The organism is Amycolatopsis sp. NPDC051045 (genome assembly GCF_040682955.1).
Taxonomy (GTDB): Bacteria; Actinomycetota; Actinomycetes; order Mycobacteriales; family Pseudonocardiaceae; genus Amycolatopsis.
The window spans coordinates 112,381-166,408 of sequence record NZ_JBFBCC010000012.1; the positions used below are offsets into that span (position 1 = coordinate 112,381).

General features: G+C 72.0%; 61 protein-coding genes (2 of these 61 running past the window's edge). 21 read left to right on the plus strand and 40 right to left on the minus strand.

Features of this window, described 5'->3' with window-relative positions; genetic code table 11:
* Together AB0M80_RS26480 and AB0M80_RS26485 are read right to left on the minus strand one after the other, a co-directional pair.
* Positions 1–1,103, minus strand: the beginning of a protein-coding gene (locus AB0M80_RS26480; protein ID WP_364570119.1) for a tetratricopeptide repeat protein. Its footprint begins 2,149 nt before the window's first position; the window shows 1,103 of its 3,252 coding nt (coding positions 1–1,103); its start codon is at positions 1,101–1,103; the stop codon falls past the left edge of the window.
* Positions 1,104–1,338: 235 nt separating this feature from the next.
* Positions 1,339–2,067: an alpha/beta hydrolase gene (locus tag AB0M80_RS26485; protein WP_364570122.1), complete on the minus strand. Its 729-nt coding sequence runs from the start codon at positions 2,065–2,067 to the stop codon at positions 1,339–1,341.
* A gap of 46 nt (positions 2,068–2,113) precedes the next feature.
* Here AB0M80_RS26485 and AB0M80_RS26490 point away from each other — a divergent pair, with 46 nt between their 5' ends.
* From AB0M80_RS26490 to AB0M80_RS26500, 3 genes are all read left to right on the plus strand, one after another.
* Positions 2,114–3,367, plus strand: a complete 1,254-nt coding sequence (locus AB0M80_RS26490; RefSeq protein WP_364570123.1) for a cytochrome P450 — start codon at positions 2,114–2,116, stop codon at positions 3,365–3,367.
* Positions 3,367–4,260, plus strand: coding sequence for a LysR family transcriptional regulator (locus AB0M80_RS26495; protein WP_364570125.1), 894 nt, complete (start codon positions 3,367–3,369; stop codon positions 4,258–4,260). The genes AB0M80_RS26490 and AB0M80_RS26495 overlap by 1 nt, the downstream gene beginning before the upstream one ends.
* A gap of 92 nt (positions 4,261–4,352) precedes the next feature.
* Positions 4,353–5,099: an SDR family oxidoreductase gene (locus AB0M80_RS26500; protein ID WP_364570128.1), complete on the plus strand. Its 747-nt coding sequence runs from the start codon at positions 4,353–4,355 to the stop codon at positions 5,097–5,099.
* Between the two features lie 17 nt (positions 5,100–5,116).
* On the opposite strand, the gene AB0M80_RS26505 is transcribed toward AB0M80_RS26500, so the two are convergent.
* Complete coding sequence (locus AB0M80_RS26505; protein WP_364570130.1) at positions 5,117–5,935, minus strand: carbon-nitrogen hydrolase family protein; 819 nt, start codon at positions 5,933–5,935, stop codon at positions 5,117–5,119.
* Positions 5,932–6,726, minus strand: coding sequence for a DUF1295 domain-containing protein (locus tag AB0M80_RS26510; protein ID WP_364570133.1), 795 nt, complete (start codon positions 6,724–6,726; stop codon positions 5,932–5,934). Before AB0M80_RS26510 ends, AB0M80_RS26505 begins: the two co-directional genes overlap by 4 nt.
* Before the next feature lie 30 nt (positions 6,727–6,756).
* On the opposite strand from AB0M80_RS26510, the gene AB0M80_RS26515 reads away from it, so the two are divergent.
* The gene (locus AB0M80_RS26515; RefSeq protein WP_364570136.1) at positions 6,757–7,968 is read left to right on the plus strand and encodes a threonine synthase; all 1,212 of its coding nucleotides are present in this window, start codon (positions 6,757–6,759) and stop codon (positions 7,966–7,968) included.
* Here the strand turns inward: AB0M80_RS26515 and AB0M80_RS26520 are convergent.
* Entirely contained in the window at positions 7,965–8,318 is a 354-nt protein-coding gene (locus tag AB0M80_RS26520) for an arsenate reductase family protein (RefSeq protein WP_364570139.1), read from the minus strand. The two genes, AB0M80_RS26515 and AB0M80_RS26520, sit on opposite strands and share 4 nt — an antisense overlap.
* 54 nt (positions 8,319–8,372) lie before the next feature.
* Between AB0M80_RS26520 and AB0M80_RS26525 the strand changes: the two genes are divergently transcribed.
* Positions 8,373–8,972 (plus strand): TetR/AcrR family transcriptional regulator, encoded by a 600-nt coding sequence (locus AB0M80_RS26525; RefSeq protein ID WP_364570141.1) that lies wholly within the window; start codon positions 8,373–8,375, stop codon positions 8,970–8,972.
* Positions 8,969–9,595 carry an enoyl-CoA hydratase/isomerase family protein gene (locus AB0M80_RS26530; RefSeq protein ID WP_364570144.1) on the plus strand — a complete coding sequence of 209 codons (627 nt, stop codon included), beginning with the start codon at positions 8,969–8,971 and terminating at the stop codon, positions 9,593–9,595. Before AB0M80_RS26525 ends, AB0M80_RS26530 begins: the two co-directional genes overlap by 4 nt.
* 68 nt (positions 9,596–9,663) lie before the next feature.
* Here the strand turns inward: AB0M80_RS26530 and AB0M80_RS26535 are convergent, their stop codons facing one another.
* Both AB0M80_RS26535 and AB0M80_RS26540 read right to left on the minus strand, forming a co-directional pair.
* Positions 9,664–10,950 carry an RNA polymerase sigma factor gene (locus tag AB0M80_RS26535; RefSeq protein WP_364570147.1) on the minus strand — a complete coding sequence of 429 codons (1,287 nt, stop codon included), beginning with the start codon at positions 10,948–10,950 and terminating at the stop codon, positions 9,664–9,666.
* A 5-nt stretch (positions 10,951–10,955) separates the two neighbouring features.
* The gene (locus AB0M80_RS26540) at positions 10,956–11,306 is read right to left on the minus strand and encodes a YciI family protein (protein WP_364570150.1); all 351 of its coding nucleotides are present in this window, start codon (positions 11,304–11,306) and stop codon (positions 10,956–10,958) included.
* Positions 11,307–11,389: 83 nt separating this feature from the next.
* Here AB0M80_RS26540 and AB0M80_RS26545 point away from each other — a divergent pair, with 83 nt between their 5' ends.
* Genes AB0M80_RS26545 through AB0M80_RS26555 form a run of 3 tightly spaced genes read left to right on the plus strand, consistent with a single transcriptional unit; the run spans position 11,390 to position 13,037 of the window.
* Positions 11,390–11,860: a hypothetical protein gene (locus tag AB0M80_RS26545; RefSeq protein WP_364570152.1), complete on the plus strand. Its 471-nt coding sequence runs from the start codon at positions 11,390–11,392 to the stop codon at positions 11,858–11,860.
* On the plus strand, positions 11,854–12,078 hold the full coding sequence (locus AB0M80_RS26550; protein ID WP_364570155.1) for a helix-turn-helix transcriptional regulator: 225 nt from the start codon (positions 11,854–11,856) through the stop codon (positions 12,076–12,078). Before AB0M80_RS26545 ends, AB0M80_RS26550 begins: the two co-directional genes overlap by 7 nt.
* The gene (locus tag AB0M80_RS26555) at positions 12,075–13,037 is read left to right on the plus strand and encodes an NAD(P)-dependent alcohol dehydrogenase (protein WP_364570158.1); all 963 of its coding nucleotides are present in this window, start codon (positions 12,075–12,077) and stop codon (positions 13,035–13,037) included. Before AB0M80_RS26550 ends, AB0M80_RS26555 begins: the two co-directional genes overlap by 4 nt.
* On the opposite strand, the gene AB0M80_RS26560 is transcribed toward AB0M80_RS26555, so the two are convergent.
* The 3 genes from AB0M80_RS26560 to AB0M80_RS26570 form a co-directional block, all read right to left on the minus strand.
* A complete protein-coding gene (locus AB0M80_RS26560) occupies positions 13,027–13,908 on the minus strand; it encodes a M48 family metalloprotease (RefSeq protein WP_364570161.1) in 882 nt (293 codons plus the stop codon). The genes AB0M80_RS26555 and AB0M80_RS26560 overlap by 11 nt on opposite strands.
* 97 nt (positions 13,909–14,005) lie before the next feature.
* On the minus strand, positions 14,006–14,830 hold the full coding sequence (locus AB0M80_RS26565) for an NAD(P)H-binding protein (RefSeq protein WP_364570164.1): 825 nt from the start codon (positions 14,828–14,830) through the stop codon (positions 14,006–14,008).
* A 51-nt stretch (positions 14,831–14,881) separates the two neighbouring features.
* Positions 14,882–15,253, minus strand: a complete 372-nt coding sequence (locus tag AB0M80_RS26570) for a YciI family protein (RefSeq protein WP_364570166.1) — start codon at positions 15,251–15,253, stop codon at positions 14,882–14,884.
* A gap of 165 nt (positions 15,254–15,418) precedes the next feature.
* Here AB0M80_RS26570 and AB0M80_RS26575 point away from each other — a divergent pair, with 165 nt between their 5' ends.
* Entirely contained in the window at positions 15,419–16,501 is a 1,083-nt protein-coding gene (locus AB0M80_RS26575) for an exo-alpha-sialidase (protein ID WP_364570169.1), read from the plus strand.
* Positions 16,502–16,504: 3 nt separating this feature from the next.
* Positions 16,505–16,789: a ubiquitin-like small modifier protein 1 gene (locus AB0M80_RS26580; RefSeq protein WP_364570171.1), complete on the plus strand. Its 285-nt coding sequence runs from the start codon at positions 16,505–16,507 to the stop codon at positions 16,787–16,789.
* On the opposite strand, the gene AB0M80_RS26585 is transcribed toward AB0M80_RS26580, so the two are convergent.
* Entirely contained in the window at positions 16,764–18,176 is a 1,413-nt protein-coding gene (locus AB0M80_RS26585) for an MFS transporter (RefSeq protein WP_364570174.1), read from the minus strand. The genes AB0M80_RS26580 and AB0M80_RS26585 overlap by 26 nt on opposite strands.
* A gap of 24 nt (positions 18,177–18,200) precedes the next feature.
* On the opposite strand from AB0M80_RS26585, the gene AB0M80_RS26590 reads away from it, so the two are divergent.
* Both AB0M80_RS26590 and AB0M80_RS26595 read left to right on the plus strand, forming a co-directional pair.
* Positions 18,201–18,632 carry a MerR family transcriptional regulator gene (locus AB0M80_RS26590; protein ID WP_364570177.1) on the plus strand — a complete coding sequence of 144 codons (432 nt, stop codon included), beginning with the start codon at positions 18,201–18,203 and terminating at the stop codon, positions 18,630–18,632.
* Positions 18,633–18,776: 144 nt separating this feature from the next.
* Positions 18,777–20,459 (plus strand): DUF2079 domain-containing protein, encoded by a 1,683-nt coding sequence (locus AB0M80_RS26595; protein WP_364570180.1) that lies wholly within the window; start codon positions 18,777–18,779, stop codon positions 20,457–20,459.
* A 7-nt stretch (positions 20,460–20,466) separates the two neighbouring features.
* Here the strand turns inward: AB0M80_RS26595 and AB0M80_RS26600 are convergent, their stop codons facing one another.
* Both AB0M80_RS26600 and AB0M80_RS26605 read right to left on the minus strand, forming a co-directional pair.
* A complete protein-coding gene (locus AB0M80_RS26600; protein WP_364570182.1) occupies positions 20,467–21,552 on the minus strand; it encodes a serine hydrolase domain-containing protein in 1,086 nt (361 codons plus the stop codon).
* 89 nt (positions 21,553–21,641) lie between these two features.
* The gene (locus AB0M80_RS26605) at positions 21,642–22,151 is read right to left on the minus strand and encodes a YcxB family protein (RefSeq protein ID WP_364570185.1); all 510 of its coding nucleotides are present in this window, start codon (positions 22,149–22,151) and stop codon (positions 21,642–21,644) included.
* Between the two features lie 54 nt (positions 22,152–22,205).
* Between AB0M80_RS26605 and AB0M80_RS26610 the strand changes: the two genes are divergently transcribed.
* From AB0M80_RS26610 to AB0M80_RS26620, 3 genes are all read left to right on the plus strand, one after another.
* Positions 22,206–23,003: a DUF3592 domain-containing protein gene (locus tag AB0M80_RS26610; RefSeq protein ID WP_364570188.1), complete on the plus strand. Its 798-nt coding sequence runs from the start codon at positions 22,206–22,208 to the stop codon at positions 23,001–23,003.
* Between the two features lie 152 nt (positions 23,004–23,155).
* On the plus strand, positions 23,156–23,710 hold the full coding sequence (locus AB0M80_RS26615) for a hypothetical protein (protein WP_364570191.1): 555 nt from the start codon (positions 23,156–23,158) through the stop codon (positions 23,708–23,710).
* Positions 23,707–24,804: an MAB_1171c family putative transporter gene (locus tag AB0M80_RS26620; RefSeq protein ID WP_364570194.1), complete on the plus strand. Its 1,098-nt coding sequence runs from the start codon at positions 23,707–23,709 to the stop codon at positions 24,802–24,804. The genes AB0M80_RS26615 and AB0M80_RS26620 overlap by 4 nt, the downstream gene beginning before the upstream one ends.
* Positions 24,805–24,882: 78 nt before the next feature.
* Here AB0M80_RS26620 and AB0M80_RS26625 read toward each other — a convergent pair whose 3' ends face one another.
* Positions 24,883–25,149, minus strand: a complete 267-nt coding sequence (locus AB0M80_RS26625) for a hypothetical protein (RefSeq protein ID WP_364570196.1) — start codon at positions 25,147–25,149, stop codon at positions 24,883–24,885.
* Between the two features lie 32 nt (positions 25,150–25,181).
* Positions 25,182–26,288, minus strand: a complete 1,107-nt coding sequence (gene rlmN / locus AB0M80_RS26630; protein ID WP_364570199.1) for a 23S rRNA (adenine(2503)-C(2))-methyltransferase RlmN — start codon at positions 26,286–26,288, stop codon at positions 25,182–25,184.
* Between the two features lie 125 nt (positions 26,289–26,413).
* Here rlmN and AB0M80_RS26635 point away from each other — a divergent pair, with 125 nt between their 5' ends.
* Positions 26,414–27,004, plus strand: a complete 591-nt coding sequence (locus AB0M80_RS26635) for a hypothetical protein (RefSeq protein WP_364570202.1) — start codon at positions 26,414–26,416, stop codon at positions 27,002–27,004.
* On the opposite strand, the gene AB0M80_RS26640 is transcribed toward AB0M80_RS26635, so the two are convergent.
* Complete coding sequence (locus AB0M80_RS26640; RefSeq protein ID WP_364570205.1) at positions 27,001–29,295, minus strand: pyruvate dehydrogenase; 2,295 nt, start codon at positions 29,293–29,295, stop codon at positions 27,001–27,003. The two genes, AB0M80_RS26635 and AB0M80_RS26640, sit on opposite strands and share 4 nt — an antisense overlap.
* Before the next feature lie 107 nt (positions 29,296–29,402).
* Complete coding sequence (locus tag AB0M80_RS26645; protein WP_364570208.1) at positions 29,403–29,888, minus strand: Lrp/AsnC family transcriptional regulator; 486 nt, start codon at positions 29,886–29,888, stop codon at positions 29,403–29,405.
* 108 nt (positions 29,889–29,996) lie between these two features.
* Here AB0M80_RS26645 and AB0M80_RS26650 point away from each other — a divergent pair, with 108 nt between their 5' ends.
* Positions 29,997–30,620, plus strand: a complete 624-nt coding sequence (locus AB0M80_RS26650) for a PadR family transcriptional regulator (RefSeq protein WP_364570211.1) — start codon at positions 29,997–29,999, stop codon at positions 30,618–30,620.
* On the opposite strand, the gene AB0M80_RS26655 is transcribed toward AB0M80_RS26650, so the two are convergent.
* Positions 30,557–31,369 carry a class I SAM-dependent methyltransferase gene (locus AB0M80_RS26655; RefSeq protein ID WP_364570214.1) on the minus strand — a complete coding sequence of 271 codons (813 nt, stop codon included), beginning with the start codon at positions 31,367–31,369 and terminating at the stop codon, positions 30,557–30,559. The genes AB0M80_RS26650 and AB0M80_RS26655 overlap by 64 nt on opposite strands.
* Positions 31,370–31,482: 113 nt before the next feature.
* Here AB0M80_RS26655 and AB0M80_RS26660 point away from each other — a divergent pair, with 113 nt between their 5' ends.
* Positions 31,483–32,328: a VOC family protein gene (locus AB0M80_RS26660; RefSeq protein ID WP_364570217.1), complete on the plus strand. Its 846-nt coding sequence runs from the start codon at positions 31,483–31,485 to the stop codon at positions 32,326–32,328.
* A 9-nt stretch (positions 32,329–32,337) separates the two neighbouring features.
* Here the strand turns inward: AB0M80_RS26660 and AB0M80_RS26665 are convergent, their stop codons facing one another.
* From AB0M80_RS26665 to rpsB, 5 genes are all read right to left on the minus strand, one after another.
* On the minus strand, positions 32,338–33,462 hold the full coding sequence (locus AB0M80_RS26665) for a phosphatidate cytidylyltransferase (protein WP_364570220.1): 1,125 nt from the start codon (positions 33,460–33,462) through the stop codon (positions 32,338–32,340).
* On the minus strand, positions 33,462–34,019 hold the full coding sequence (gene frr / locus AB0M80_RS26670) for a ribosome recycling factor (RefSeq protein WP_364570223.1): 558 nt from the start codon (positions 34,017–34,019) through the stop codon (positions 33,462–33,464). Before frr ends, AB0M80_RS26665 begins: the two co-directional genes overlap by 1 nt.
* A gap of 50 nt (positions 34,020–34,069) precedes the next feature.
* Positions 34,070–34,813: a UMP kinase gene (gene pyrH, locus AB0M80_RS26675; protein ID WP_364570226.1), complete on the minus strand. Its 744-nt coding sequence runs from the start codon at positions 34,811–34,813 to the stop codon at positions 34,070–34,072.
* 116 nt (positions 34,814–34,929) lie between these two features.
* Positions 34,930–35,745: a translation elongation factor Ts gene (gene tsf, locus AB0M80_RS26680; protein WP_364570229.1), complete on the minus strand. Its 816-nt coding sequence runs from the start codon at positions 35,743–35,745 to the stop codon at positions 34,930–34,932.
* A gap of 96 nt (positions 35,746–35,841) precedes the next feature.
* Complete coding sequence (rpsB, locus tag AB0M80_RS26685; protein WP_364570232.1) at positions 35,842–36,732, minus strand: 30S ribosomal protein S2; 891 nt, start codon at positions 36,730–36,732, stop codon at positions 35,842–35,844.
* A gap of 643 nt (positions 36,733–37,375) precedes the next feature.
* Here rpsB and AB0M80_RS26690 point away from each other — a divergent pair.
* The gene (locus AB0M80_RS26690; RefSeq protein ID WP_364570598.1) at positions 37,376–37,861 is read left to right on the plus strand and encodes a M23 family metallopeptidase; all 486 of its coding nucleotides are present in this window, start codon (positions 37,376–37,378) and stop codon (positions 37,859–37,861) included.
* On the opposite strand, the gene AB0M80_RS26695 is transcribed toward AB0M80_RS26690, so the two are convergent.
* From AB0M80_RS26695 to ffh, 17 genes are all read right to left on the minus strand, one after another.
* Entirely contained in the window at positions 37,862–38,710 is an 849-nt protein-coding gene (locus AB0M80_RS26695) for a FliA/WhiG family RNA polymerase sigma factor (protein WP_364570235.1), read from the minus strand. It abuts the gene before it with no gap.
* A gap of 109 nt (positions 38,711–38,819) precedes the next feature.
* Positions 38,820–39,800, minus strand: coding sequence for a tyrosine recombinase XerC (locus AB0M80_RS26700; protein WP_364570238.1), 981 nt, complete (start codon positions 39,798–39,800; stop codon positions 38,820–38,822).
* Between the two features lie 103 nt (positions 39,801–39,903).
* A complete protein-coding gene (gene dprA, locus AB0M80_RS26705) occupies positions 39,904–41,046 on the minus strand; it encodes a DNA-processing protein DprA (protein WP_364570241.1) in 1,143 nt (380 codons plus the stop codon).
* On the minus strand, positions 41,043–42,554 hold the full coding sequence (locus AB0M80_RS26710) for a YifB family Mg chelatase-like AAA ATPase (protein ID WP_364570600.1): 1,512 nt from the start codon (positions 42,552–42,554) through the stop codon (positions 41,043–41,045). Before AB0M80_RS26710 ends, dprA begins: the two co-directional genes overlap by 4 nt.
* A complete protein-coding gene (locus tag AB0M80_RS26715; protein WP_364570603.1) occupies positions 42,554–42,931 on the minus strand; it encodes a YraN family protein in 378 nt (125 codons plus the stop codon). The genes AB0M80_RS26710 and AB0M80_RS26715 overlap by 1 nt, the downstream gene beginning before the upstream one ends.
* Positions 42,932–43,206: 275 nt before the next feature.
* Positions 43,207–43,530: a DUF2469 domain-containing protein gene (locus tag AB0M80_RS26720; protein ID WP_003096226.1), complete on the minus strand. Its 324-nt coding sequence runs from the start codon at positions 43,528–43,530 to the stop codon at positions 43,207–43,209.
* Entirely contained in the window at positions 43,527–44,369 is an 843-nt protein-coding gene (locus AB0M80_RS26725; RefSeq protein ID WP_364570606.1) for a ribonuclease HII, read from the minus strand. Before AB0M80_RS26725 ends, AB0M80_RS26720 begins: the two co-directional genes overlap by 4 nt.
* Before the next feature lie 90 nt (positions 44,370–44,459).
* Positions 44,460–45,398 (minus strand): signal peptidase I, encoded by a 939-nt coding sequence (gene lepB / locus AB0M80_RS26730; RefSeq protein WP_364570244.1) that lies wholly within the window; start codon positions 45,396–45,398, stop codon positions 44,460–44,462.
* 31 nt (positions 45,399–45,429) lie between these two features.
* Entirely contained in the window at positions 45,430–45,798 is a 369-nt protein-coding gene (rplS, locus tag AB0M80_RS26735) for a 50S ribosomal protein L19 (protein ID WP_285989249.1), read from the minus strand.
* 153 nt (positions 45,799–45,951) lie between these two features.
* Positions 45,952–46,698, minus strand: coding sequence for a tRNA (guanosine(37)-N1)-methyltransferase TrmD (gene trmD, locus AB0M80_RS26740; protein WP_364570247.1), 747 nt, complete (start codon positions 46,696–46,698; stop codon positions 45,952–45,954).
* A gap of 92 nt (positions 46,699–46,790) precedes the next feature.
* Positions 46,791–47,303: a ribosome maturation factor RimM gene (rimM, locus tag AB0M80_RS26745; RefSeq protein ID WP_364570250.1), complete on the minus strand. Its 513-nt coding sequence runs from the start codon at positions 47,301–47,303 to the stop codon at positions 46,791–46,793.
* A gap of 22 nt (positions 47,304–47,325) precedes the next feature.
* Complete coding sequence (locus tag AB0M80_RS26750) at positions 47,326–47,565, minus strand: RNA-binding protein (RefSeq protein ID WP_003103110.1); 240 nt, start codon at positions 47,563–47,565, stop codon at positions 47,326–47,328.
* Positions 47,562–48,005: a 30S ribosomal protein S16 gene (rpsP, locus tag AB0M80_RS26755; RefSeq protein ID WP_043780385.1), complete on the minus strand. Its 444-nt coding sequence runs from the start codon at positions 48,003–48,005 to the stop codon at positions 47,562–47,564. Before rpsP ends, AB0M80_RS26750 begins: the two co-directional genes overlap by 4 nt.
* A 172-nt stretch (positions 48,006–48,177) precedes the next feature.
* Positions 48,178–48,981 (minus strand): type II CAAX endopeptidase family protein, encoded by an 804-nt coding sequence (locus AB0M80_RS26760; protein WP_364570253.1) that lies wholly within the window; start codon positions 48,979–48,981, stop codon positions 48,178–48,180.
* Positions 48,982–49,173: 192 nt separating this feature from the next.
* Positions 49,174–49,899 (minus strand): type II CAAX endopeptidase family protein, encoded by a 726-nt coding sequence (locus tag AB0M80_RS26765; RefSeq protein ID WP_364570255.1) that lies wholly within the window; start codon positions 49,897–49,899, stop codon positions 49,174–49,176.
* A 46-nt stretch (positions 49,900–49,945) separates the two neighbouring features.
* Positions 49,946–51,022, minus strand: a complete 1,077-nt coding sequence (locus tag AB0M80_RS26770; protein ID WP_364570258.1) for an amidohydrolase family protein — start codon at positions 51,020–51,022, stop codon at positions 49,946–49,948.
* Positions 51,019–52,560 carry a signal recognition particle protein gene (gene ffh, locus AB0M80_RS26775; protein WP_364570261.1) on the minus strand — a complete coding sequence of 514 codons (1,542 nt, stop codon included), beginning with the start codon at positions 52,558–52,560 and terminating at the stop codon, positions 51,019–51,021. Before ffh ends, AB0M80_RS26770 begins: the two co-directional genes overlap by 4 nt.
* A gap of 196 nt (positions 52,561–52,756) precedes the next feature.
* On the opposite strand from ffh, the gene AB0M80_RS26780 reads away from it, so the two are divergent.
* On the plus strand, positions 52,757–54,028 hold the 5' portion of the coding sequence (locus AB0M80_RS26780; RefSeq protein ID WP_364570264.1) for an ABC transporter ATP-binding protein. 507 nt of this gene lie beyond the right edge of the window; 1,272 of the gene's 1,779 nt are visible here — the first part of the coding sequence; its start codon is at positions 52,757–52,759; its stop codon lies off the right edge, out of view.

The window sequence follows — 54,028 nt, forward strand, 5'->3', positions numbered from 1 at the left end:
AGCTGACCGTCCGGGAACTCGGCGGGCGAGCGCTGGGCCCAGTGGACCGCGAGCGCGGTCTTGCCGACCCCGCCGGTACCGGAGAGGACGGCGATGCGCGCGCCGGTGTCGCCTTCGTCGCGGTGCAGCAGGGCGTCCAGCTCGGCCAGCTGGGCGGCGCGGCCGCGGAAGCCGGGGACGTCCGCGGGCAGCTGCGCCGGCACCCGGGCCGGCGGCTCCGGCGCGGCGAAGTCCTGCCGCAGCACCTGGCGCTGGGCGCCGCGCAGCTCGGGGCCGGGTTCCAGGCCGAGCTCGCCCGCGAGCCGCCGGCGCACCTCGTCGTACACGTCCAGCGCGGCGGCCTGGCGCCCGGACGCGGCGAGCACCAGCATCAGCTTGGCGTGCGCGGACTCGTTCAACGGCTCCTCGGCGGTCAACACCCGCAGGTGCACCGCCGCGTCCTCGGGGTCCGCGACCCCGGCGTAGGCCAGCACGGCCTTGGCGCGCCGCATCGCCAGTCCGAGCCGGGCGGGGTGCTGGCGCAGCCGTCCGACGTCGGCCAGCGCCGGGCCGCGCCAGAGGTCGAGGGCCTCCCGGTGGGCGCCCCGCGCGAGGAGTGCCTCGAAACGCAGCAGGTCGAGCTCGTCCTCGCCGGCGGCGAGCCGGTAGCCGCCCTTGTCCGTGGCGATGAGGTCGGCGGGCCGCAGCGCCCGCCGCAACCGCGCGACGTAGGTGTGGAGCAGCTCGAGGCACGACGGCGGCGGTTCGTCCCAGATGACGTCGACGAGGTCCTCGCGCCGGACGGTCCGGTTCGGCTGCAGGGCCAGCAGCGCCAGCAGCAGGCGCTGCTTCTCCGCGCCGATCTCGACCGGCTCGGTGCCCCGCGTCACCGTCAGCGGGCCCAGGACGCCGATCCGCACCGGCTCCGGCGGGGCTTCGGCCAGTGCTTCCCGCAGCCGCCGTTCGGTCTCCGGACGGGGCCGCCGGACGTTGCCGAGCTCGGCGTTGCGCACGGCCCGCAGGCTCAGCCCGGCACGCTCGGCGAGCTGGGCCTGGGTGAGACCGGCCAGCACACGCCGTTCCCGCAGCCATCCGGCGAACGACAGGCCTTCGTCCACAGGCATCCTCTCCTGCGTACCCCCAGCGGAACGTACCCATCCAGCATCACGATCGTGCCGCTTCACCTGTACCACCGAACGGCGAAGATAACCGTTTCCGCAGGTACGGATCGTGACGGCGACGAGGAGCAGCAGTACAGGCGCTCGTCCACCGCGCTTTCCTAGGCTGTCTCGGGTCCGGTGGTGGCGAGGGGTTCGAGGAGCAGCCGTCGCATGGGGTACGACGGCTGCACCCGGACCCTCACACGCCGAAGCGCTTGAGCAGCGCGCGCACGGCGGCCGGGTCCTCGACGTGGGCGTTGTGCCCGAGGCCGGCGAGCGTGACGGCGTCGGCGTCGAGCGCCCGCAGCTGCTCCGGACGGCACATCGGGTCGTGCTCGCCCGCCGCGAGGACGACCGGGCACCGCGCCGCGGCGAGCAGGGCCGGCATGTCCGGCGCGCCGAGGCCGAACGCGGCCGGGTCCATCGCGAGGCGCCAACCTCCCTCGGTCTCGCGAAGCCCGGCCGGGTCGGTCGGCGCGATCCCGAGCAGCCCGGACACCTTGAGGTAGGCCTGGTCGGCGTCTTCCCGCGTCGCGAACACCCGGGCCGGCCGGGCCGCGAACGACGCGGCGCGGTTCAGGTCGTCCTGGCTCCACTCGACCTTCACGCCCAGGGCCAGCACGCCGCCGACCTCGACGCCGTGGCGGCCGGACGCCAGTTCCAGCGCGAGCACCCCGCCCAGCGAATGCCCGGCGACGATCAGCGGCCCGCCGTCCGGCAGCACCCGCGCGACCGCCGCGGCGAGCGTCTCGAAGCTGTAGTGCGGCAGCGGCGAGGACGGGCCGTGACCGGGGAGGTCGGGCACCAGGACGCGCCGGTCGAGCAGCACGGAGAAGTGGGCCCAGACGGCGCCGGTCGCCCCGAGGCCGTGCAGGAGGAGGACGGCCGGTTCGCCCTTGCCGCCGGTGCGCATGTTGAGCGTGTCCATCCGCGCAGCCTCCCAAACAGTCGGTGGGCGCGGCTAGGGTCGGCTCGTGGCGATCACCGATCCGGACACTTACGTGCGAGGTGTCCCGTACGAGGAACTGGCGCGGCTGCGGCGCGCCGGCCCGGTGGTGCGCGTCGACGACTTCTGGGCCGTGCTCGGCCATTCCGAGGTGCGGCGGGTGCTGCGCGATCCCGCGGTGTTCTCCTCGCAGCTCGGCGGGACGCAGATCCGGGACGCGGCCGACCTCGCCTACGTGCGCCGGATGATGCTCAACATGGACCCGCCGGAGCACGGGCGGCTGCGTGGGCTGCTGACGAAGGCGTTCACCCCGCGCGCCGTCGCGAAGCTGACTTCGCAGATCGAGGGCTGGGCGCGGGAACTCGTCGCCGAGGTCGCCGCCGATGGCGAGTGCGACTTCGCGAAAGTGGCCGCCGACCTGCCGCTGCGCACCCTCGCCGGGGTGTTCGGCGTGCCGGAGCGGGACCGGCGGCTGATGTACGACTGGAGCAACCGCGTGATCGGCTACCAGGACGCCGAATACGCGGTCAGCTCGACGGCCGACGTCTCGTCGGTGAGTGACCTCGCCCGGGCCGCGCTCGCCGTCCGCCCGTCGCCCGGTCCGGACGGGTCGATGCCGGATCCCCGGACGCGCGCGGGCATGCCGGACCTCTACGCGTACGCGAACGCGCTCGGCGAGGACAAGCGCAAGCACCCGGGCGACGACGTGATGAGCACCCTCATGCGGCACGTCGGCGACGACGGCGCCCGCGTCTCGCTCGCCGAGTTCGAGAACCTGTTCTGGCTGTTTTCCGTGGCGGGCAACGAAACCCTCCGCAACGGCCTGCCCGGCGGGCTGCTCGCGCTGCTGTCACACCCGTCGGAATACCGTCGGCTGCCGGCCGACCGGTCGCTGCTGCCCTCGGCAGTCGAGGAGATGCTCCGCTGGTGGACGCCGGTGATGCACTTCAGGCGCACCGCGGTATCCGACGTCCGGCTGTCCGATGTGGACATCCGCGCCGGGGACAAGGTGGTGGTCTGGTTCTCCGCGGCCAACCGCGATCCCGCCGTCTTCGCCGACCCGGACGTCTTCGACATCGGCCGGACCCCGAACGACCACCTGACCTTCGGCCACGGCCCGCACTTCTGCCTCGGCGCGCACCTCGCGCGGGTGCAGTTGCGGGCGATGTTCGGCGCGGTGCTCGACCTGCTCGGCTTCGTGGAGCTCGCCGGCGAGCCGGTGCGGCTGCGGTCGAACTTCCAGAACGGCCTCAAGTCGCTGCCGATCCGGTGGGCCCGCTGATGGAGATCCGCGAGCTGCGCGCGTTCGTCGCCATCGTCGAAGCGGGCGCGATGTCGAAAGCGGCGCGGCAGCTGCACGTGAGCCAGCCGGCGCTGTCCCAGACGATCACGGCGCTGGAGCGGCGGCTCGGCGTCCGGCTGCTGGTGCGCACGAGCACGGGCGTGCAGGTCACCGACGCCGGGACGACGCTGCTCGGCGAGGCCCGGGCCGTGCTGGCGCGCCACGACCAGGCCCTCGCGGCCATGGCGCGGCACACCGCGGCCGGCGGCGGCGTGCTGCGCGTCGGCGTTCCCCTGGAGCTGCCGCCGGAGCTGCTGCCCTCGGCGCTCGCGCGGCTGGGCGACACACGGGTGCAGGCCCGGCACCTGTCGTCGGTGGCCCAGGTGGCCGCGCTGCGGGCCGGCGAGCTGGACGTCGGTCTGGTCCGCGAGCGCCCGGCCGGGCCCGACCTGGACGCGGTGCTGGTGGTGACCGAGGACGTGGGTGTTCTGCTGGCCGCGGACCTGGCGGAGAAGCTGGGGTCGCCGGTCCGGCTGGAGGACCTGGCCGGCCTGGAGTGGTTCGCCTTCCCCCGCGCGGGCAGCCCGGCCTGGTACGACGAGCTGGCGGCGATCCTGCGCAGCCACGGCCTCGACGTCGGCCCGGAGGTCCCGGAGGAGCAGCGGCTGATCGTCGAGCTCAAGATCCCGGCGGTCAGCGCGGGCGGGGCGTACGCCTTCGCCCCGCCCGAATGGCCGTACCCGCTGCCGGACACGGTGCGGTGGGTGCCGCTGGCCGGGAACCCCATCGTCCGGCGGACCTGGGCCGTGTGGCCGGCGTCGTCGCACCGGCGTGACGTCGCGGAGTTCGTCGCGGCGCTGGAAGACCATCGGCGGGACGAATCGCGGGCATAAGCAGCGCCGAACGCGGTTGCGGAAGTTCCTCGCCGCGGACTCGCTTGCACCCTGCGACCGGGAAACACCCGGGTTCCCGAAGGAGCTGAGCGATGACTGCAGAACTGTCCGGGTCGACGGCGCTGGTGACCGGCGGGACGAGCGGGATCGGCCGCGCGACGGCGGTCGCGCTGGCCGGGCTCGGGGCGCACGTGGTGCTGTCCGGCCGGGACGCCGGGCGGGGCGCCGAGGTCGTCGGGAGCATCCGCGCGGCGGGCGGGAAGGCCGACTTCGTGGCCGCCGACCTGAAGGACGCTTCGTCGGCGCGGGAACTGGCGGCGCGGGCGCGGGAACTGGGCGGGCACGTCGACGTGCTGGTGAACAACGCCGGGATCTTCCCCACGGGACCCACTCCCGAGACGGCCGAGGCCGACTTCGACCGCGTCTACACGACGAACGTGAAGGTGCCGTTCTTCCTCGTCGCCGAGCTGGCCCCCGAGATGGCCGCGCGCGGCCGCGGCGCGATCGTGAACGTCTCCACGTCGGTCGCGACGAGGGGCATGGCGGGCATGGCGCTCTACGGTTCGTCGAAGGCGGCCGTCGAGCTGATGACGAAGGCGTGGGCGGCGGAGTTCGGCCCGGCCGGGGTCCGGGTCAACGCGGTCAGCCCCGGCCCGACCCGCACCGAAGGCACGGCCGCCTTCGGCGACGGCCTGGACGAGCTGGCCGCGGCGGGTCCGGCCGGCCGCGTGGCGGCCCCGGAGGAGATCGCGGCGGCGATCGCGTTCCTGGCGGCGGACGACGCGAGCTTCGTCCAGGGCGCGATTCTCCCCGTGGACGGCGGCCGGCTGGCGGTGTGAGTCCTCGCGGGACGGCGTCAGCGCAAAAAGGTGACGCCGTCCCGGGGTCGCTCGTCCACGGTCAGCGCGAAGACGTCCGGCCGCGCGTAGTGTCCCGAGACGTCGAGGCTGTGCCGCGCGGCGACGACGTCGTCCAGGTCGATTTCCGCCGTGATCAGGCCCTCCGCGTCGCGCAGCGGACCAGCCAGCACGTCCCCCAGCGGACCGACGATCACGCTGCCGCCCCGGAACGGGTCGTCGCCGGTGTTCTCGTAGGGGCACGCCGAAATCACGAAACACCGGCCTTCGTCGGCGATGTGGCGCATCGACGCCTGCCAGACGTCGCGGTCGTCCGCCGTCGGCGCGCACCAGATTTCGACGCCCTTCGCGTACATCGCCGCCCGGAGCAGCGGCATGTGGTTCTCCCAGCAGATCGCCGCGCCGGCCAGGCCCGCGGCCGTCGGGACCACCGGGAGCGTCGAGCCGTCGCCGCGGCCCCACACCAGGCGTTCCCGTGCCGTCGGCACCAGCTTGCGGTGCTTGGCGACCAGCCCGAGTCCGGGGTCGAGGAAGACCGCGGTGCTGTACAGCGTCGAGCCGTCGCGCTCGATGACGCCGACGACCAGGCTCGCGCCGGTCCGCGCCGCGAGCCCGGCCAGCTCGGTCACCTCGGGCCCGGGCACCGGTACCGACGCGCCGAAGTACCGGACGAACGGCTCACCGCGCGGATACCCGCCGAGGACCGCTTCGGGCAGCACCACCAGCGCCGCACCGGACGCGCGGATCTCGGCTTCGAAGCCGAGGACGTGCTCGAGCGAAGCGCCCGTCGCGATCTGGAGGGCGGCGACCGTCGTCACCCCCGGACCGCCTCGCGCCGGGGCCACCACGGCACCACCGAGGACGTCCGCCGCTGGTAGTCCGCGTACTCCGGGTACCGCGACCGGGTGATGCTCTCGGTGAACCGCGTCGAGCCGACGAACAGCAGAGTCAGCAGGACCGCGCCCACGACCGTCCACTGCAGACCACCCGCGACGACGCCGAACGCGGCGACCGCCCACCACTGCGCCTGCTCGAAGAAGAAGTTCGGGTGCCGCGAGTAGCGGAACAGCCCGGTCTGCAGGAACCGGGCCGGCGCGCGGCCCGCGTGCTTCTCCCGGTGGAAGTCCCACTGCTGCTGGTCGGCGACGGTCTCGCCGGCGAGGAACGCGGCGAACACCACCGCGACGACGACGTCACCCACCCCGAACGAGCCCCGGTTCTCCAGCGCCGTGAGCGCCGGCAGCGAGATCAGCAGCAGGATAGCGTTCTGGTACAGCGAAATGAAGAAGAAGTTGAACAGCTGGAACTGCCACGGCGCCATCCGCTCGCGCAGCACCGCCCACCGGTAGTCCTCGCCGCCGGGCGCGTAGCCACCCTTCCGGGCGAAGTTGAACGTCAGCCGGATGCCCCAGAGGGTGACCAGCGCGAACAGCACGTCGAGCCGGGCGTCGGCGAACCCGGCGGCCCCGGCGAAGATCCCCACGTAGCCCACCGGCACGATCGACCAGATCCGGTCGACCCAGGAGTACTCCCTGGTCAGCACCGACACCAGCCAGGTACCGAGCGTCACCCCGGCGAAGACGTACAGGCACACCCGCAGCGCGTCCATGGGCTCACTCTAGGACCTAGGATCGGCGCCGTGCCGTACTCGTTCCTCAGCCACCTCGACTGCTCCCGGACGGGCGACCGCGTGGACGCCGATGTCGTCCAAGGCCTGTCCCCGGCGGGCGCGCCGCTGCTCGCGCGGTACGACCTCGACGGGGTCCGCGAAGCCGTGACGCCGAAGGAGATCGCCGGGCGGGAGCCCACGCTGTGGCGCTACCACGAGGTGCTCCCCGTGCGCTCGCCCGACCACGTCGTGAGCCTCGGCGAGGGCATGACGCCGTTGCTGCGGCTGCCGCGCTACGGCCGCGAGCTGGGGTTGTCGCGCCTGTGGATGAAGGACGAAGGTCTCGTGCCGACCGGCACCTTCAAGGCCCGCGGCGCCGCGGTCGGCGTCTCGCGGGCGGCCGAACTGGGCGTGCGCGGCATCGCCATGCCGACGAACGGCAACGCCGGGGCGGCGTGGGCGTTGTACGCGGCGCGCGCGGGGCTGTCGAGCCTGGTCGCGATGCCCGACGACGCGCCGGCGATCACGATGCGCGAGTGCGTCGCCGCCGGGGCCGAGCTGTACCGGGTGGACGGTCTCATCGGGGACGCGGGCAAGCTCGTCGCCGCGGCGGTGAAGCGGCGCGAAGGCGTCCAGGACGTCTCGACGCTGAAGGAGCCGTACCGCATCGAGGGCAAGAAGACGATGGGGTACGAGATCGCCGAGCAGTTCGGCTGGCGGCTGCCCGACATCATCCTCTACCCGACCGGTGGCGGCGTCGGCATCATCGGCATCCACAAGGCCCTGCTGGAAATGCGGGAATTGGGCTGGGTTTCCGGTCCGCTGCCGCGGCTCGTCGCCGTCCAGGCCACCGGCTGCGCGCCGATCGTCACGGCGTTCTCGCGCGGCGAGCGGGAAAGCACGCCGTTCCCGCACGCCCGGACGGTCGCCTTCGGCATCACCGTGCCCAAGGCGCTGGGCGACTTCCTCGTGCTCGACGCCGTGTACGCGACCGGCGGCACGGCGGTCGCCGTCACCGACGACGAGCTGCTTGCGGCGCAACGGGAACTCGCCGAGCGCGAAGGTACCTTCGTCTGCCCTGAGGGCGGAGCGTGCTTCGCCGCGTTGAGGCACCTTCGCGAGTCCGGCTGGCTCGAAGGCGACGAAGACGTCGTCGTGCTCAACACCGGCGCCGGGATCAAGTACCCGGAGACGGTGCCGCTGGACGTCCCGCTCCTGGCGAAGACCGACGCGATCCCCTAGAGGACCGACCGCACCGTTTCGGGGTCGCGGGCGACGACCGTCGTGCCGTCGTCGGCCGTGATGATCGGCCGCTGGATGAGCTTCGGGTGCTCGGCCAGCGCGTCGATCCAGCGGGACCGGTCTTCCGGGGTGCGCCCCCACGTCTTGAGGCCGAGCTCCTTCGCGATCGGCTCGGCGGTGCGCGTGATGTCCCACGGTTCGAGGCCGAGGCGCTTCAGCACGTCTTCGAGCTCCGCCGCCGTCGGCGGGTCCTCGAGGTAGCGGCGCACGGTGTACTGCGCGCCGGCTTCGTCCAGCATCGACACCGCGGACCGGCACTTCGAGCACGCCGGGTTGATCCAGATCTCCACGGGCGGCAGCTTACCGCGCTGGTTTTGGAGCAAGCGTTCTGTTACGGTCACGGGATGCCCCGCCCCCGCGTCCACGACCTCGACACGCTGCTCGACGTCGCCGAACAGCTCGTCGCTTCGTCGGGCGCCGGCAACGTCACCGTGCGGGGCCTGGCCGCGGCCGCGGGCGTGCCGAACGGCACGATCTACCACGCGTTCGGCTCGCTCAGCGCGTTGCTGGCCCGGGTCTGGCTGCGCGCGGCGACCGCGTTCCTCGACCTGCAGACTTCGCGCGTGGACCAGGCTTCCTCGCCGGTCGAGGCGGTGGTCGCGGCGGCGGGCACGCCCGCGGTGTTCGCCGCCCGCCGTCCCGCCGCGGCGCGGATGCTGCTGACCGTGAGCCACGACCGGCTCTTCGGGCCCGATCTGCCCGACGAGCTCGCGGACGCCCTGCACGCGCTGGACAAACGGCTGGTCGCGCTGCTGGTGCGGCTCGCCAGGATGCTGTGGGACCGCGGGGACGGCCTGGCCGTCGAGGTCGTCACCACGTGCGTCGTCGACCTGCCGACCGCGCTGTTCCGGCGCGACCTCACCGACCCCCTGGTGCGGGAGAGGCTGGCCGCCGCCGTGCGGGCCGTGCTGACCGTGCCCCCTCGAGAAAAGGACCGACCGTGACCGATCCCGTTTCCGTGCTCCGGCTGGGCGACGACGAAAACCGGTTCACGCCGGACTGGCTGCAGCGGGTGCATTCCTTTTTGGACGGTGTCGAAGGCGCACTGGTGACCACCGGCGGCGGCAAGTTCTACTCGAACGGCCTCGACCTCGAGTGGCTGATGGCCCACAGCGACCAGGCGGCCCAGTACGTCACCGACGTGCAGGAGCTGTTCGCGCGGGTGCTGACGTTGCCGGTGCCGACGGTCGCGGCGATCAACGGCCACGCGTTCGGCGCGGGCGCGATGCTGGCGATGGCGCACGACTTCCGCGTGATGCGCAGCGATCGCGGGTACTTCTGCTTCCCGGAGGCGGACATCGACATCCCGTTCACGCCGGGGATGGCCGCGCTGATCCAGAGCAAGCTGACCCCGTCGGCGGCGATCGCGTCGATGACGACCGGACGGCGCTTCGGCGGGCCGGACGCGGCGGAAACCGGGCTGGTGGACGAAATCGCGGCCGAGGGCGACGTGCTGAAGGTGGCGAGCGAGCGGGTCCGGGCGCTGGCGGGCAAGGACCGCGGCACACTGGGCGCGATCAAGGCGACGATGTTCGCTCCCGCGGTGGCTGCGCTGCGCGCTGCGTAGGCCTCCGGCCCCCGGTATCCAGCTTACCGGGGGCCACCGACGGTTTCGGGTGATCGCCCGAGGGCGCCTCACCCCTCCTCGCGCACCCCGTTCACCTCAGCCAGGCGGCCACGGAGATGGACCCGCTCCGGCTCGGTTCCCGCCAGCTCCAGTGCCTCCCGGTAGGCGGCCGCCGCTTCCGCGGTCCGGCCGAGGCGGCTGAGCAAGTCGGCCTTCGCCGCCGGGAACGGGCTGTACTCGCGCAGCCGCGGCTCGTCCGCGAGCGAGTCCAGCAGCGCCAGGCCCGCCGCCGGGCCGTCGCGCATCGCCACCGCGACCGCCCGGTTCAGCTCCACCACCGGCGATGGCGCCAGCCCGCGCAGCACGTCGTACAACGCCACGATCTGCGGCCAGTCCGTGCCCGCCACGTCCGCGGCCTCGTCGTGCAGCGCCGCGATCGCCGCCTGCACGCCGTACAGCCCGGGCGGGCCACCGGACAACGCGACCACCACCAGCGCCGCCCCCTCCTCGATCATCGTGCGGTCCCAGCGGCCGCGGTCCTGGTCGTCGAGCAGCACCAGGTCGCCGTCCGGGCCGGTGCGGGCGTCGCGGCGCGCGTGGATCAGCAGCATCAGCGCCAGCAGGCCCGCGACCTCCCGCTCCCCCGGCAACAGCCGGCGCAGGATCCGGGCCAGCCGGATCGCCTCCTCCGCGAGGTCGAGCCGCTGCAGGTCCGGTCCCGAACTGGCCGCGTACCCCTCGGTGAAGATCGAGTAGACGACCTGGAGCACGCCCGGCAGCCGCCCCGGCAGCTCGTCGGCGTCCGGCACCCGGAACGGGATCCGCAGCGTGCGGATCCGGTTCTTGGCGCGCACGATCCGCTTCCCCATCGTCGCGCTCGGCACCAGGAACGCGCGCGCCACCTCCGGCGTCGTCAACCCGGCGAGGCAGCGCAACGTCAGCGCCGCGCGGTCCTCGGCGGGCAGCGCGGGGTGGGCGCAGGTGAAGAACAGCTGGAGCCGCTCGTCCGGGAGCTCACCGCCGGTGGGCGGCGGGGCGGGCGGGCGCTCGGCCTCGACCTGCAGCACCGCGAGCCGGGCCGCGTAGGCCTGGTCGCGGCGCAGCCGGTCGACGGCCTTGCGCCGCGCCGTCGTCATCAGCCAGGCGCCCGGCTTCGGCGGCACGCCCTCGGCGGGCCAGTGCACCAGCGCGGCCTCGATCGCCTCCGACGTCACCTCCTCGGCCAGGTCGAGGTCGCCGAACCGCCGGACGAGCGCGGCGAGCAGCAGCCCGCGCTCCTCCCGGAACACCGCCTCCAGTGTCAGCCGTGGCTTCGCCCCGGAAGCCTCGTCCGACGCGCCCGCCCGCCCCGCCACCGCCGTCAGCCTTCGTAGTCGGCGATCGGCCGGACCACGATCGACCCGCCGTCGCGCGAGCCCGGGCAGCGCGCCGCCCAGTCGAGTGCGACGTCGAGATCCGGCACGTCGACGACGAAGTAGCCGCCGAGCACCTCGCGGGACTCGGCGAACGGCCCGTCGGTGACGATCCGCTCGCCGCGGTCGTCGACCCGGACCGTGGCGGCCGTGGTGAAGTCGGCGAGCGGGCTCCCGTAGAGGTAGACGCCCGCTTCCTGGATTTCCTTGTAGAACAGCTGCCAGCCCTCCGGCGTGCAGCCGCCGATGGCCTCACCCTCGGCGTTCAGGCTGGCGTTGATCAGCATCAGGTACTTCACGGGATCCTCCAGTGGCTCGGTTGCCGTACGCGGTGACTACGAACGGCCGACGCCGCCTTGGACACCCTCGCCGGAATTTTCTCATGTCAAGAAACTTTGACACGGTGTCTGGTTTGTTTTACCTTGACGAGGTGACCCACGAAGAAAAGCGCACCTGGATCCTCGGCATCGCCGCGATAGCGAGCTACGCGGTGTACGTCTTCCTGATCCTCGGCCGGACCGGCGAACGGCCGCTGACCGACGTCCCGTACGTCGCCACACTGCTGTGGACGGTCGGCGCGTCCATCGTCACGACCATCGTGCTGAGCATCCTCGTCGCGGTGATCTCGAAAGACGGCGGGAAGGACCAGCGCGACCGCGAGATCGGCCGGTTCGGCGAATACGTCGGCCATTCGTTCGTCGTCCTCGGCGCGGTCGCGGCCCTGCTGCTGGCGATGGCCGAGGCGCCGCACTTCTGGATCGCCAACGCCGTCTACCTGGCGTTCACGCTGTCGGCGATCCTCGGGTCGATCGCCCGGATCTTCGCCTACCGGCGGGGTTTCCAGCCGTGGTGAAGCCGACCCGCGTCACCAACTCGCTCCGCGCCCTGCGGTTCGCGCACGGCCGGCTGACCCAGGCCGAACTCGCCGACCGGATCGGTGTCACCCGCCAGACCGTCATCGCCATCGAGCAGGGCCGCTACTCGCCTTCGCTGGAAATGGCGTTCCAGATCGCGCGCGTGTTCGGCGTTCCGCTCGAAGACGTGTTCCAGTACCCGGAGGAGTCCCCGTGAAAGCCCTCGTCCAAGATCGCTACGGAAGTCCGGCCGTTCTCGGCCTGGCGGACCTCGCCAGACCCGTGCCCGGGGCCGGCGAAGTCGTCGTGCGCGTGCGCGCGGCCGGCGTCGACCCGGGCGTCTGGCACCTGACCACCGGGCAGCCGTACCTGCTGCGCCTGCTCGGGTTCGGCCTGCGCGCGCCGAAGAACCCCGTGCGGGGCCTCGACTTCGCCGGCACGGTCGAGGAAACCGGCGACGGCGTCACGGAGTTCCGAGCCGGCGACGAGGTGTTCGGCACGGGCGAAGGCTCGTTCGCCGAGTACACCGTCGCCCGGGCGGACCTCCTGGCCGCGAAACCCGCCCGGCTTTCGTTCGAGCAGGCGGCGGCCGTCGCGGTCTCCGGCTGCACCGCACTGCAGGGCCTGCGCGACGCGGGCCGCGTCCGGGCGGGCCAGTCCGTCCTGGTGATCGGCGCGGCGGGCGGCGTGGGGTCGTTCGCGGTCCAGCTGGCCAAGGCGTTCGGCGCGGACGTCACGGCGGTGTGCAGCACGGGCAAGACGGACCTCGTCCGCGAACTCGGGGCCGACCACGTCGTCGACTACACGCGCTCCGGCTTCGCCGAGCGGCGCTACGACCTCATCCTGGACACCGCGGGCCTGCGCTCGCTGACCCGCCTGCGCCGCGCGCTGCGCCCGCGCGGCACGCTCGTGCTCGTCGGTGGCGAAGGTGGCAAATGGCTGGGCGGCATCCAGCGGGTGCTCCGGGCGGCGCTGCTGAACCCGTTCGTGCGGCAGCGGCTGCGCGGGCTCGTGTCCCGCGTCCGCCGCGCGGACCTCGAGGTGCTGCGGGAGGCGATCGAGAACGGGCAGGTCACGCCGCTGCTCGACCGGACCTACCCGCTCGCCGACGCCGTCGCCGCGATCGGCCACGTGCACGACGGGCACGCGGCGGGCAAGGTCGTCCTCACGCTCTGAAGCCGCGGTCCTTCAGCCGTTTGATCCGGTCGACGTGGGCGGGGTGGCCGGCCAGCAGGCGGGCCCACGCCCGCCGCTCGTCGCCGCCGCCCAGCCGGATCCACTCCCGGAGCAGCGTGATCAGCTCCGGTCCGTAGCCCAGCCGCGCCGCCACCAGGTCGGCCCGGTACTCGCCGAGCCGTTTCGACCAGGCGAGCACCGGGCCCAGCAGGGGCGCCAGCAGCAGCCACGGGTCGAGGAAGGCGAGCGCGGTGAGCAGGCCCAGTGTCAGCAGCACGGTGACGAGGACGGCCACCGACCGGCCGAAGGCGGCGAACGCGCGCCCGACGTACGGCACGGCCAGCGCGAGCAGCCGGACCAGACGGGTCAAGAGCCGGGCCGGGAGCTCCAGCCACCAGACGTACAGCGAAATCCGGGTGTGCCCGGCCAGGTGGTGGCCGAGTTCGTGCGCCAGGATCGCCTCCAGGCTCGGCGGCGGCAGGTCCAGCGCGGCCCGCGTCACGGCGACGGTCCGGCCGCCGGCGGCGAAGGCGTTGAGCTCGCGCGACCGGTCGACCCACAGCCGGTAGCGGTCGCCGTCCACCCCGGCCGCGGCGCAGACGGCCTGCCAGCTCGGCGTGAGCCGCGCCAGTTCCCGCGCCGTCGGGGTGCGCATGCCGAAGGTCAGCGGCAGCAGGAAGTGCTCGAAGGCCGGCACGAAGGTGATCCCGCCGGCCACCACCCAGCCGGCGGGCAGCACCCAGAAGTACCCGGGCCAGGCGAGCTTCCCGGCCAGGACGAGCACCAGCAGGCTGCTGGCGACGACGGGCACGGCCAGCACCACGGCGAGCACGGCGGACAGATCGGGCCAGGATCGCCGTTCCTCGCTCAACTCCGCTCCCCCCGCGCTTGGTGGCCGACCGCGGGGACCGCACTGGCCCGCACCGCGCGCGAGCACAACGGCGCTGCACCGGACGGCGGCGCGGGGCTCAGCGGAAGGCGTCCGCGTGGGCTCCGGCCCACTGGGCGAAGGTGCGGGCCGGCCGCCCGGTCACCTCGGGCACCGTCGGGTGGACCGTCGCCTCGTCCAATGTCCCGTCGACGTAGAAGTTCCAGAATGCGTCGACGTACTCGCGCGGCATGTCCGCCGCCAGCTCCGCGCGCGTCTCGTCGTTCGACAACCCCACGAAACGGAGGTCCCGGCCCAGCACCTCGCCCAGCACGGCGACCTGCTCGGCGGGCCGCACCGCCACTGGGCCGGTCAGCTCGTGGGTCCGCCCTTCGTGACCGCCGCCGAGCGCGTGCACCGCCACGGCCGCGATGTCGGCCGGGTCGATGCACGCGGCCGCGACGTCCGGGAACTGCGCGCGCACCGTGTCGCCCTCGCGCAGCTGCGGCAGCCAGCGCAGGGCGTTCGACATGAACGCGCGCGGACGCAGGAAAGTCCAGTCCAGTCCCGAATCGCGCACCGCGCGCTCGGACAGCGTCATGTACCGGGAGACCGCGTTGTCCAGGTCCGCCAGCGCGGCGGAACCCCCGGACAACAGCACGACCCGGCGCACGCCCGCGTCACGCGCCCGCGCCAGCAGGCCCGGCATGTCTTCGTAACCGGACATCAAAAAGACGCCTTCGACACCCTTGAGCGCGTCGGCGAAGCTCGCGGGATCGTTGAGATCGCCCACAGCGGCTTCGGCGCCCTCCGGAAGAGCGGCGTCCGGCCGGCGCACCAGGGCCCGGACCGGTGCGCCCGCCCCGGCGAGCGCCGAAACCAGTTCCGCGCCGACGTTGCCGGTGGCGCCGGTGATCAAGAACATCTTGCTACCCCCCGAAAGCAGTTCAGGTCAGCCTAGCGCCACCGGCCGCCGTCACGCTTGCGTCGGCAGGTCCTCGAACTCGACGACCTGGCGGATCTCCACCTCGATCTCCTGGTCGAACAGCTCGACGTACCGCTTGGCGAACTCCACGGCCTCCGCCCGGTCCGCCGCGTTGATCAGCGCGAACCCGCCGATGACCTCCTTGGCCTCGGCGAACGGCCCGTCGGTCACGCGGATCGCTTCGCCGCGGGGCTTGCGGACCAGCGAGCCCTTCTCCGTCGGGTGGACGCCTTCCGCCGTGATCAGGATGCCCCGGTCCGCCGACTCCTGGACGAACGCGCCCATCTTCTCCATGAACTCCTGGCTGGGGTTCCACGACCGGGGGTCGCCCTCGTCGATCCGGTGCATCATGAGAAACCGCATGGCCTGCTCCCTGGTGTTCGTTCGGCCGGGGTCCGGTGCGTTCCCGGACGCGGTGACCGGCCTTCACCCCCGCGTCGAACGGACGCATCCGGCGTTCGACATTTCCCCGGGGAGATTTTTCGGGCAGAGTACCTGTGACCCGAGTCACCGGAGAGAGGGTGTCGGATGTCCGTCCTGCTCGCGATCGGCACACGCAAGGGTCTGTGGCTGGCGACCAGCACGGACGACCGGGCCGGCTGGGAGATCACCGGCCCGCACCACCCGATGACCGAGGTGTACGCGGTCGGCATCGACACGCGCCGCGCCACCCCCCGGCTGCTGGCCGGGGTCACCAGCGAACACTTCGGGCCGAGCGTGGCCACCAGCGACGACCTGGGTGTGACCTGGGCCGAACCCGACCACGCCCCGATCGCGTTCCCGCCGGACACCGGCGAATCGCTGGCCAGGGCGTGGCAGCTGGTGCCGGGCCCGGCGAGCGAGCCGGACGTCGTCTACGCCGGCACCGAGCCGTCCGCCCTGTTCCGCTCCACCGACGGCGGCCGCACCTACGACTTCGTGCGCGGCCTGTGGGACCACCCGCACCGGGAGCACTGGACGCCCGGGGGCGGTGGCAAGGCCGTCCACACCGTGCTCCCGCACCCCACCGACCCGGACCGGATCACGGTGGCGATGTCCACCGGCGGCGTCTACCGCACCGAGGACGGCGGCGACACCTGGCAGGCGAGCAACACGGGCATCCGGGCGGTCCACGTGCCCGACCCGTTCCCCGAATACGGCCAGTGCGTGCACAAGGTCGCGCGGCACCCCGCCGCGCCGGACCGCCTGTTCGCGCAGGTCCACCACGGCGTCTACCGCAGCGACGACGCGGGCGCGAGCTGGCAGTCCATCGCCGACGGCCTGCCCAGCGACTTCGGCTTCCCCGTGGTCGTCCACCCGCACCGGCCCGAGGTGATCTACACGTTCCCGCTGGTCGCCGACGCCATGCGGTTCCCGCCCGACGGCCGGTGCCGGGTGTACCGCAGCGAGGACGCCGGGAAGTCGTGGGAGGCGCTCGGGACGGGCCTGCCGGACGGCTACTGGGCCGGCGTGATGCGCGACGCGATGTGCACCGACGACGCCGAACCCGCCGGGGTGTACTTCGGCTCGCGGACCGGTGACGTCTACGCCAGCCGCGACGACGGCGACAGCTGGCAGCTCGTCGTGGCGCACCTGCCCGACGTGCTGAGCGTCCGCGCCGCGAGGGTGTGACCCGTGCGGATCACCGTGCTGCTGCCCGGCACCCTGCGGGAGAAGGCCGGCGGCGCATCCCGCCTCGACGTCGAGGTCGCCGAGCCGGCCACGCTCGGTGCCGTGCTCGACGCGCTCGCCGAGCGGTACCCCGCGCTGGAACGGCGGCTGCGTGACGAGCAGGCCGGGCTGCGCCGGTACGTCAACTTCTACGTCGACGGCGAGGAGTGCCGCCACCGCGGCGGCACCGCGACGGTGCTGCGCGAAGACGCCGAAGTGCAGATCATCCCGTCGGTCGCGGGAGGCTGAGCTCGTCGAACAGCGCCGCCGCCCGCCGGGCCGACCCGGCCGCCCGGCGTCCGGTGCTGAGCAGCGCCAGGGCCAGCAGGCCGGCCCCGAGCCCGGCGACCAGCCACCAGAGCCCGGCCGCGGTGCTCGCGGGCGTCCCCGCGATCGTCCCGGCGAGCGCGACGCCCAGGGTGGTGCCGGTTTGCCGGCCGGCCGACGCCAGCGACCCGGCCACCCCGGCCATCGAGCCCGGCATCCCGGAGATCGCGGTGTTGGTGATCGGCGGGTTCACCGTGCCGAGGAACACGCCGAACAGCAGGAAGGTCGCGAGCACGGCGGGCAGCGGCGTGGCCGGCCCGAGCCCCGCCGACACGGCGCCGCCCGCGGCGAGCGCGACGCCGGCGACGACCAGCGGCCACCGCGGGCCGCGCGTGCCGACCAGCCGCCCGGTCCACGGGGACAGGACCAGGACGAGCACGCCGACCGGCAGCAGGCACAGGCCCGCCGCCAGCGCCGTCAGGCCCCGGACCTCCTGCAGGTACTGCGTGGTGACGAACAGGAACGCGCCGAACCCGCAGAGCGCGAACAGCGCCATGACGATCGCCGCGCTGAAGGACACGCTGCGGAACAGGCGCAGTTCGAGCAGCGGGTCGGCCCGGCGCGGTTCGTGGCGGAGGATGCCCAGCACGCCGAACCCGGCGACGGCGAGCAGGCCGAGGATCCACGGCGAGGTCCAGCCCAGCCGGTGCGACTCGATGAGGGCGTAGACGACGCTGCCGAGCACCAGCAGCACGAGGACCTGCCCCACCGGGTCGAACCGGCGGGCCCGCGGCGCGCGCGACTCGGGCACGAACAAGGCGGTGGCCACGAGCGCGGCGACGATGATCGGGACGTTGACCCAGAAGACGGCACGCCAGCCGAAGCCGTCGACGAGCACGCCGCCGAGGATCGGCCCGAGCGCCAGCGCCAGGCCGGACATCGAGCCGAACACGCCGATGGCGCGGGCGCGCGCGGCCGGCACGGGGAAGGTGGTGGCGACGATGGCCATCGCGACCGGGTTGAGCATGGTGCCGCCGGCCGCCTGCACCGCCCGGGCGGCGATCAGCCAGCCGGTGCTCGGGGCCAGGCTGCACAGCAGCGACCCGAGACCGAAGAGGGCGAGCCCGCACCGGAAGACGCGTTTGCGGCCGAACCGGTCGGCGGCCGACCCGGCGAGCACCAGGAACGCGGCCAGCACCAGCGTGTAGGCGTCGATCGTCCACTGCAGGCCGGAGACGGAAGCGCCCAGGTCGTGGCGGATCGCGGGCAGGGCGACCGTGACGATGGAGATGTCCATCACCACGATGACGATGCTGGCGCAGCAGATCGCGAGCACCAGGTTCGGGCGGCTTGCGGGGGCAACGTTCATGCGCTCGACGCTAGGATTTAGAGCGTGCTCGAAGTCAACCCGATCCCGGCGGCCGGCCTGACCATCGCGGACGCGGCCCGCCGCACCGGGGTCAGCGCGCACACGCTGCGCTACTACGAACGCGCGGGCCTGGTGGTGACCCGCGTCGACCGCACCAGCGGCGGCCGGCGCCGCTACCGGCAGCTGGACCTCGACTGGATCAAGATCTGCACCAAGCTGCGCGCCACGGGCATGCCGATCAGGACGATCCGCCGGTACGCGGACCTGGTCGCCGCCGGCCGCGGCAACGAGCCGGAGCGGCTGGCCCTGCTGGAGGAACACCGCGCCGAGGTCCTGGCCAGGCTGGCCGAGCTGCAGGAGAACCTGGAGCTGATCGACCACAAGATCGGGGTGTACCGGGGCCGCCTGGAAGCGGGCGACGCGGACGACCTGTGGGCGCCGGCCCGGCCGAGCTGAACCGCGCGCCGGGTACCACGTCTCGTCTCGCCGGGCACGGAAAGGCGCTGGTCGCCGCCTTTCCGTCGGGAAATGACCACCGGATACGATGCCTGGCGGTCCCGCCGTCGCCGGACCCGCACCTTCGTTCCCGGCAGGAGACCCATGCCCCAGCCCGTGCTCGCCGACGCCGCCGGACCGGACGTCACCGCGCCGATCCCGCGCGTCGCCGCCCCGGCCGGCCCCCGTGCGGCGCAGCGGCTGCCGGTGCTCGCGTGGTGGCTCTTCACGGCGCTGCCCGCCGGCCTGGCGCTGCTGGCGGCCGTGCGCGCGCCGCGGATGCCCGTGCTGCTCGACTACTGGCACGTCTTCGCCAAGATCACCGACGACTCCGGGAACCTGCTGCTCGGGCCGGTCTTCACCTACCACCTCGACCAGCCGTTCGTCGTGCCATCGCTGCTCTTCTACGCCGACGCGGCGTGGTTCGGCGGCGACAACCGCGTCCTGACGGTGCTGACCGTCGTCCTGCTCGCGGTCGCCGTGTCGGCGCTGCGCACGATGCTGCCGAGGCACCTTTCGCCGGCGGTCCGCGGCGCGCTGACGGCCGCCATGGCGTGGCTGCTGTTCACCTCCCACGCCACCGAGCTCTGGGTGCAGGGCACCAACGGCATCAGCTGGGTCCCGGCGGTGACCTCGTGCACGATCGCCGTGGCGTGCGCCCACCGCGGCCGGCCGGCCGGCGCGGCGGCGGCCGCCGTGCTCGGCTGCCTCAGCTTCGGCGCCGCGTTGCCGATCTGGTTCGTGCTCGCCTTCATCGCGTGGATCCGCGGGGAATCCCGGCTCCGGGTCGCGATCCCGGCCGCGGCCGGCGTGGTCGTCCTCGGCGCGTGGTGGCTCACCAAGCCTGCTGGGACGCAGTCGGGTGCGACGGCGGCCTTCGATCCCGACGGGCGCCTGTCCGTCCTGGCGGCCGCCGTCGGCGGGCTGTGGACGGTCGACACCGCCGTCGTCGCGGTGATCGCCGGCGGGCTGACGATCGCCGGGCTCGGCCTGCTGCTGCGCCGGACGGTCACCGCCCGGCCGGCCGCGGCGGACGCGGGGTGGACCGGTCTGGCGCTCTACTCCTTCGCGCTGGCATCGATGCTGGCGCTGGGCCGCACGACGGCGAACGTGCCCGGCGGCAACGTCGGGCTCATCAGCCGGTACGTCCTGGTCGCCGCGCTGGCGACGATCGCGCTGACGGTGCTGGCCACCCTGCACCGTCCACAGTGGCCACACCGCTACCTCGTCGCGGCGGTCGTCACCCTGGCGCTGCTCACCCACGCGATCGGCGGCGGCAAGGCCGACGAGGTCCGCCGCAGCTACGCACCGCTCAACCTGTCCGCGGTCGCTCTGCGCGTCGACGCACCGGCGGCGCTGGACGCCCTGCACATCCAGCGCGCCGCCGCCCCCGCTGCCCGCGCGCTGCAGGCCTACCCGTTCACCAGCGCCTTCACCCTCGGCTGCCACGGTCCCGAGCTCGGCAGCCACCTCGACCTGAGCACCGCCCAGCCGTTGTCACCCGGCGGCCCCGGCACCGCGCACGGCGCGCTCGACGCCCCGGCCACCGACGCCGGCGCCGTCATCACCGGCTGGGCCGTCGTCGACGGCACGCAGCCGGATTGCGTCCTCGTGACCGATTCGGCCGGCACGGTGACCGGCGGCGGCAGCGCCGGCCTCCCGCTCACCGCCGGCCAGGCCACGGCCGCCGCACCGGGCGCGACCGCCTGGCAGGCGACGGCGGGACCCACGAACGGGCCGCTCGCCGTGCTCGCCGTTCACGGCGGGCGCTTGTACCGGCTCGGCTGAGGCGGGGCTACCCCAAGCCGCCGTAGGCCGCCATCACCATGCTCATGCCGCGGTCGTCGCCCACGATGGCGTCGGCCATCTGGTTCATCACGTAGGCGACGGTCAGGCCGGCGTCGAGGTCGTTGAACACCAGTGAACCGCCCATGCCGCCCCAGAAGCAGTTCCGGCCGCTGATGCCGTAGCCCATGCCGTACCGCATCGGCACCCCCAGGCCGTAGTCCAGCCCGTGGTACTGCTCCTCCAAGGCCCGCTCGCACCCGGCCGGGGACAGCAGCCGCACCCCGCGGGCGGTTCCGCCGGACGCCAGGACCGACTGGACGGCCGCGACCGACCGGGCATTGCCGTAGCCGGCCCCCGAGGGGATCTCCGCGCGTCGCCACGCCACCGTGTTCGTGTCGTCGGGCACCAGCTCCGGATTGGGGGCGGCGTCGAACAGTTCGGTGGGCGGCGGCACGGTCATCCCGCCGGGCGGGGCGATGGACGGGGCGAAGCGGTCGTCGTGCCCGGCGGGCAGCGCGATGTGGAAATCCGCACCCAGCGGGCCGGTCACTTCCGCGGCGAAGAAGGCGCCGATGGTCTTGCCGGTGATCCGGCGGACCACCTCCCCGAGCAGGAACCCCTGCGTGAGCGCGTGGTAGCAGCCGACCTCCCCCGGCGGCCACCGGGGCGTCTGCGCGGCCAGCCGCGCGGTGACCGCAGGGGGGTCGCGCAGATCGTCGACGGTGATCGGCGTGTCCCAGACCGGCAGGCCGGAGGTGTGCGACAGCACGTGCCGCACCAGGACGTCCGCGGCGCCGAACTCCGGCCAGTACCGGGTGAGCGGCGCATCCAGGTCGAGCTCACCACGATCGGCGAGGATCAACGCGCACAACGCGACCATCGTCTTGGTGGTGGACCAGACGTTGGTGATCGTGTCCCGTTCCCACGCACGGGTCCGCTCCGCGTCGGCGTACCCACCCCACAGATCGGCCACGGGCCGCCCGTGGGCGAACACCGCGACCGAGGCGCCGACGTCGTCCTTGGCCAAGGACTCCGCCAGCGCGTCGCGTACCTCTCGGAACCGCTCATCGCACGTACCGTGCAAGGGCACCATGGGACCGACCTAACCCCGTCCGCCGCGCCGGCGCCACCGAATATCGCCTCGCCGGGTACCGGGCCGGCCGGCCGGCGAACGCTCCGTCGTCAGTCCACAGAGGACTGCGCCGGGGCCGGGCGGCCACTCGGCCAGGGCAACCTGCTGACGAACGCGGCGAACTCCGCCCGTTGCTCCCCGGTCATCGGCGCCTTCGGGATCGTGACCGCCTGGAGTTTGCCGAACATGGCGTACCAGACCTCCGGGGTCTCGACGACGCGGCCGAAACCGGCCCACCGGAACCGCGATTCGGCGAGCGGGTAGGCGACCGTGACCCACTCGTCGTCCAGCGTCAGGTGGCACCCGGCCTTGATGGCGGCCGACTGCAACCGCACCGAGCGGGCCACGGTGATCGGCGCGATCGCCAGCACGCACAGCAATCCGAGGGCCACCATGGCGTAGGACATCGGGTCCGAAGGGTCCAGTACCACCAGAGCGATGCCGAGGACGGTCAGCACGGAGCCCAGGACGCGGATGGTTTTCAGCTGCGGACGGAGGATGAACCGCAGGGTGCGCCGCAGCCGTTCCTCGTCGTAGGGAACCGCCATGGAGATCTGCATCGCCGCAGCATAGTTCGCGCCCGGTTCGGGCCGTGGCTGTGGAAAGGTGGGCGGATGCGGGAAGATCGGACGTGGCTGCCGCCGGACGACGCGGTCGGCCACGGCCCCGTGGACCTGGCCGCCCAGACTCGCAAGCTGCGGGTGCTGGGCCGGCGCGCGCTGGTCCTCATGGTGCTCTGGCTGGTGGTCGCCGGCGGAGCGTTCGCCGGCCTGATCGCGTTCGAACGCCCTTCCGGCGAGCTCCTGCGCGACGGTGTCCGCGTGACCGGGAAGGTGCTGCAGGCCGTGGACCGCCCGAGGAAGATCCACTTCTCCTACGCCGTGCAGGGCGACCTGCGGTTCGCCACCATCGCCGTGAACTCGGGACGGCGCTACGCCGAGGGCGGCCCGGTCACGGTGATCTACGACCCCGCGAACCCGGCCCGGGTGCGGACGTTGCTGGAAGACGGCGTCGACCGTCGTGCGTCCGCCGCCTGGTGGCTTCTCGCCTTCTGCGTCTTGATGGCCGCGGCCTTCAGCATGGTCGCTTCGATCCGGTGGCGACGGCGGCACCGGGCCGTGCTGCGGACCGGCTGGCGGCCGGCCGCGGTCACCGTGCAGCCCGATCGTCCGATCCGCACGGGCCGGCACCTGCCGGACATCCTCGTCGAATACCGCGACGGGAGCCGGGCCGAGCTGCGTGCCTCCACGTCGAGCCACGGCAGCACGCCGCTGCGCCACCAGCCCGGACGGCCGGCGTGGGTGGGTGGTTCGGGCCAGGACATGGTCGTCCTCTTCCCGACCGGCCGCTGGCTGCGGCGGCCCTACGCGGTGCCGGCTTTCGGACAGAAGCCCCGCACCGGCCCCTCCTGAGTGCCACACGCGCGGGAGGCGGAAGGCTGCGGCCAGTCGGCCCTACGCCGAACGGCTGAACGGGGGTAGGGGCCGACCGCACTGTGTGTTGATCGCTACCATCGGTGAGACGGGGCAGCACGGGCCTCCTCACACCGACAGCAGGGTGACTGGTGAGGGAACGCGAGTTACGGCGCCGTTGCAGGCGACTGCTGAACGAACTGGGCATCCGCCCACCGCTCGACGTCCTCGAACTGTGCCGCACCGTGGGGAAACAGCGTGGCCGCCCGATCCGGCTGATCGCGCACCGGATCCCGGTGCCGGGCCCGTTCGGCGCCTGGATCGCCACCGGCCAGGCCGACTACATCGTCTACCAGCAGGACACGAGCAAAGCCCACCAGCGCCACATCATCCTCCACGAGCTGGGCCACATGCTGGCCGGCCACCGCACCACCGCGGAGGACGACAGCCTGGTCACCGCGCTGACCCCGGACGCCGCCCCGCCCGGCGACCTGCGCGAGCAGTACCCGGACCTGGCACCGGAGCCGATCCGGCAGGCCCTGCGACGGACGTCCTACGACACCGACCAGGAGCGGGAAGCGGAGACGGTCGCGACGATCATCCTGGAATGGGCGTCCGTGCTGGACCGGGTCGCCCGGAAGTCGTCGGAGGAGGACACCGCGCAGCGGATCGAGGCCGCACTGGGCGAACGGCTGGGCTGGTTGTGAACAGCAAGGTCGCGCTCCTCGTCGTCCAAGGAGTGATCCTCTACCCCGCGCTGCTGTGGAAGAGCTACCAGCTCACCCGGGCGCCGTCGGACGTGGCGCGCTGGATGGTCACGGCGTGTCTGGCCTGCTTCGCGGCCTCCTACCCGCTCGGCCTGCTGGCGGGCGACGTGAACCAGCCGGACCCCGGGTCGATCGTGCCGCTGCTGTTCCAGCACATCTTCCTCTGCGGGCTCGTCTACTCCCTGGCGTGTTTCTTCCTGTTCTCGGCGCTGCCGCCCGCCCGGGCGCGGCGGCGGGCCTGGCAGGAAGCGGTGCCGCTGGGCACCGCGATCCTGGTCATGGCGAGTGTCACGGTGCTGATGCCGGACGTCCCGCCGACGGCGTACCCCCGCGCCGGGGTCTCGGTCTTCTACCTGGCCGCCGATCTGTACCTCACCTACGGCATCGCGAGTGCGTGCTTCTTCGCACGGCGCTACGCGCGGGGCGCTGCGCCGCGGCTGGCGCGCGGGCTGCTGGTGGCCTCTGTGGGGTTCGCCTTGGGCGCGGTGGGCGGAGCCACCCTGATCGCGGTGGTGCTCGTGCACTGGGCGGGCGCGGCGATCCCTTGGCTGCTGGTGCAGGCCACGGTTTTCCTGGTGTTCCCGAGCGCGATCCTGCTCGTCATCGGCCTGTCCTACCCGGGTGCCGCCACCCGGCTGGCCGCGGCGCGCGTGTGGTGGCAGCACCTGCGGACGTACCACCAGCTCGGCCCCCTGTGGACCCGGCTGCACCGGGCTTTCCCGGAGGACGCACTGAGCCGGACGCCGCTCAACCCGTGGCGGAACGCGCTGAGCCTGCTCGGCGTGCATCGCCGCTACTACCGGCGGGTCATCGAATGCCGCGACGGACTGGTCCGGATCAGCCCGTACGTCGCCCAGCTGCCACATGACGGTCCCCTGGCCGACCGGCTCACCGAAGCGCTGCGAGCGCACGCCCGCCGTGAACCGGTAGGGGAGGTGGGAATGCCCATCGCCGTACCCGACGGCGCCGGCCTCGACGACGACGCCCGCGAGCTGGTGGCCCTCTCCAGGTCCCTGAAGGCGGCTCCCGCGTGATGACTTCCGCTTGGGAACCGGTTCAGCTCGCGCGATCCGATCCGCCGCTCAGCACCGAATCCGGCGAGCCGGAGACGGTCAGCGGCTGAGCCAGGGAGCCAGCAGCGTCTCGAGATCGGCGTCCGACAGCGCACGCGGCCCGCCGTGGAACTCGTGCCACCGCGCCGCATCGCACGCCGCGGTGTACTCCACCTCGAACGCCCGCATCAACACGTACATGAACGTCACCGAACTGAACCGCTCACCCAGCAACGTCCGCGCCTCGCGGGCAACCTGCGTCGCACCACGAGAGTCCGCCAGCTTCAACGATTCCGCAGCGGGATCCAACAGGCTGGGGGCATACATCACGACAATTTCTCCATAACTGAACCGAAAACTCAGCCTTCAGCGGCCAGCTGGCCACAGGCCGCGGCAATGTCCTGGCCCCGGGTGTCCCGCACGGTACACGCCACCCCACCGGCGTTCACCAGCCGAACGAACTCCCGCTCCACCGGCTTCGGCGACGCGTCCCACTTCGAACCCGGAGTCGGGTTCAAGGGGATCACGTTCACGTGCACCAGCTGACCCAGGTGCTTGCGCAGCCGCTTCGCCAGCAACTCGGCCCGCCACGGCTGATCGTTGATGTCCCGGATCAACGCGTACTCAATGGACACCCGGCGCCCGGACGTGTCCGCGTAGTACCGAGCCGCCGACAGCACCTCGTCCACCGACCAGCGCTCGTTCACCGGCACCAGCGTGTCCCGCAGCTCATCGTCCGGCGTGTGCAACGACACCGCCAGCCGCACCTGCATCTTCTCGTCCGCCAGCTTCCGGATCGCCGGCGCCAAACCCACCGTCGACACCGTCACCGAACGCTGGCCGATCCCCAGACCACCGGGCGCGGGATCCGTGATCCGACGCACCGCCGCCACCACACGCTTGTAGTTGGCGAGGGGCTCACCCATCCCCATGAACACGATGTTCGACAGCCGGCCCGGGCCACCGGGCATCGTGCCGTCGCGCATGACGGCCGCCGCCGAGCGGACCTGGTCCACGATCTCCGCCGTCGACAGGTTCCGGTCGAGCCCACCCTGGCCGGTCGCGCAGAACGGGCACGCCATTCCGCAGCCCGCCTGGCTCGAGATGCACAGCGTCGCGCGGTCCGGGTAGCGCATCAGGACGCTCTCCAGGAGCGTGCCGTCGTGCGCCCGCCAGAGCGTCTTGCGGGTCGCGCCGTTGTCGGCCTCCAGCGCGCGGACCTCGGTCAGCAGCGTCGGCATCAGGTCGGAGACCAGCTTGGCACGGGACGCCGCCGGGATGTCCGTCATCTCCGCCGGGTCGACCGTCAGGCGGGAGAAGTAGTGGTTCGACAGCTGTTTCGCGCGGAACGGCTTCTCCCCCAGCTCGGCGACCGCGGCAGCGCGCTCGGACACCGAGAGGTCGGCGAGGTGGCGCGGCGGCAGGCCACGCTTGGGCGCGTCGAAGACGAGGGGAAGGGCAGTCATAACCTGACCAGTGTCCCACGCCCCGACCGCACCGCCCGCGCCACCCTGGCCGGGTGTACCCGCGGTCACCGGGGAAACCGAAAGCCCGCCCGTGGAGTCCAAGGGCGGAAGAAAGAGGTGAGTCCGTGTCCTTCCGGCACCGTCTCCTGGCCATCGCGGTGGTCCTGAGCGCCACCGCCTGCAGCACGCCGGCCGAGGGCCCGGTTCAGCCCGGTCCGAGCCCGATGAACGGGCCGCGGGCCGAGGTGGGGCCCTTGCGCCTGCCCCTGCCGGCGGGCGCGACCTACACCGCTCACAGCCAGGACGGCCTGCTGGACGGCTGCATCGCCGAAGGCACCGTGGTCTGCGAAGCACGGGTTCTGGACCTGCGCCAAGCGACCGCGGGCTCCGAGACGCCGATCAACCTCCCCAGCGCGAAGCGGACCTTCGGCTGGTACACCGGCACGGACCTGCCGACCTGCATCACCCCCGCTTCGCCGCCCGGGAAGGCCTCGGGGGCCAAGGACAGCACGCTGCTCGATTCCGGGTTCGCGCCGATCGGGCCCAAGAAGGCCGAGTACGCCCGCTGGCAGGTCACCTGCGAGAAGTCGGCGCAGAACAACCAGGTCCGGATGTGGTGGCTGCCGACGAGCCGGATCCTCGTCGTCCAGTACGGGTCCTTCCCCGGCTGGGACGCCAAGATGGACACCATGCTCGCCGGCGCCACCTTCGGCTAGCTCGCCACGTCCAGCGCGGCGCGGATGATCGCGTCCGTGTCGATGCCGTGGTGGCGGTAGACGTCCTCCAGCGAGCCCGACTGGCCGAAGCCCGTGACGCCCAGCGCGACCGACGGCACCCGGTTGATCCCGGCGAGGAACGCCAGCGTGTGCGGGTGACCGTCGAGCACGGTGACCAGCGGGCGGGCCCGGGACGCCGGGAAGACCTGGTCGAGGATCCACGACTCGGCACTTCCCCGGCCGGACCGGGCCTGAAGAGCCTCGAACAGCAGGCCCGGGCTGGTCACGCACACCACGTCGGCCTCGACGCCGACCTGGGCCAGACGCCCGGCCGCCGCCAGGGTGTCCGGGACCAGTGCGCCCATCGCCGCCAGCGTGACGGCCGGGGCCGCCGCGCGCCGCAGCAGGTACGCGCCCGCCACGACTTGGCGGCGACGGCGTTCGCGGGCCGCCGGGTCCACCGGCACCGCGGCGAGGGTCTGGTCGACCGGCCGGGTCGAGAGCCGGAAGTACGACGACGTCCCGCCCGGCTTGCCGAGCCGGCCGAGCGCGGCCAGCAGCGTCCACTCGGTGTCGATCGCGAACGCCGGTTCGTAGCTGACGCAGCCGGGCTGCTCGATGCCGATCGACGGCGTGGTGATCGACTGGTGCGCGCCGCCTTCGGGCGCGAGTGTGACGCCCGAGGGCGTGCCGATCAGGATCGACTGCCCGCCCGCGTAGATGCCGAACGACCACGGTTCCAGCGCCCGCTCCACGAACGGGTCGTACATCACGCCGATCGGCAGCAGCGGCTCGCCCCACCGGCTCCAGGTCGCGCCGAGCTCGCCGAGCAGGCCCACCAGGTTCGTCTCGGCGATGCCGAGTTCGACGTGCTGACCGGTCGGCTTCTCCCGCCAGTGCATGATCGTCTCGGGGTCGTCCTCGAACCAGTCGCGGCGCTCGGTCGCCGACCAGACGCCCACCTTGTTGACCCAGCCGCCGAGGTTGGTCGTCGAGCTGACGTCGGGGCTGACCGTCACCACGCGCTTCGCCGCTTCAGGCGCTTCGCGCGTCAGGTCGAGCAGGACGCGTCCCAAGGCCGCCTGCGTCGTCGCCGTCCCGGACGGCGTACGCCCGATGTCGACGGGCAGCTCCAGCGAAGGCGCCGAAGGAACGTCCGGACGGCGAAGGCGCGAAGCAACTTCAGCGCACAACGCGGCCTCAGGAGAACCCGAGGAGAAGCGCTCCCACGGCGAGGCGAGATCAGTACCGAGGGAAGCCGCCAGCTCCTCCATCTGCGCCACGGTCAGCAGCGACGAATGGTTCTGCGGGTGCCCCTGCGTCGGCAGGCCCCGGCCCTTGACGGTGTAGGCGAAGATCACCGTGGGGCGGCTGTCCGAAATGGACGCGAAGACCTCGTCGAGCGAACCGAGGTCGTGGCCGCCGAGGTTGCGGATCGCGGCCAGCAGCGTTTCGTCGTCGAGCGACGCCACCAGCCCGGCCAGTGCGGCGTTGCCCGCGGGCAGCCGGTCGCGCACCTGCGCGGCGTCGCAGCGCAGCAGCCGCTGGTACTCGGGGTTCGGCATGGCGTCGATGCGGGCACGCAGCTCGGCACCGCCGGGCCGGGTGAACAGCTCCTCCAGCAGCCGCCCGTACTTCAGCGTCAGGACCTGCCAGCCGGCGGCGTCGAACATGCCCTGCAGCCGCCCGGCCGCGATGTTCGGCACCACGCGGTCCAGCGACTGGCGGTTGAGGTCGACGATCCAGACGATTTCGCCCAGCTCCGCCACGGCCGGGTCGAGGATGGCCTCCCAGATCGCGCCCTCGTCCAGCTCGGCGTCGCCGACCAGCGAATACTGCCGGCCGGTCCCGGCGGACGAGCCCCGGGTCGTCAGGTAGCGGCGGGCCAGCGCGCCCCAGATCGGAGCGGTCGCGCCGATGCCGACCGAACCGGTCGAGTAGTCCACCGGGTCCGGGTCCTTCGCGCGGCTCGGGTAGCTCTGCAGGCCGCCGAACTCGCGCAGCGTCGGCAGGTAGGCCTCGTCCAGCTCGCCGAGCAGGTAGTTGATCGCGTGGAGCACCGGGGACGCGTGCGGCTTCACCGAGACGCGGTCCTCGGGGCGCAGGTGCCGGAACCACAGCGACGTCATGATCGACACCAGCGACGCGCACGACGCCTGGTGCCCGCCGACCTTGAGCCCGGACGGGTTGGGCCGGACGCGGTTGGCCTGGTGCACGATCGCGGTCGCGAGCCACAGGACCCGCTGCTCGATCGCGGTGAGCGCCGGGGCGGCCACGGGGGCCTGAGTCATCGTCGACACCTTTCGTGCAGGAAGCGCCCACCAGAACAGCACTGGTGGACGCATCGCACAACCGATGCTCGCTCAAGTGCGCAGAATGCACACCCGACCCGAAGAGCTCAGGCCTCCGGCTGCGCAGAATGCACGCGCTCCAGCAGGGGCGCCAGGCGGTACGGGACGAGCTCGCGCATGACGAGCGAGATGTTCGTCCGCTCCACCCCGGGCGAGGCCAGGATGTGCCCGGCGACGCGGTAGAGGTCGTCGGCGTCGACGGCCACGACCTGGACCATCAGGTCGCTCGCCCCGGTCAGCCCGCACACCTCGGTCACCTCGGGGATCGCCGCGAGGGCCGCGCCGATCTCGGCGAGGCGCCGCTGGTCGACCTGCGCGTTGACGAACGCCCGCAGCGGGTAACCCAGGCGCGCCGGATCGATGCGGCGCTCGAACGCCCCGAGCACGCCGCGCTGCTCCAGTCGTGCGAGCCGGGCCTGCACCGTGTTCCGGGACAGGCTCAGCCGCTCGGCCAGCGCGACCGCCGTGGACCGGGGGTCCTCCCCCAGCGCCTGGAGCAGGCGCGCGTCGATCTCGTCGATGGTTTCCGGCACCCGCCGATCCTCGCAGAACCGTGAGCCAGCTCACCGAACAGGGGTTGTCGAACGACCGTTTCCGATATATCGTGAACGTGTCGCAACAGTTCGAGAAAGGAACACGACATGCGTAGGCAACGACACCCCTTCGCCCACGAGCGTGGGCGCACACCTTTCGGTCCCTTCGGTGGTTTCGGCGAGTTCCCCCCGGGTTTCGGCCCCGGTGGACGCGGTCGCGGCCACGGTCCGGGCCGGCGGGGTCACGGCGGACGGCGCAGCCGCCGCGGTGACGTCCGCGCCGCGATCCTGGCGCTGCTCGCCGAGCAGCCCCGGCACGGCTACGAGATCATCCGCGAAATCGGCGAGCGTTCCGGCGGCTTCTGGCGGCCGAGCCCCGGCTCCGTCTACCCGACGCTGCAGTTGCTGGCTGACGAAGGCCTGGTCCTCAGCAAGGACGAGCACGGCAAGAAGCTCTTCGAGCTGACCGACACCGGCCGCGCCGCCGCGGAGCAGCAGGACAGCACGCCGCCGTGGGAGCACATCGCGCAGGACGTCGACCCGACGGAGGTCGGGCTCGCCAAGGCGGGCAAGAACCTGGCCGCCGCCTTCGTGCAGATCATGCGCGCGGGCACCGAGAGCCAGCAGGCCCGCGCGGCCGAGGTGCTCAACGACGCCCGGCGCTCGCTCTACGGCATCCTCGGCGAGGACGAGGACGAGTCCTCGGCTCCGTCCGAAGAGACAGCCGAGTGACCTGGCAGGACGAGGCCGGTGGGCTTGACCCGCGCGTGAACGCGGTAGCCCACCGGCAGCGTCAGGTCCTGCGTACGATTCCCGTTACGCTGCAAGGACTCCGCGATCGCCTGTTCGGCGACCGGCCTGCTGAATTCGATCTTCAGCACCGCTTCGAGGTCCGCCGCGGTCGCGAACCGCCACTCGGTCGCGACGCGGCGGCAGCCGAACCCGGCCCGGGCGAAGAACCGTTCCACCGCGGCCGGGTCGTAATGCGGTAGGTCGGCGCGCATCCAGCGGCCGTAGGGCTCGCTGGTCACGTCGAGGTCGACGATCAGGATCGCCCCGCCCGGCCGCAGCACCCGCTCGGCCTCCGCCAGTCCCGGCTCGCATCCGGGCCCGAAGAAGTACGCCGTGCGCGCGTGCACGACATCGACGCTCGCGCTGCGGACCGGCAGCCGCTGGGCCCGGCCCATCCGCACGTCCACGTTCGACAGACCCTCGATGCGCTTCAGCGCGCTGCGCACCAACGGCTCGTGCGGCTCCACTCCGAGCACCGAACGGGCGTCACGGGCGAAGCGCGGCAAGTGAAACCCGTCACCGCAGCCGACGTCCAGCACGTCCCGGCCGGTCCAGTCGTACTCCTCGCGCAGCACCCGCCAGATCTCGCCGCGGCTGTCCTGCGCGTGGTTCTCCAGCTCGTATTCGGGCTGGTAGTACCAGATGTTGGGGCTCGGCACGACCTCCGTGCGCCGCGACGACCACCGCACCCCGCTGCTCCTTCCGGGTCCTCGTCGCCGGCCCGTGCTCTCCCGGTGGCGAATTCTTGGCGGAAAACTCACAGATCACGCCTAGAATCCGGTGGGTATCGGGAGGAGCACCCATGGCATTCGGCCCGTCCAGTACCCCGTCCCCGGTCCCGGCCGGAATTCCGTGCTGGATCGAGCTGGCCTGCCGCGAGCAGGCCGTGGCGGAGAGATTCTACGGTGCCCTCTTCGGCTGGGAGTACACCACTCAACGGGATCCGGCGACGTCCGACGGGCGGTACGCCATCGCGGCGCTCAACACCGTCCCGGTCGGCGGTCTCTACCGCGCCGCCCAGGGCGCGCCACTGGGGTGGATGCCGCACATCTCCGTGCCCCACACGGCGAGCGCGGCCGAGTGGGTGGAGCACCTCGGCGGGCGCATCACCCTCGGGCCGGTGCCGATCCCGGACCGCGGCACGATCATGCACGCCCTCGACGCGTGCGGCGCGCCGGTGGTGTTCTGGGAGGTGCCGCCGAACTGGGAGTTCGTCACCGGGATCCCGAACACCTTCAGCGGCGCGGATCTCAACACCCACGACGGCGTCGCGGCGGACCACTTCTACACCAAGCTGTTCAACTACGGGAGCCACCAGATCGGCGACGGCGAGACGCTCGACTACGTCGAATGGCTCATCGAGCACGAGCCGGTGCTGTACCGGTACGTCATGGGGTCGGAGTACAGCCTGGACACCCCGCCGCACTGGCTCGTGTACTTCGACATCGACCCGGCCCGCGGCGTCGACGCGGTCGCGGGCGAGGCGCTCATGCACGGCGGCACGGTGGTGATCCAGCCCTACGACACCCCGTTCGGCCGGATGTCGATCCTCGCCGACCCCGAGGGTGCGGTCTTCGCGGTGATCGACCACTCACGCGTCGCCGAAGGCTGGGGCCGCGCGGAGGTCGACGACCCCTACGACGACTGACGCGGCCGGTCAGCCGACCGGCACGAACGCCGAGAGCAGCAGCCAGGACACCACGGCCGAGGGCAGCAGCGAGTCGAGGCGGTCCATGATCCCGCCGTGCCCGGGCAGCAGCGTGCCCATGTCCTTGACGCCGAGGTCGCGTTTGATCAGCGACTCGACGAGGTCGCCGAGGGTCGCGGTCAGCACGATCGCGACGCCGAAGATCACGCCCTGCCAGACGTGGCCGTCCAGCAGCAGGCTCAGCGTCAGCGCCCCGGCGACGACGCCGCCGATCACCGAACCGGCGAAGCCTTCCCAGGTTTTCTTCGGGCTGATGGTGGGGGCCATCGGGTGCTTGCCCCCGAGCACCCCGGCGATGTAGCCGCCGGTGTCCGACGCGACGACGCCGATCAGGAAGGTCAGGACGCGCCCGACGCCGTCCGAGGGCGGCACGAGCATCGCCGCGAACGCGCCGAACAGCGGCAGGTAGGCGGCCGCGAACACCGACGCGCCGACGTCGCGCAGATAGCCCGTCGCACCGCCGGGCAGGCGCCACAGCAGGCAGGCGAGGACGGTGAGGACGAACGCGGTGAGCGCGCCCTCCCGGCCGAACGGCCAGGCGAGCCAGATCATCGCCTGCCCGCCGACCAGCACCGGGATCATCGCGACCCGGGTGTCGGCGACCCGGCGCAGCACCCCGGCGAATTCGAAGGTGCCGACCGCGATCGCGATCGCGATGACCCCGATGAACAGGAACCGCACGGTGAGCAGGGAAACGATGACCGCGGCGCCGAGCAGCAGGGCCACGCCGATGGCCGCGGGCAGGTTCCGGCCCGCCTTGGAGGCCTTCTTGGCCTCCGGCGCCGGTTCCGTGCCGGCCTCGGCCGCCACCCCTTTTGCCGAGGTGGCAGGCGATTCCGCCGCAGCGCCCGTCGCCGAGGAGGCCGCGGCGGTGCCGGCGGCCGACAACCGGCTCGCTTCACCGGTTCCCGAGGTCTCCGGCCCGGCCGGTGCCGGGCCCGCCGCGGCGGTTCCCGGAAACTCCGGCGTGGCCGGAGCGCCGGCGCCGGCCGGTTCCGGCGTCCCGGGCCGGGCCGCCGGGTGTGCTCCGGTGGCGTCCACCCGGTCTTCGCGTTCCTCGCTCACCTGTGCCATCAGACCTCGAGCAGCTCGGCTTCCTTGTGCTTGACCAGCTCGTCGACCTTGTGCGAGTAGGTGTCGGTGAGGTTCTGCAGCTCCTTCTCCGCGCGCACGACCTCGTCTTCGCCCGCTTCGCCGTCCTTGCCGATGCGGTCGAGCTCTTCCTTGGCCTTGCGGCGGATGCTGCGGATGGTCACCCGCGCGTCCTCACCCTTGCTCTTGGCGACCTTCACCATCTCCTTGCGCCGCTCCTCGGTGAGCTGCGGGATGACGATCCGGATGACTTGGCCGTCGTTGCTCGGGTTGACCCCGAGGTCGGACTCGCGGATGGCCTTCTCGATGGCGCCGAGCTGGGTCTGGTCGTAGGGCTTGATCAGCGCCATGCGGGCTTCCGGCACGTTGACGCTGGCCAGCTGGTTCAGCGGGGTCGGCGCGCCGTAGTACTCGACCACGATGCGCGAGAACATCGACGAAGTCGCCCGGCCGGTGCGCACCGACGTCAGGTCGTCCTTGGCGACGGCCACCGCTTTTTCCATCTTCTCCTCGGCATCGAGGAGGGTCTCGTCGATCACGGCTACTCCCGTTGTTGTGATGGTGTGGCGCCTGGCTGATCCCAGCAGGTCTAGGCCGGTACCCCGTCGGCGGGGGTGCTGACCAACGTGCCGATTCTTTCACCACTCACCGCGCGGGCGATGTTCCCCTCGGTGAGCAGGTTGAACACGATGATCGGCATGTTGTTGTCCATGCAGAGGCTGAACGCCGTCGCGTCGGCGACCTTGAGGTCCCGCTCCAGCACCTCGCGGTGGGTGATCTCGCGGAACATCTCGGCGGTGGGGTCGGCCTTCGGGTCCGCGGTGTAGACGCCGTCGACGGCCTTCGCCATCAGCACGGCTTCGCAGCCCAGCTCGAGCGCCCGCTGCGCCGCCGCGGTGTCGGTGGAGAAGTACGGCATGCCGACCCCGGCGCCGAAGATCACGACGCGGCCCTTCTCCAGGTGCCGCTCGGCGCGCCGCGGGATGTAGGGCTCGGCGACCTGCCCCATCGTGATGGCGGTCTGCACGCGGGTGGGCAGGCCTTCCTTCTCCAGGAAGTCCTGCAGCGCCAGGCAGTTCATCACGGTGCCCAGCATCGCCATGTAGTCGGCGCGGTCGCGGTCCATGCCGCGCAGCGACAGCTCCGCGCCGCGGAAGTAGTTGCCGCCGCCGATCACGACCGCGACCTGGACGCCGGTGCGGGCGACGTCGGCGATCTGCTGCGCGACCGAGTGGACGACGTCCGGATCGACGCCGATCGAACCACCGCCGAACATCTCGCCGCCCAGTTTCAGCAGCACCCGCCGGTAGCCACCTTCGACCCGGTCACCCATCTATGTCGCCTCCTACGCCCCTCGACCGTGTTTTCTTCTCTGGACCCGCCAGTGCCCCGCCCCCGATGGACGGAGACGGGGCACTGTGGGTGTGAAACCTACGCCCTGGCCTGATGTCAGGCCTGGCCGACCTCGAAGCGCGCGAACTTGGTCAGCGTCACGCCGGCCTCGTCGAGCAGGGCCTTGACGGTCTTCTTGTTGTCCTTGACCGACGGCTGCTCGAGCAGGACGTTGTCCTTGTAGTAGGCGTTGACCTTGCCCTCGATGATCTTCGACATGGCCTGCTCCGGCTTGCCTTCCTCGCGGGCGGTCTGCTCGGCGATGCGGCGCTCGTTCTCGACGATCTCGGCCGGCACCTCGTCGCGGGTCAGGTACTTCGCGCGCAGCGCGGCGACCTGCATGGCGGCACCACGGGCGGCCTCGGCGTCGTCACCGGTGAACTCGACGAGCACGCCGACGGCCGGCGGCAGGTCCGAGCCACGGCGGTGCAGGTAGGTCGCGGTCTGGCCCTCGAAGGCCACGACGCGGCGCAGCTCGAGCTTCTCGCCGATGCGGGCCGACAGCTCCTGGACGACCTCGTTGACGGTCTTGCCGTCGAGCTCGGCACCCTTGAGCGCCTCGACGTCGGAGGTCTTGAGGGTCTTCGCGACCTCGACGATCTTCGCGGCGAGCGCCTGGAAGTCGGCGTTCTTCGCGACGAAGTCGGTCTCGGAGTCCAGCTCGATCAGGACGCCGCCCTCGCCGGTGACCAGGCCCTCGGCGGTGGCGCGCTCGGCGCGCTTGCCGACGTCCTTGGCGCCCTTGATGCGCAGGAACTCGACGGCCTTGTCGAAGTCGCCGCCGTTCTCCTCCAGCGCCTTCTTGCAGTCCATCATGCCGGCGCCGGTCATCTCGCGCAGGCGCTTCACGTCAGCGGCGGTGTAGTTCGCCATTGTGGTGGATCCGTCCTTTTCAGGTACGTGAAAACTTGAGGGGAGCTACGCCCGTGCGGCCGGCCCCGGGGGCGCGGCCGCACGGGCGGTGGAGCATCAGGAGGAGGCGGTCGCCTGCTCGGTGGCGGCCTCGGCCGGGGCCACCTCGGCCGGGGCGGCCTCGACAGCAGCGGCGGCTTCGGTCGCGTCGGCGGCGGCGGTCTCGGAACCGGCCAGCAGCTCCTTCTCCCACTCGGCCAGCGGCTCGTCCGCGGCGACACCCGGCTCCGGCTTCGCGTCGGCCGAAGCACCGTTGCGGCTGGAGCGCTGCATCAGGCCGGCGGCCGCGGCCTCGGCGACGACCTTGGTCAGCAGCGCGGCCGACCGGATGGCGTCGTCGTTGCCCGGGATCGGGTAGTCGACCTCGTCCGGGTCGCAGTTGGTGTCCAGGATCGCGACGACCGGGATGTTCAGCTTCCGAGCCTCGCCGACGGCGATGTGCTCCTTCTTCGTGTCGACGATCCACACCGCGCTCGGCACCTTCGCCATGTCGCGGATACCGCCGAGGGTCTTCTCGAGCTTGTCCTTCTCGCGGGTCAGCGTCAGGATCTCGCGCTTGGTGAGACCTTCGAAGCCGCCGGTCTGCTCCCGCGACTCGAGCTCCTTGAGGCGGAGAAGACGCTTGTGCACGGTCTGGAAGTTGGTCAGCATGCCGCCGAGCCAGCGCTGGTTGACGTAGGGCATGCCCACGCGCGCGGCCTCGTTGGCGATGGCTTCCTGAGCCTGCTTCTTCGTGCCGACGAACATGATGGTGCCGCCGTGCGCGACGGTTTCCTTGATGAACTCGTACGCACGGTCGATGTAGGTCAGCGTCTGCTGCAGGTCGATGATGTAGATGCCGTTGCGCTCGGTGAAGATGTAGCGCTTCATCTTCGGGTTCCACCGGCGGGTCTGGTGCCCGAAGTGCACGCCGCTGTCGAGCAGCTGCTTCATGGTGACGACGGCCATTGCCGGAATCACACCTCTTCTGTGTCGTGCGCGCTCGCGGGGCTCCCGCGGACGCGCTGATCGGTTTGTCGCTCGCGGCCGGGTGGCCGCTCGCCCTGGTGCCCGTGCCGGCATCCGGACCCCGGGGAGTGAGGAACCCAGGGACCGCCGGACCCCGTGCGACTCGCCCGGCCGCTTCCGGACCGGGGGACGCGCACGTGCACGCGAAGTCAGCCCGCTGAAGCGGACCGCGGAAAAGATTCTACCCCCTGCCACCAGCCGCTCCCCCACCGGCGGCCGGTCGCCGGCGGAGTTGTCCACATCCGGTTCGGTTATCCACAGATTCGGCTTCGGCCCCCCACGGAGCAGCGGGGTACCGCAGGCTGGAGCCATGGAGTCGATCAAGCGTTTCGGACGGTGGGTGCCGGGGTGGTTCCCGGGCGTGGTTGCCCTGGTCATGGGGGTTTTCGGAGGTGTGTTCGCGAGTGGGGCCGCGGGTGCCGGGGTCGTGGCGGCGACGGCTTCGGGAGGTGGGGCTTCGGCGTCGGCTGCGCTGGGGACACCCGCCAAGCCCTGGGCACGATGGCTCGCCACCACCACGGGTCCGTCGTCCGCTTCCGCTGCGGTCCTGCAGGCGTCGGCCGTGCCGTGGGCGACCGCGCTGATGATCACCCCGGCGTGGCCGGCCTCGGTGGCGGCCGAACCCGGCGCGAGTGGTTTCCGCGCCGGGCGGCTCTCTTGGCCTTTGTCACCCGTTCCGGTGGTTACGAAGTACTTCGACGCTCCCGAAACGCCTTACGGCGCCGGGCATCGCGGGGTCGACCTGGCCGCGGTGCCCGGGCAGGACGTGCTGGCCGCGGATGCGGGCGTCGTCGTGTTCGCCGGGTCCGTGGGCGGGCGGCCCGTGCTCTCCGTCGACCACGACGGTGGCCTGCGGACGACCTACGAACCCGTCGTGCCGGAAGTGGCCGTGGGCGAACAGGTCTACCGGGGCCAGGTGCTCGGCAGCGTCCTCGCCGGGCACCCCGGCTGCTCGGTGGCGGCGTGCCTGCACTGGGGCGTGCGGCGCGGCGAGGCGTACGTCGACCCCCTCGCCCTGACCGGCGAGGTGGGCGAATACCGGCTCAAGCCGTGGGGAGGTGGTCGGTGATCAGGTGCCGGTCTGCTCGACCAGCTTGGCGCGCAGCCGCATGACCGCCCGCGTGTGCAGCTGGCTCACCCGTGACTCGGTGACCCCGAGGACCTTGCCGATCTCGGCGAGGGTCAGGCTCTCGAAGTAGTAGAGGCTGACCACGATCTTGTCGCGCTCGGTGAGCTGCGCGATCGCCTGGGCGAGCTGGCGGCGGTTGTCCTGGTCGACGAGCACCGCGACCGGGTCGACGGCGTCGTCGTCGGGCAGCGTGTCGACCAGCGAGCCGCTGTCCTTGCCCGCGGCGACCAGGTCCTCCAGCGCGACGACGCTGGTGAGCTGCAGCTGGCCGTAGAAGTCGCGCAGGTCGTCGAGGCCGATGCCGAGCTCGGCGGCGAGTTCCGCGTCGGTCGGCGTGCGGTGCAGGCGGGCACCGAGACGCTCCATCGCGCGCTCGGCCTCCTTCGCCTTGCTGCGGACCGCGCGCGGCACCCAGTCCTGCGAACGGAGGTCGTCGAGGATCGCGCCGCGGATGCGCTGCATCGCGTAGGTCTCGAAGCGGAGGCCGCGCTCGGGGTCGAACTTCTCGATGGCGTCGACGAGCCCGAAGATGCCCGACTGCACGAGGTCACCCACGTCGATGTGGGTGGGCAGCCCGGTGCCGACCCGGCCGGCGACGTACTTGACGAGCGGGGCGTAGTGCAGCACGAGCCGATCGCGCGACGCCTGGTCCGGGCTGTCGGCGAACTGCTGCCACAGAGCCGCGATCCCGGCGTCGACGTCGTGGCCGGCCCGGGTCTCCTCGGGCGCGACAGCCTCACCGTGAGTGGTCACTCCGGCGGCTTCGGTCACGTGCGGGCCTGCGGTCATCGCACCGTCGTTCTCGGCATGCGGCTCAGTGTGGTCTCCGTGCTCGTGCGGATGCGCGTGCGCCGCCGGGCCTGCTGGTGACGATCCCGGCGAGCCGCCCCCGGCCGCCTCAGGCCCTGGGGTGCGCTCGGTCATGGATCGCTTTCAACCGGTCGACGGTCACATGAGTGTAGAGCTGCGTCGTGGCGAGCGTAGCGTGACCAAGCAGTTCCTGAACGCTCCTGAGATCGGCACCGCCTTCGAGCAGATGCGTCGCGGCCGAATGCCGCAGGCCGTGGGGCCCCATGTCGACTGTTCCGGGCACCGCCGTGACGGCGTCGTGCACGACGCGCCGCACCGCCCGCGGGTCCACGCGTTTGCCCCGGACACCCAGGAAAAGCGCGGGCTCGGCGCTCTCACCACCGGTTTCGGCGACGATCTTCGGCCGGCCCTCGTCGATCCAGTCCGCGAGCGCCGCCGCCGCCGGGACCCCGAAGGGAACGACGCGTTCCTTGCCGCCCTTGCCCAGCACCGTCACGACACGACGGGAGAAATCGGCCTCGCCGACGTCCAGCCCGCACAACTCGGACACGCGGATGCCGGTGGCGTAGAGCAGCTCGACGATCGCGCGATCACGCAGTGCGATCGGATCGCGTTGCGCCGCGCCGGCCGCCGACGCCTGCATGACCTCCCCCGCCTGCGCGGCGCGCAGCACCCCGGGGAGGGTGCGGTGCGCTCGCGGGGAGGCGAGCCTGCCGCCGGGGTCGGTGGTCAGGACGCCGGTGCGGTGCGCCCAGACCGTGAACGTCCGCGCCGAGGCGGCCCGCCGGGCCAGCGTCGTCCGGCTCGCCCCACCGGACTGCTGCGCGGCGAGCCACGCCCGCAGCCGGGCGAGGTCCAGTTCCGCGAGCCCACCGCCGCCGTCCACGACGAAGCCCAAGAGCGAGACCGCATCGCCGACGTACGCCCGGACGGTGTGCGCGGAGAGGCCGCGTTCGAGCCCGAGGTGCCGTTCGTAGGCGGTGACGACGGCCCGCACCGGCTCGGGCAACGCGGCCCGCAGCGCGCGCAGATCGGGACGGCGGGCCCGGCCGGAACGTGGTGGCGGCATGGATGTCACGCTCCGCGAACAACCGCTCCCGGTCAAGGATCGCCACGCGGCCCCACCGAACCGGCCGAACGCCGTCGACGATTTCGCCCGGATTTCGCGGTGATCACGCGCTTTCCTTCCGCCGTCGCCAGCCGGCTTCCCCGCGAACGGCGAATCCGTCGATCTCCAGTTCCGGCAGCAGCGCCCGCACGCGCCGCAGCGGGAGGCCCGATTCGGCCGCGATCTCGGCGTCGGACCGGTCGGCGCGCACGGCCAGTGCCTCGAAAGCGCGCAATGCCTCGGGCCCCAGCCGGTCGGTGCGCCGTTTCGGCCGGCCCGGGACGGTGGCCTCGGCGAGACCGAAGCGTCCGACGGTCTCGAGGACCTCGTCGACGGTCGAGACCAGCGTCGCCCGGGCGTCGCGGATGAGTTCGTGACAGCCGACGGACATCCCGGAGGACACGGGTCCGGGCAGGGCCATCACCACTTTGCCGAGGGCGCCGGCGGTGCTCGCGGTGTTGCGGGCACCGCTGCGCCGTCCCGCTTCGACCACCAGGGTGCCCTCGGTGAGGGCGGCGATGAGCCGGTTGCGGACGAGGAAGCGGTGCCGCGCCGGCGGCGTGCCGGGTGGGTACTCGCTGACGACCGCACCGCCGGAGCGGACGATCCGGTTCAGCAGGCCGACGTGCCCCGCCGGATACCCGGCATCGACGGCACACCCCAGCACGGCGACGGTCACCCCCTCCGCGGCAAGCGCACCTCGGTGCGCCGCCCCGTCGATGCCGTAGGCGGCGCCGGAGAACACCGGCACACCCCGGCCGGCCAGCCCGTAGGCGAACTCGGCGGCGTGGTGTTCGCCGTAGTCGGTCGCGGCCCGAGCCCCGACGACGGCCACAGCCCGATCAGCGGCGGCGCCGAGCGCAACCTCACCGGCGACCCACAAGGCCACCGGCGGCACGGCTTCGGCCACCCCACGCCGAGCGGCCTGGTCAAGGGCGAGCAGCGGCCAGCCCGGCCACTCGTCGTCCTCGGGAACGACCAGCCGAGCACCTGCCGCGGCGGCTCGCGTGAAGTCCTGGCCGACGAGGTCGTAGCCCCGTCGCGCTTCGGTCGCCTTCAGCACTTCGGCGGGACAATCGCCACGCCGAACCCGCGCAGCTGCCTCGATCGGCCCGCACTCGGCAACGAAGCCGACCACGGCGGCCGCCGGCGGCTCGGCCACCCGCAGCAGGTAGGCACGAGCCTGCCGCAGTTCGTCGGCGCTCATGCGGCCACCCGCTCCCGGAAGGCCAGCGCCGAACCGATCTGGTCCGCGCCTGGGCGGGACTCGCCGTCCAGGTCGGCCAGGGTCCAGGCGATGCGCAGGCAACGATCGGCGCCGCGGCCGCTCAGGGCGCCGCGGTCCATGGCCCGGTCGAGCAGAACCGTAGCCGCGGCGGGCAGCGCGAACTGGCGACGCAGCGCTGGCCCGGGTACTTCCGAGTTGGATAACCAGCCGTGCTCACGCCATCGGCACCTCGCGCGTTCGCGAGCCTGGAGCACCCGCGCGCGAACAGCTTCCGACGACTCTGCCGCCCCGGTGTCGTGTGCGTTGAACGCGCTCAGCGGACGCAGGCGGACCCGCAGGTCGACGCGGTCGAGGAGGGGACCGGAAAGGCGGGCGAAATAGCGACGGCGAGCGCTTGGTGTGCACACACAGTCCGTGTCTTTCGGTGGCGCGCAGGCGCACGGATTGGTGGCCAGCACGAGCTGGAACCGCGCCGGGTAGGTGATCGCACCCTTGACGCGGGCGATGCGGACCTCGCCTTCTTCGAGCACTGTCCGCAACGACTCGAGGCACTGCCCACCGAATTCGCAGACCTCGTCGAGGAACAGCACGCCGCGGTGAGCCCGGCTGATCGCTCCAGGTGCCGCGATCCCGCTGCCGCCGCCGATCAGCGCCGCAATGGAGATCGAATAGTGCGGGGCGACGAACGGCGGGACCGTGACCAGCGGCGACGACTTCGACAGCGAACCGTCGACCGAGTGCACCGCGGTGACTTCCAGGGACTCCTCCGGCGAAAGCCGCGGCAGCAGACCGGGCAGCCGTTTCGCCAGCATCGTCTTGCCCACGCCCGGTGGTCCGGTGAGCAGCAGGTGGTGTCCGCCTGCCGCCGCGACCTCCAGAGCCCACCGCCCTTCCGGCTGACCGACGACATCCGCCAGATCCGGCACCTCCGGCGACGCTGTGGCGCCGGGTGGTCCCGGATGCGCCAACTCGAGCTCGCCCTTCAGCCAGGCCACCAGGTCACGCAAGTGAGAAGCGCCCACGACCTCGATGCCGTCCACCAAGCCCGCCTCCGCGAGGGAGTCCACGGGCACCACGGCTCCTCCATAACCGGCGGTGCGGGCCGCCAGGAGACCCGGCAGGATGCCTCGGACCCCGCGGATGCGGCCGTCCAAGGCGAGTTCGCCCAGCAGCACGGTGCCGAGCAGCCGTGTCGCCGGAACTGCGCCCGAGGCCGCGAGGACAGCCGCCGCGATACCGAGGTCGTAGGCGGAACCGACTTTCGGCAGATTCGCGGGCGACAGGCCGAGCGTGATCTTGCCGTCCGGCCAAGGCTGCCCGGAGTTGCGGACGGCCGAGCGAACCCGGTCTTTCGCCTCGCGCAGCCCGGCGTCGGGAAGCCCGACGAGCGTGACGCGGCTCAACCCGCCACCGAGATCTGCCTCGATCTCGATCACTCGGCCGTCGATGCCCAGGAGTGCGGCCGACCATGACTTCGCGATGGGCATCAGAACGCCGCCTCGATGTGCTGCAGCCGCGGGCGGGTGCCTGGTTCGGCGAGGATCGTCACGACGTCGTAGCGCACGGCGCACCAGCCGATGCGGAACTCGCGCAGCCAGCGTTGCGCGGCTCGGCGCACGCGCCCGGCCTTCTCCTCGCTGACCGTCTCGGACGGCAGTCCGAATTCCGTGCCGGAGCGGGTTTTGACCTCGCAGAAGATGACCCGGGTGCGGTCGGTGCAGATCAGGTCGATCTCGCCCTCGCGGCACCGCCAGTTGCGGCTGAGCAGGACCAAGCCGCGGTCCTGCAGGTACCGGGCCGCCAGATCCTCGCCCCAGGTGCCGAAGTCGCGCCGGTGTCTTGCGAGCTGGTCGGTGCCCGTCATCGTGTTCGCCCCCTCGCCGCCCGCACCGGTCACCGGGGCGGTCCCGGCGATCACGGTGCGTGTGCGATTCACGTTGCCAGGGTGCATCGTGAAGAGGCCAGCCCCGGATCGCTCGGCTGTGGACAACCCGGGGGATGTGGACAACTTGCCCACACCGAGTCACGTCAAGCCTGAACTTGTCGGCCCGTTCTGCTATGGCGACAGGTGACGGCAGGGCGGCTGAAACCGACGAAACCGCGCCACGGATGGCGCGGTTTCGTCGATCGACCGAAATCTCAGCCCGAGAACGGGCCGTCCTCGGGGAGGCGGAGGTCGGGTTTGTCGAGCTCCTCCACGTTGACGTCCTTGAACGTGATGACCCGGACGTGCTTGACGAAGCGGGCCGGGCGGTACATGTCCCAGACCCACGCGTCGGACATGCGGACCTCGAAGTACACCTCGCCGCCGCCGTCGCGGACCTGGACGTCCACCGCGTTCGCCAGGTAGAACCGCCGCTCGGTCTCCACCACGTACGAGAACTGTCCGACGATGTCGCGGTACTCGCGGTACAGCGAGAGCTCCATCTCGGTCTCGTACTTCTCGAGATCCTCTGCGCTCATGAAATCCGCGCCCCTCCTCGGGATCGTGCCGCTGCTCCGCCGGCGGAGCGTTCATTGTGACCCACACCCGCGGCCGGGGCATGCAGCGGCAGGCTGAGTTGTGGCTCTAATGCCTCGTCGAGGACCGCGGCCAGGCCGGCCGTGCCGGGCGTCTCCATGGCCTTTTCCAGCGCCGCGTAGGTCAGCAGGACCGGCCGCGCCGGACGCAGGCCGTGCTTGACGGCCACCGTGGCCACGTTCGTGTACGACCAGCGGTGGACGTCGCTCGGCCCGTGTTCGCGCAGCGCCGCCAGGTGATCGGACGTGCTGTAACCCTTGTGCACGTCGAAACCGTAGTGCGGGAGGTCTTCGTGGTAGCCCGCCATGATGCGGTCCCGCGTCACCTTCGCCAGCACCGACGCGGCCGCGATGCAGGCCACCGACCGGTCGCCCTTGATGACCGCGGTGTTCGGGGCGGTCAGGCCCGGGACCCGGAACCCGTCGGTGAGGATGTAGCCCGGGGACACGCGGAGCGCCGCCGCGGCGCGGCGCATGCCCTCCAGGTTCATCACCCGGATGCCGTAGAGGTCGACCTCTTCGGTCGGGACGACGATCACCGAGTAGTCGACGGCCCGGGCGAGGACCAGGTCGTAGACCCGGTCGCGCGCCTTGGCCGTCATCAGCTTGGAGTCCGTCAGCTCGGCCAGCTTCGCCGCGTCGCCCTGCTTGAGCACGCAGGCCGCGACCACCAGCGGCCCCGCGCACGCGCCGGCGCCGGCTTCGTCCACACCGGCGACCGGGCCGAGGCCACGGCGGTCGAGCGCGCCTTGGAGACCCCAGAAGAGGTCGCCGCGCACCACGGCTCGCGGTGGCCGGATCGGCTCGGCCGCCGTCAGGGGAACGGGAAGTGTCAAGGCTGGATCACCCGTCTGCCGGCAAGGATCGCGTGGCTAGGGTTTCCGCCCGGCCGCCCGGCGCAGTCCGGACTTGAGCTTGCGCCCGAGGAACAACGCCGGCCACGCCGCCGCGATCCCGGCACCGAGCGGAAGCCCGCTCTGCCAGGCCGGCGCCCCCAGGGCAACCGGCTGCGTCGACGCCTGCGGGTTGTGGTCGGTGATGCCGCCCCACCGGCCCGGCGGCAGGACGATGATCCGCGCCTTGCCGATGATGTTGTCCACCGGGACCGCGCCGTTCACGCCGCCGCCGCCCTGGTACCGGGAGTCGTCGGAGTTGTTGCGGTTGTCGCCCTGCACCCAGACCATCCCGGCCGGAACCTTGACCGGTTCGAAGGTCTTCTGCTCCTGGTTCGACGGGTCTTCCCAGTGGATGTACGGCTCGTCGAGCGCCTTGCCGTCCACGATCATGCGGCCCTGCGGGTCGCAGCACTGGACGGTCTGGCCGCCGACGGCGATAACCCGCTTGACGAAGTCGCGCTCGTCCGGCGGGGCGAACCCGACCAGCGAGCCGAGGCCACGCAGGCCACGGACGACGATGTTGCTCGACTCCTGCGGCGGGACTTCGTTGTTGATCCACGACTGCGGGCCCTTGAACACGATCACGTCGCCCGGGGAGGGCTCGGTGAAGTCGTAGGTGACCCGGTCGACCAGGATCCGGTCACCGGTGCACCCGGGGCACCCGTGGAGGGTGGCCTCCATGGAGCCCGAAGGGATCATGAAGACCTTCGCCAGGAATGTCTGGATCAAGATCGTGAGCACCAGGGCGATCACGAGCAGGATCGGCAGTTCCTTCCAGAACGACCGTTTCTTGGCGGGTTTGGCCCGCCGCCGGCGGGATCCCCCGCGCTCCTCGGAGCGGGACAGCCTGGGCTTGTCCTCCTCGGAGCGATCGGGGTCATCCTCAGGAGCGTTCTGGGACACGGGTTCGGCCACGTCGTCAGGCTACCGGTAACCGCGTTGCCGCTTACTTGGCCGAGGCCGTCTCGCGGTTCTCGCGGCGCTCCTTGATCTTGGCCTTCTTGCCGCGCAGGTCGCGCAGGTAGTACAGCTTCGCGCGCCGCACGTCACCGCGCTTGTGGACCTCGACCTCGGCGATGTTCGGCGAGTGCACCGGGAAGGTGCGCTCCACGCCGACACCGAAGGAGACCTTGCGAACGGTGAAGGTCTCCCGGATGCCGCCGCCCTGACGGCGGATCACGACGCCCTGGAAGACCTGGTTGCGCTCGCGGTTGCCCTCGATGACGCGGACGTGCACCTTGAGCGTGTCGCCCGGGCGGAAGTCCGGGATGTCGGAACGCAGCGACTGCTTGTCCAGCGCGTCCAGGGTGTTCATCGGTGGTCCGTCCTCGTCTTCGTATGGCTTGCGTACAGATCCCGGGCGCGCAGCGGTGCCGCTGCAGGCGACCAGGGGGCTGTTGGTGGGCTTGACTCGTGCCCACGGCACCGGTCAAGTTTACAGACCGGGATCGGGCGGCCGGAACCGGCCCTACGCCTGTTCGGGGCCCAAGCCCTCCAGGACCCCGCGATCGTGCTTGTCGAGGCTGCCTTCCGGCAGCTGCGCCAGGAGATCGGGGCGGCGCCGGGCGGTTCGCTCCAGGGCCTGGTCACGCCGCCAGCGGTCGATCAGCGCGTGGTTGCCGGACCGCAGCACCTCCGGCACCGCCAGGTCCCGCCACACCTCCGGGCGCGTGTAGCTGGGCCCTTCGAGCAGGCCGTCGGAGAACGAGTCCTCGGCGGCCGAACGCACGTTGCCCAGCACCCCGGGCAGCAACCGGACGACGGCCTCGACGATGACCAGCACCGCCGCCTCGCCGCCGACCAGCACGTAGTCGCCGATCGACACCTCGTCGACCGGCATCCGGCGGGCCGCGTCGTCGACGACCCGCTGGTCGATGCCCTCGTACCGGCCGCAGGCGAACACCAGGTGCTTCTCCGACGCGTAGGCGTGCGCCAGCTCCTGGGTGAACGGCCGCCCGGCCGGCGTCGGCACGACCAGCCGCGTCCCGGGACCGCAGACGTCGTCCAGGGCCGGGCCCCAGATCTGCGGCTTCATGACCATGCCGGGACCGCCGCCGTACGGCGCGTCGTCCACCGCGCGGTGGACGTCGTGGGTCCAGTCGCGCAGGTCGTGCACGCCGACCTCGATCAGGCCGCGGTCGATCGCCCGGCCCAGCAGCGCGGCGCGCAGCGGGTCGAGGTACTCGGGGAAGATCGTGACGACGTCGATCCGCATCTCAGAACCTTATTCTGGTTAGGTCGGCGCCACGAACCGCAGCGCGCCTGCCCGCGGCGACTCTCGCGCCGGCCGACGGCTGAATAAGGTTCTCAGGCGTCCAGGAGCCCTTCCGGCGGGTCGAGGACGACCCGGCCGCCCGCGACGTCCACGGTGGGGACGATCGCGCGGACGAAGGGCACGAGCACCTCGCGGCCGTCGACGTCGAGCTCCAGGAGCTCACCCGCCGCCGAGTGGACGACCTCGACGACCTTGCCCACGACCGATCCGTCGGCGAGCTCGGCGCGCAGGCCGGCCAGCTCGTGGTCGTAGAACTCGTCGGGGTCCTCGGTGGGGGGCAGCGTGTCGGTGTCGGCGAGCAGGAGGGCGCCCCGCAGCGTCTCGGCGACGTCGCGGGTCGGGACCTCCTCGAAACGCACCAGCAGCCGCCCGCTGTGTTCGCGGGCGGCTGTGATGGTGAGTTCCCTCCGGCTGCCGTCACGCAGCTTCGTCGTGACGGCCGCACCGATCCTGAACCGCTCTTCCGGCGAGTCCGTGCGCACGTCCACCGCGAGTTCTCCGCGGATGCCGTGCGCCTTCGCGATGCGGCCGACTACGACGTCCATACCTGACCGTTCCGACCCGGGCTCAGCGGTCGGTGTCGACGACGTCCACGCGGACGCCGCGGCCACCGATGCCGCCCATGACGGTGCGCAGGGCGGTCGCGGTGCGACCACCCCGGCCGATCACCTTGCCGAGGTCATCGGGGTGCACGTGCACCTCGAGCGTGCGGCCACGACGCGTGGTCAGCAGCTCGACCCGGACCTCGTCCGGGTTGTCGACGATCCCGCGCACCAGGTGCTCGAGGGAGTCCGCGAGGAAACTCACTCGGACTTCTCGCCCTCAGCGGCCTCCGCCTTCTCGGCCTCGGCCTTCTTCGGGGCGGACTTCTTCTTCGGCGTGGTGGCCTCGGTGGAGGGCTCCTCGCCGGCCGCGGCCAGGGCGGCGTTGAACAGGTCCTGCTTGGACGGCTTCGGCTCGGCCACCTTCAGGGTGCCCTCGGCGCCCGGCAGACCCTTGAACTTCTGCCAGTCACCGGTGATCTCCAGCAGGCGCTGGACCGGCTCGGTCGGCTGCGCGCCGACACCCAGCCAGTACTGGGCGCGCTCGGAGACGACCTCGATCAGGCTCGGCTCTTCCTTCGGGTGGTACTTGCCGATCGTCTCGATGGCCTTGCCGTCCCGGCGGGTCCGCGCGTCGGCAACGATGATGCGGTAGTACGGCGCACGGATCTTGCCGAGGCGCTGCAGCTTGATCTTGACGGCCACGGGTGTGGGTTCTCCTCGAATCTCTCTGGTGCTGGGCTGGGCGCACGCGGGGCCGAGTGGGGACACGGACGCGGGCACCCGAAGGTCAGGAGCTTTCGCACGGTGAGAGGGTCCGGCGGAAGCAGGCAGTGCACCATTCTGCCAGACGGCGTCGGCGCACCCGGAAACAGGCTCAGAAAGAGGCCACCCCGAGGGCTCCGAGCAGGATGGTCAGCGCCGGGAGGAAGTTGTTGACCTGGTGCGCGACGATACTACCCGGCAGGCGGCCGGTGACCAGCCGCGCCAAGCCGATTGGCACCGCGATGACCAGCAGCAACGTCGTCCGCAGCGGTTCGAGGTGGCTGGCCGCGAACACCGCCGTGGACAGCAGGAACGCCGCGACGCGACCCCAGCGCTCGTTGCGCCACTGCAGCTGTTCCGCGGCGCCCCAGAGCAGGCCGCGGTAGATGATCTCCTCGCAGATCGGGCCGAGCAGCCAGAGGTAGACGAACATCACCAAGGCCGCCGGAATCGCCATCCGGCGGTCCTCCACCAGCGCGCTGATCGCCGACGTCGCGTTGGCGTTGCCGACCAGCCGGGTCCAGAGGTAGGCGCCGAGGGTGGTGAACACGAGCCCGACGCAGCCGTACCGGAACCCGGTCTTCACGTCGGCCCAGCGCCACTCGAGCCGCAGGTCGATCACGGGACCGTTGCCGCGCACGAACGTGATCAGCACGGCGACGCCGGCCGCGATCATCGTCGGCAGCATGGTGCCGAGCAGCACGACGCGCATCGGCAGGGGGCCAGGGCCGGTGTCGCCGACCAGGACGGACACGAAGGCCGCGGACGCCAGCAGCACCACCTCGACGAGCAGGAAGGCACCGAAACCCCACCGGTGCCGCGGCGCGGGCGGCAGGAAGGCGGTCGCGGCGGGCTCCTCCGGCTCGGGGAACGGCGTGGCGTCGGGAGCCGGGTCCCGGGGCTGGGAAGTGGTCACGCCTTGCCCTCCGCGTCGCTCGGCTCCTGCGTCGAGCCTAGCCGCCGGAATGTGATCGCACAGTATCCGTCCAGCTACTGTCCATCGACGAGGCTTGTCCAACCGTCGGCCGCCGCCTGGCTCTTGCGCTGATCAGCGGTGTGCGGACAGGGTGCCGCGGCGTGACCGGAATAAGCCTCACTTCGCGGAGTTTCAGTGCGCGACGAACAGGAGCACCGCGGGCGGGATGTTGTTGGCCGCGTGGGCGATCACCCCGGCGCTGACCCGGCCGGACAGGTGGCGGGCCAGTCCCATCGCGATGCCCTGGCCGAACAGGGCGATGGTGCGGGTCGGCTCGCCGTGCAGCTGGGCGAACACGAGCGAGGTGAGCACGAGCACCGCCCACGGCGGGACCCGGTGGAACGACAACGCGTTCCACAGCGTGCCGCGGACCAGCAGTTCCTCCGTGAGCGGCGCGCCGGCGATGACGATCACCGCCGCGAGCACCAGCCACACCGTGTCGCCGTCGAAGGTGTCGGCGAGGTCGGTCAGCGGGCTGTCGGAGCCGTCGTCGGCGCCGTAGACCGCGATCAGCATCAGGTTGAGCAGGTAGCCGACGACCAGCGCGAGCACCCCGCACGCGAGGCCGATCCGGACGTCGCGCCAGGTCGGCTTGAGGCCGAAGTCGGTGCGCAGCCCGTGCCCCCAGAGCCACGAGCCCGTCGCCGGGCCGAGGCCGAGCAACAGGTTGGGCACGAACGCCAGGAGCAGGAGCGGACCGATGTCGCGCAGCTCCAAGGGGTCGAACTCGCCGACGTTGCGGTTGACCGCCGCGGCGATGACCAGGTTGGTCAGGTAGTAGCCGGCGATCCCCGCGAAGAACGCCACGAAACACCAGTGCGCCCCCAGCACGCGCCGTGCGCCGTCGTCGTCCGTCACGGGCCCAACGCTAAAGTGCCCACCCCGCAAGGAAATCGGCGGGGGTCTACGCGTACACGACACCGCCGAGCACGATGTGCGAAGGATGCCGGAGGACGCCCAGGTCCTCGCGCGGGTCGCTCGCGTAGACGAGCAGGTCGGCGGGCGCGCCGTCCTCGATGCCCGGGTGGCCGAGCCAGTCGCGGGCGGCCCAGGACGCACTCGCGAGGGCCTGCTCGCGAGTCATGCCCGCGCGGTGCAGGGCCTCGATCTCGTCGACGAGCCTGCCGTGCTCCACCATGCCACCGGCGTCGCTGCCCGCGAAGACGCGTACGCCGGCTTCGATGGCGGAAGCGGCCATCTGGCCCACGCCGGCGTGCAACGCGCGCATGTGGGCCGCGTAGGCCGGGTACTTGCCCGCCTTGTCCGCGATCCCGGGGAAGTTCTCGATGTTGATCAACGTCGGGACCAGGGCGACGTCGTGGCGCGCCAGCTCGGCCAGCTGATCGGCGCTCAGGCCGGTGCCGTGCTCCAGGCAGTCGATGCCGGACGCGATCAGCCCAGGCAGCGCCGCTTCGCCGAACACGTGCGCGGTGACGCGGGCGCCGTGGTCGTGCGCGACCTTGACGGCTTCGGCCAGGACGTCGTCCGGCCACAACGGCGCGAGGTCGCCGGCGCCGCGGTCGATCCAGTCGCCCACCAGCTTGACCCAGCCGTCGCCGTCACGCGCCTGCTCGGCGACCGCCTCCGGCAGCTGCGCCGGGTCGTCCAGCTCGATGCCCAGGCCCGGGATGTACCGCTTGACCAGTGCGAGGTGCCGCCCGGCACGGATGATCGTGGGCAGGTCGGGCCGCCGCTGCAGCGGGCGGACGTCGATCGGCAGGCCGCAGTCGCGGATGAGCAGCGTGCCCGCGTCCCGGTCCGCCAGCGCCTGCTCGGTCGCTTCTTCCAGCGACACGGGCCCGCCGACGCCGATGCCCGGGTGGCAGTGCGCGTCGACCAGGCCGGGCACGAGGAAGACGTCCCGGCCGAGGGTCTCGGCGTCCGGCACCGGCTCGAACGAGATCCGGCCGCCGGTGATCCACAGCTCCCCCGGCTCGCCGCCGGGCAGGATCACCCCGGCGGCGTGCAGTGCGCGGCTCAATTGTCCTTGGGGTTCTTCGGCAGCTTGAACTTCGTCGGGTCGAAGCCCGGGACGTCGTTCATGCCACCCAGCTGCGACAGGTCGGGCATCCCGCCGCCAGGCACCTGACCACCGGGCGGCAGCATCGGCATGCCGCCGGGGAAGCCGCCGCGGACCTTGGGCTGCGTCGGGCCGCGGCCCTTCTTGCCCTTCTTGCCCTTGCGCGTTTTGGAGCCGCCGCCCCCGCCGCCGAAGCCGAACCGGCCGGCCATCTGGGCCATCATCTTGCGGGCCTCGAAGAACCGGTTGACCAGGTCGTTGACCTCGCGGACGGTGACACCGGAGCCGTTGGCGATGCGCAGCCGCCGCGACCCGTTGATCATCTTCGGGTTGTCGCGCTCGGCCGGGGTCATGCCGCGGATGATCGCCTGCAGCTTGTCCAGGTGCTTGTCGTCGACCTGGGCGAGCTGGTCCTTCATCTGGCCGGCGCCGGGCAGCATGCCGAGCAGGTTGCCGATCGGGCCCATCTTGCGGACCGCGAGCATCTGCTCGAGGAAGTCCTCCAGGGTGAGCTGGCCGCTCGACAGCTTCTCGGCGGCCTTCTCGGCCTGGTTCTGGTCGAAGGCCTGCTCGGCCTGCTCGATCAGGGTCAGCACGTCACCCATGCCGAGGATCCGCGACGCCATCCGGTCCGGGTGGAAGGTGTCGAAGTCCTCGAGCTTCTCGCCGTTGGAGGCGAAGAGGATCGGCTGGCCGGTGACCTCGCGGACGCTCAGCGCGGCACCACCGCGGGCGTCGCCGTCGAGCTTGGTCAGCACGACGCCGGTGAACCCGACGCCGTCGCGGAACGCCTCGGCCGTGGTCACGGCGTCCTGGCCGATCATCGCGTCGACGACGAACAGGACCTCGTCCGGGTCGACCGCGTCACGGATGTCCGCGGCCTGCTTCATCAGCTCTTCGTCGACACCGAGGCGGCCCGCGGTGTCCACCACGACGACGTCGTGCTGCGCGCGCTTGGCCTCGGCGATGGCGCGGCGGGCGACGTCGACCGGGTCGCCGACGCCGTTGCCGGGTTCGGGCGCGAAGGTGACGACCCCGGCGCGCTCGCCGACGACCTGCAGCTGCGTGACCGCGTTCGGGCGCTGGAGGTCGCAGGCGACCAGCATCGGCGCGTGGCCCTGCTTCTTCAGCCACATCGCGAGCTTGCCGGCGAGCGTCGTCTTACCGGCACCCTGCAGACCCGCCAGCATGATCACGGTGGGCGGAGTCTTGGCCAGGGTCAGCCGGCGCGTCTCGCCGCCGAGGATCCCGACGAGCTCCTCGTTGACGATCTTGACGACCTGCTGCGCGGGGTTGAGCGCCTGGGAGACCTCGGCGCCCTTCGCCCGCTCCTTGATCCTCGCGATGAAGGTCTTGACCACGCCGAGGGCGACGTCGGCCTCCAGCAGCGCGATGCGGATTTCGCGCGCGGTGGCGTCGATGTCGGCGTCGGACAGCCTGCCCTTGCGCGTGAGCGTCTGCAGGGCGGCGGTGAGCCGATCGGAGAGGGTGTCGAACACGGGTGTGCACGCTCCAGCTGGGTCGATGGTGGCGCGCCGGACGAGGCCGGCTCTGTCGAGGGTAGTCGCTCCGGCTCGGTCCCTCTGCGGGTACGCAGGCAATAGTAAGCATAAGTTGACTGGTGTCGAGCTCCACTTTCGTGTGATGTCACGAAAATCAGTGGCGCACCCACCGAATTTTAGTAAACATAGGTGCATGACCTCCGCCCCCGTCCTCCGCGAGCCGGCCAGCGACGCCGACGAGCCCGTGCCGCTGCGGCGGATCGCCGGGCTGTTCCGCCCGCACCGCGGGCCGCTCGGCGCGCTGTTCGCGCTGATCGTCGTGCAGGCCGGCCTCGGCGTCGTCTCGCCGTTCCTCCTGCGCGAGATCCTCGACGACGCCCTGCCGCACCGCGACACGCTCCTGATCAGCCTGCTGGCGGCGGGGATGATCGCCTGCTCGGTCGGCAGCGGCTCCCTCGGCGTCGCCACCACCGGGCTGTCCAACACCATCGGGCAGCGCGTCATGAACGAGCTGCGCGTCTCCGTCTACGGCCACCTGCAGCGGATGTCGCTCGGCTTCTTCACGCGGACGAAGAGCGGTGAAGTGCTCTCGCGGGTGTTCAACGACATCGGCGGGGTCGACAACGTGATCACCACGACCGCCGGGTCGATGGTGCAGAACGCGACCACGACGATCGCCATCGCCGTCGCGCTGGTCCTGCTCGACTGGCAGCTCGCGGCACTCTCCCTGGTCGTCGTGCCGCTGTTCCTGCTGTTCACGCTGCGGCTGGGCAAGAAGCGGCGACACCTGGCCCGCGGTCGCACGCGGCGGATGGCCCGGCTGGCGACCATGGTCGAGGAGTCCCTGTCGGTCACCGGGGTGCTGCTCGCCAAGACGATGGGCAACGAGCGGGCGATGCGGGAGCGGTTCGGGGCGGAGTCGCGGGAGATCGCGTCGCTGGAGCGGGCCGCCGCGCTGGCCGGCCGCTGGCAGACGGCGTCGCGGGCGATGAGCCTGACCGTGATCCCGGCGCTGGTCTACTGGATCGCCGGGCTGGCGCCGGCGGGCGGCGCGTCGCCGATCTCGCTCGGCACCGTCGTGGCGTTCACCAGCATGCTCAACCGGCTGGTCGCCCCGGCGAGCGCGATGCAGACCATCGGGCAGAACGTGGCGACGTCGAAGGCGCTGTTCGGCCGCATCTTCGAGGTCCTGGACCTGCCGGCGGAGATCGCGGACCGGCCCGGAGCAGGCGCACTCGAAGTGCGCCGCGGCGACGTCTCGATGCGTGGCGTCTCGTTCCGCTACGACGAAGACGGGCCGCCGACGCTGAAGGACATCGACCTCGACGTCCCGGCCGGGACCACGACGGCGCTGGTCGGCGCCACCGGCTCGGGCAAGACAACGCTCGCGTACCTGGTCGCGCGGCTGTACGAGGTGAGCGAAGGCGCGGTGGAGATCGACGGCGTCGACGTCCGGGACGTCACG

Bases quoted from the DNA above. Each gene is read 5' to 3' on its own strand.
- AB0M80_RS26485 (WP_364570122.1), bottom strand. From the start codon at position 2,067: ATGGACACGCTCAACATGCGCACCGGCGGCAAGGGCGAACCGGCCGTC.
- AB0M80_RS26495 (WP_364570125.1), top strand. From the start codon at position 3,367: ATGGAGATCCGCGAGCTGCGCGCGTTCGTCGCCATCGTCGAAGCGGGC.
- AB0M80_RS26500 (WP_364570128.1), top strand. From the start codon at position 4,353: ATGACTGCAGAACTGTCCGGGTCGACGGCGCTGGTGACCGGCGGGACG.
- AB0M80_RS26510 (WP_364570133.1), bottom strand. From the start codon at position 6,726: ATGGACGCGCTGCGGGTGTGCCTGTACGTCTTCGCCGGGGTGACGCTC.
- AB0M80_RS26525 (WP_364570141.1), top strand. From the start codon at position 8,373: ATGCCCCGCCCCCGCGTCCACGACCTCGACACGCTGCTCGACGTCGCC.
- AB0M80_RS26545 (WP_364570152.1), top strand. From the start codon at position 11,390: ATGTCAAGAAACTTTGACACGGTGTCTGGTTTGTTTTACCTTGACGAG.
- AB0M80_RS26565 (WP_364570164.1), bottom strand. From the start codon at position 14,830: ATGTTCTTGATCACCGGCGCCACCGGCAACGTCGGCGCGGAACTGGTT.
- AB0M80_RS26570 (WP_364570166.1), bottom strand. From the start codon at position 15,253: ATGCGGTTTCTCATGATGCACCGGATCGACGAGGGCGACCCCCGGTCG.
- AB0M80_RS26575 (WP_364570169.1), top strand. From the start codon at position 15,419: ATGTCCGTCCTGCTCGCGATCGGCACACGCAAGGGTCTGTGGCTGGCG.
- AB0M80_RS26585 (WP_364570174.1), bottom strand. From the start codon at position 18,176: ATGAACGTTGCCCCCGCAAGCCGCCCGAACCTGGTGCTCGCGATCTGC.
- AB0M80_RS26595 (WP_364570180.1), top strand. From the start codon at position 18,777: ATGCCCCAGCCCGTGCTCGCCGACGCCGCCGGACCGGACGTCACCGCG.
- AB0M80_RS26600 (WP_364570182.1), bottom strand. From the start codon at position 21,552: ATGGTGCCCTTGCACGGTACGTGCGATGAGCGGTTCCGAGAGGTACGC.
- AB0M80_RS26605 (WP_364570185.1), bottom strand. From the start codon at position 22,151: ATGCAGATCTCCATGGCGGTTCCCTACGACGAGGAACGGCTGCGGCGC.
- AB0M80_RS26610 (WP_364570188.1), top strand. From the start codon at position 22,206: ATGCGGGAAGATCGGACGTGGCTGCCGCCGGACGACGCGGTCGGCCAC.
- AB0M80_RS26625 (WP_364570196.1), bottom strand. From the start codon at position 25,149: ATGTATGCCCCCAGCCTGTTGGATCCCGCTGCGGAATCGTTGAAGCTG.
- rlmN (WP_364570199.1), bottom strand. From the start codon at position 26,288: ATGACTGCCCTTCCCCTCGTCTTCGACGCGCCCAAGCGTGGCCTGCCG.
- AB0M80_RS26640 (WP_364570205.1), bottom strand. From the start codon at position 29,295: ATGACTCAGGCCCCCGTGGCCGCCCCGGCGCTCACCGCGATCGAGCAG.
- AB0M80_RS26650 (WP_364570211.1), top strand. From the start codon at position 29,997: ATGCGTAGGCAACGACACCCCTTCGCCCACGAGCGTGGGCGCACACCT.
- AB0M80_RS26660 (WP_364570217.1), top strand. From the start codon at position 31,483: ATGGCATTCGGCCCGTCCAGTACCCCGTCCCCGGTCCCGGCCGGAATT.
- AB0M80_RS26665 (WP_364570220.1), bottom strand. From the start codon at position 33,462: ATGGCACAGGTGAGCGAGGAACGCGAAGACCGGGTGGACGCCACCGGA.
- pyrH (WP_364570226.1), bottom strand. From the start codon at position 34,813: ATGGGTGACCGGGTCGAAGGTGGCTACCGGCGGGTGCTGCTGAAACTG.
- tsf (WP_364570229.1), bottom strand. From the start codon at position 35,745: ATGGCGAACTACACCGCCGCTGACGTGAAGCGCCTGCGCGAGATGACC.
- rpsB (WP_364570232.1), bottom strand. From the start codon at position 36,732: ATGGCCGTCGTCACCATGAAGCAGCTGCTCGACAGCGGCGTGCACTTC.
- AB0M80_RS26690 (WP_364570598.1), top strand. From the start codon at position 37,376: ATGATCACCCCGGCGTGGCCGGCCTCGGTGGCGGCCGAACCCGGCGCG.
- AB0M80_RS26695 (WP_364570235.1), bottom strand. From the start codon at position 38,710: ATGACCGCAGGCCCGCACGTGACCGAAGCCGCCGGAGTGACCACTCAC.
- AB0M80_RS26700 (WP_364570238.1), bottom strand. From the start codon at position 39,800: ATGCCGCCACCACGTTCCGGCCGGGCCCGCCGTCCCGATCTGCGCGCG.
- dprA (WP_364570241.1), bottom strand. From the start codon at position 41,046: ATGAGCGCCGACGAACTGCGGCAGGCTCGTGCCTACCTGCTGCGGGTG.
- AB0M80_RS26710 (WP_364570600.1), bottom strand. From the start codon at position 42,554: ATGCCCATCGCGAAGTCATGGTCGGCCGCACTCCTGGGCATCGACGGC.
- AB0M80_RS26715 (WP_364570603.1), bottom strand. From the start codon at position 42,931: ATGACGGGCACCGACCAGCTCGCAAGACACCGGCGCGACTTCGGCACC.
- AB0M80_RS26720 (WP_003096226.1), bottom strand. From the start codon at position 43,530: ATGAGCGCAGAGGATCTCGAGAAGTACGAGACCGAGATGGAGCTCTCG.
- rplS (WP_285989249.1), bottom strand. From the start codon at position 45,798: ATGAACACCCTGGACGCGCTGGACAAGCAGTCGCTGCGTTCCGACATC.
- trmD (WP_364570247.1), bottom strand. From the start codon at position 46,698: ATGCGGATCGACGTCGTCACGATCTTCCCCGAGTACCTCGACCCGCTG.
- rimM (WP_364570250.1), bottom strand. From the start codon at position 47,303: ATGGACGTCGTAGTCGGCCGCATCGCGAAGGCGCACGGCATCCGCGGA.